The sequence below is a fragment of the Mycobacterium alsense genome, assembly GCF_002086635.1.
GTDB lineage: Bacteria > Actinomycetota > Actinomycetes > Mycobacteriales > Mycobacteriaceae > Mycobacterium > Mycobacterium alsense.
This window is the reverse complement of sequence record NZ_MVHD01000001.1, coordinates 1-57,671: the sequence shown is the minus strand read 5'-3', so window position 1 is coordinate 57,671 and position 57,671 is coordinate 1. Positions and strand designations below refer to the sequence as shown.

Here is a 57,671-nt window from a genome sequence, read left to right as displayed (position 1 = left end):
CTCCGAAGTCGAGCGCATCGCGGACCTGGAATCCCGCGAGGTGCTGCTGGCCAAGCTGGCCGGCGCGATGAAGGGCAACCTCGCCAAGGCGGCCGGCCTGTTCGCCGCCCCGGCCTCGCAGGTGGCCCGGCTCGCGGCCGCGCTCCAGGACAAGAAGGCCGCCGAGCCCGCCGCCGAGGCGCCCGCCGAGGCCGCAGAACCAGCTTCCGAAGCACCGACCGAGGCTCCGGAAACCCCGGCCGAAGCCGAATAACCCCAAACCCCGAAACCAGGAAGGACCCACACCCATGGCAAAGATGTCCACCGACGACCTGCTCGACGCGTTCAAGGAGATGACGCTGCTGGAGCTCTCCGACTTCGTCAAGAAGTTCGAGGAGACCTTCGAGGTCACCGCGGCCGCTCCGGTCGCCGTCGCCGCAGCCGGTGGCCCGGCCGCCGGCGGTGCGCCCGCCGAGGCCGCCGAGGAGCAGTCGGAGTTCGACGTCATCCTCGAGGCCGCCGGCGACAAGAAGATCGGCGTCATCAAGGTGGTCCGCGAGATCGTGTCCGGCCTGGGACTCAAGGAGGCCAAGGACCTCGTCGACGGCGCCCCCAAGCCGCTGCTCGAGAAGGTCGCCAAGGAGGCGGCCGACGAGGCCAAGACCAAGCTCGAGGCCGCCGGCGCCACCGTCACCGTCAAGTAGGTCAACCCGCGCGAACCCCCGGGGCCACGCGGTCCCGGGGGTTCGCGCGTTCAGCCGGTACCGAACGCGGCGTGGAACGACTGCCGCATCCGTTCGGGCGAGTCTCCCAGGGCGACAAAGAGATTTGTGAACATCGAGCCAAGCACCGGCACGACCGCCGCGCCGTCTTCGCCATAGAACCCGGCGAGTTCGAGCAACACGAACCCGTGCATGAGTGCCCAGAACTGGGCTGCGGTGGCGACCACCGTTTCGTCGTCATCGGCGCCGCCAAGGGTGATGCGACCGGCCAGTACCGACCGTCGTACCGCGCGCACCAGATGCGCGAAGCTGGGAATCTCCGCCTCGATCTGGGCGACGGTCAGCTGCAGGACGTTGCCGGCCGGTGCGTTGATGCCGTGGGCGCTGGTGCTGCCGAACATCAGTCGATACATGTGCGGCCGCTCAATCGCATAGCGTCGATAGGCCATGCCGATGGCCGCTATGTCGGCCACCGGGTCAGCTGTTTCCGGCACCGACAGCGCGGCGTCGAACTGCCGCAGGCTCTCCTCGGCGACCGCGGCGATCAGGCCCCGCATCCCGCCGAAGTGGGTGTACAGCGCCATCGTCGAGGTCCCCGCGGCGCGCGCCACCGTCCGGGTCTGCAGCGCGTCGGGGCCCTGCTCGTCGAGCAGGGCGACGGCGGCGTGCAGCATCTCCCCACGAACGCTGCGCACTCCGCGAGCGCCGCTCTCTGTTTCCGAGGAAGTCATCCTTGCCATCTTGTCACCACCGGCGTACCGTGCCAATAACGCTGAAATAACAATGTTATAGGAGCTTAGCGGTGACATCCACACGAGCCACGCAAACCCGGAATCCGTACCTCGAGGACGTTTTGGCGCCGGTGGGCGCCGAAGTCACCGCGACCGACCTGAAGGTCACCGGGCACATCCCGGAGCAACTCGACGGGCGTTACCTGCGCAACGGGCCCAACCCGGTCCAGGAGGTCGACCCCGCCACCTACCACTGGTTCACCGGCGACGCGATGGTGCACGGCGTGGCGCTGAGCGGCGGGCAGGCGCGCTGGTACCGCAACCGCTGGGTGCGCACCGCGCACGTGTGCGCGGCGCTGGGCGAGCCGGCCCCCGCCGGGCTGGATCCGCGGGCCGGCATGCTGTCGGTCGGGCCCAACACCAATGTGCTCAGCCACGCCGGACAGACGTTGGCTCTGGTCGAGGGCGGCGGTGCGAACTACCGCCTCACCGACGAGCTGGACACCGTGGGGACGTGCGACTTCGACGGGACGCTGGCCGCCGGCTACACCGCCCACCCCCATCGCGACCCCCGCACCGGCGAACTGCACGCCGTGTCCTACTCGTTCGCCCGCGGGCGGAGCGTGCAGTACTCGGTGATCGACGCCCAGGGGCGCGCCCGGCGCACCGTCGACATCGACGTGACCGGCTCGCCGATGATGCACGACTTCTCGCTGACCGACAAATACGTGGTGATCTATGACCTGCCCGTCACGTTCGACCCGGTCCAGGTGATGCCGGCCAACGTGCCCCGCTGGCTGGATCTGCCGGCCCGGCTGGTCATGCAGTCGCTCGTCGGCCGCGTGCGGGTCCCCGGCCCGATGGCGACGATGATGAACCGCAATCGCGAGCCGATCGATCGCATGCCCTACCGCTGGAACCCGAAATACCCGGCGCGCATCGGCGTCATGCCCCGCGAGGGCGGCAGCGCCGACATCCGCTGGTTCGACATCGAGCCCTGCTACGTCTACCACCCGCTCAACGCCTACTCCGAGGCGCGCGACGGCGCCGAGGTGGTGGTGCTCGACGTGGTCCGCTACTCGACGATGTTCGACCGCGACCTGCGCGGACCCGGCGACAGCCGCCCGACCCTGGATCGCTGGACCGTCAACCTGGCGACCGGCGCGGTGAGCAGCGAACGCCGCGACGACCGGCCGCAGGAGTTTCCCCGCATCAACGAGGCCCTGCTGGGCGGGCGGCACCGGTTCGGCTACACGGTCGGCACCGAGGGCGGTTATCTCTCCGACGGCGGCCACGAGACGACCGAGATGTCTACGGCGCTGTACAAGCACGACTACGACACCGGCTCCGTCATGGCGGCCCCCCTCGACCGCGACCTTTTTATCGGTGAGATGTCCTTCGTCCCGAACCCCGCGCCCGGCCCGAAGGATCGCGCCGAGGACGACGGCATCCTGATGGGCTACGGCTACCACCGCGGCCGCGACGAGGGGCAGCTGCTGTTGCTGGACGCGCAGACCCTCGAGCCGATGGCCACCGTGCACCTGCCGCAGCGGGTCCCGATGGGCTTCCACGGCAACTGGGCGCCGACGGGCTGACCGCCGGCTAACACGCACGTCAAATACCGTTGCGTCGCCGGGTCTCGGGACGGCCAATTTTTGCCGGCTGTGCCGGACAAGCCTGATGCCGGACACCCGCCGTGCGCTACAGTGACTCATGCCACATAAAAGGGCAGGTGGCGGGCACGAGCGTCGACGGAAGGATTCCCCATGGGCGTCGCTATCGAGGTGAGAGGACTGACCAAGTCCTTTGGTCCCTCGAGGATTTGGGAAGACGTGACTTTGGATATCCCCGCCGGGGAGGTCAGCGTCCTGCTGGGGCCGTCGGGTACCGGCAAATCGGTGTTCCTGAAGTCGCTGATCGGCCTGCTGCGCCCGGAGCGCGGCTCGATCATGATCGACGGCACGGACATCCTCGAGTGCTCGGCCAAGGAGCTCTACGAGATCCGCACGCTGTTCGGCGTGATGTTCCAGGACGGCGCGCTGTTCGGTTCGATGAACCTGTTCGACAACGCGGCCTTCCCGCTGCGCGAGCACACCAAGAAAAAGGAAAGCGAGATCCGTGACATCGTCATGGAGAAGCTGACCCTGGTCGGCCTCGGCGGCGACGAGAAGAAGTTCCCCGGTGAGATTTCCGGCGGTATGCGCAAGCGCGCCAGCCTGGCCCGGGCGCTCGTGATGGACCCGCAGATCATCCTGTGCGACGAGCCGGACTCGGGTCTGGACCCGGTTCGCACCGCCTACCTGAGCCAGCTGATCCTCGACATCAACGCCCAGATCGACGCGACCGTGCTGATCGTGACGCACAACATCAACATCGCCCGCACCGTGCCCGACAACATGGGCATGTTGTTCCGCCGCAAGCTGGTCATGTTCGGCCCGCGCGAGGTGCTGCTGACCAGCGACGAACCGGTGGTGCGGCAGTTCCTCAACGGCCGGCGCATCGGCCCGATCGGCATGTCCGAGGAGAAGGACGAGGCGACCATGGCCGAAGAGCAGGCCATGATCGACGCCGGCCACCACGCCGGCGGTGTCGAGGAGATCCAGGGGGTGCCGCCGCAGATCGTCGCGACGCCGGGGATGCCGGAGCGCAAGGCCGTCGCGCGGCGGCAGGCCCGGGTCCGCGAGATCCTGCACACGTTGCCCAAGAACGCCCAGGCGGCGATCCTCGACGACCTCGAAGGCACCCACCGGTACCGCGCAAACGAGTTCGGCAACCAGTAGCGCGCCCGGCCCGACGCCCCCGCCACGACGCAGCCATGACGCACGCCAGCACGCGAGCCAGGACGCGAAAATTTTGCGATAACTTGGTGCAACTTGCGGCGCCGCCCCCTTGACGGCAGGGCCTAAACGGGTCAGTCTGTTGGGCAGCATGTGTCCAGGGGAGATTCGAGATCGCCAGCCAGCGCCGATGTCCCTTGGCTCATTTGTCGTGGGTAGTTGAGGAATGCGCCGTCCTGCGCTATTGTTGGACGTTGCGCTGGCTACTTCCTGCCCACCTCACAATCGCCACTTGGCTGCCAAAGACACTGTGGTCTTCGCCTGAGCCCCCTCTGCGGCTTAGCCATTTAGTTGCGCGCGTGAGATCCGGGCAGATCGTTCGCCAGCCTAACCGACAAAATTGATGCGGCGAGCTGGCCGGTGTCCCCGGGTTCCCGTGAGCCGCACGCGGTGCTGGAAGGATGCATCTTGGCAGGTTCCCGCCAGAGCAAGAAAACCCCCCAAACTTCCTCCTACAACTCCGTGCCCGGAGCGCCAAACCGAGTTTCATTCGCCAAGCTCCGCGAACCCCTCGAGGTTCCGGGGCTTCTTGACGTGCAGACCGACTCGTTCGAGTGGCTGATCGGCTCGCCGCGGTGGCGCGAGGCCGCGGCCGCCAGGGGCGAGGGCAAGGGCGGCGCCGACCCGATGGGCGGCCTCGAAGAGGTGCTCTACGAGCTTTCGCCGATCGAGGACTTCTCCGGGTCGATGTCGCTGTCGTTCTCGGACCCGCGCTTCGACGAGGTCAAGGCGCCGGTCGACGAGTGCAAAGACAAGGACATGACGTACGCGGCCCCGCTGTTCGTCACGGCCGAGTTCATCAACAACAACACCGGCGAGATCAAGAGCCAGACGGTGTTCATGGGCGACTTCCCGATGATGACCGAGAAGGGCACCTTCATCATCAACGGGACGGAGCGCGTCGTCGTCAGCCAGCTGGTGCGCTCGCCCGGCGTCTACTTCGACGAAACCATCGACAAGTCCACCGAGAAGATCCTGCACAGCGTCAAGGTGATCCCCAGCCGCGGCGCGTGGCTGGAGTTCGACGTCGACAAGCGCGACACCGTGGGCGTGCGCATCGACCGCAAGCGCCGCCAGCCGGTCACCGTGCTACTCAAGGCGCTCGGCTGGACCAACGAGCGCATCACCGAGCGGTTCGGTTTCTCCGAGATCATGATGTCGACGCTGGAGAAGGACAACACCGCCGGCACCGACGAGGCGCTGCTGGACATCTACCGCAAGCTGCGCCCGGGTGAGCCGCCGACCAAGGAGTCCGCGCAGACGCTGCTGGAGAACTTGTTCTTCAAGGAGAAGCGCTACGACCTGGCCAGGGTGGGCCGCTACAAGGTCAACAAGAAGCTGGGGCTCAAAGCGGCGGATTCCGCCGAGCAGTTCAAGACCACGCTGACCGAAGAGGACATCGTCGCCACCATCGAGTACCTGGTGCGCCTGCACCACGCCTCGACCGACGGCCAGCCGGCCGTCATGACCGTGCCCGGCGGCGTCGAGGTGCCGGTGGAGACCGACGACATCGACCACTTCGGCAACCGCCGGCTGCGCACGGTCGGCGAGCTGATCCAGAACCAGATCCGGGTCGGCATGTCCCGGATGGAGCGCGTCGTCCGTGAGCGGATGACGACCCAGGACGTCGAGGCCATCACGCCGCAGACGCTGATCAACATCCGCCCCGTGGTCGCCGCGATCAAGGAGTTCTTCGGCACCAGCCAGCTCTCCCAGTTCATGGACCAGAACAACCCGCTGTCCGGGCTGACGCACAAGCGCCGCCTGTCGGCGCTGGGCCCGGGCGGCCTGTCGCGTGAACGCGCCGGGCTGGAGGTCCGCGACGTGCACCCGAGCCACTACGGCCGCATGTGCCCGATCGAGACCCCGGAGGGTCCCAACATCGGCCTGATCGGCTCGCTGTCGGTGTACGCGCGGGTCAACCCGTTCGGGTTCATCGAGACGCCCTACCGCAAGGTGGTGGACGGGGTCGTCACCGACGAGATCGTGTACCTGACCGCCGACGAGGAGGACCGCCACGTGGTGGCGCAGGCCAACTCGCCGATCGACGCGGACGGCCGGTTCGTCGAGAAGCGCGTGCTGGTCCGCCGCAAGGCGGGCGAGGTCGAGTACGTGCCCTCGTCCGAGGTGGACTACATGGACGTCTCGCCGCGCCAGATGGTGTCGGTGGCCACGGCCATGATCCCGTTCCTCGAGCACGACGACGCCAACCGGGCCCTGATGGGCGCCAACATGCAGCGCCAGGCGGTTCCGCTGGTGCGCAGCGAGGCGCCGCTGGTGGGCACGGGCATGGAGTTGCGCGCCGCGATCGACGCCGGCGACGTCGTCGTCGCGGACAAGTCCGGGGTGATCGAGGAGGTCTCCGCCGACTACATCACCGTGATGGCCGACGACGGCACCCGGCACACCTACCGGATGCGCAAGTTCGCCCGGTCCAACCACGGAACCTGCGCCAACCAGTCGCCGATCGTGGACGCGGGTGACCGCGTCGAGGCCGGCCAGGTGATCGCCGACGGTCCGTGCACCCAGAACGGTGAGATGGCGCTGGGCAAGAACCTGCTCGTGGCGATCATGCCGTGGGAGGGCCACAACTACGAGGACGCGATCATCCTCTCCAACCGCCTGGTCGAAGAGGACGTGCTCACCTCGATCCACATCGAGGAGCACGAGATCGACGCCCGCGACACCAAGCTGGGCGCCGAGGAGATCACCCGGGACATCCCGAACGTCTCCGACGAGGTGCTGGCCGACCTCGACGAGCGCGGCATCGTGCGGATCGGGGCCGAGGTTCGCGACGGCGACATCCTGGTCGGCAAGGTCACCCCGAAGGGTGAGACGGAGCTGACCCCGGAGGAGCGGCTGCTGCGGGCGATCTTCGGCGAGAAGGCCCGCGAGGTCCGCGACACCTCGCTGAAGGTGCCGCACGGCGAGTCCGGCAAGGTCATCGGCATCCGCGTGTTCTCCCGTGAGGACGACGACGAGCTGCCCGCCGGCGTCAACGAGCTGGTCCGCGTCTACGTGGCCCAGAAGCGCAAGATCTCCGACGGCGACAAGCTCGCCGGCCGGCACGGCAACAAGGGCGTGATCGGCAAGATCCTGCCGGTCGAGGACATGCCGTTCCTTCCCGACGGCACGCCGGTGGACATCATCCTGAACACCCACGGTGTGCCGCGACGGATGAACATCGGCCAGATCCTGGAGACCCACCTCGGCTGGTGCGCGCACAGCGGCTGGAAGGTCGACACGTCCAAGGGCGTTCCGGAGTGGGCGGGCAACCTGCCCGAGGAGCTGTTGCACGCCGAGCCGAGCGCCATCGTGTCGACGCCGGTGTTCGACGGCGCGCAGGAGGCCGAGCTGCAGGGTCTGCTGTCGGCCACGCTGCCCAACCGCGACGGCGAGGTCCTGGTGGACGGCGACGGCAAGGCGGTGCTGTTCGACGGCCGCAGCGGCGAGCCGTTCCCGTACCCGGTGACCGTCGGCTACATGTACATCATGAAGCTGCACCACCTGGTGGACGACAAGATCCACGCCCGCTCCACCGGCCCGTACTCGATGATCACCCAGCAGCCGTTGGGCGGTAAGGCGCAGTTCGGCGGCCAGCGGTTCGGCGAGATGGAGTGCTGGGCCATGCAGGCCTACGGCGCGGCGTACACGCTGCAGGAGCTGCTGACCATCAAGTCCGACGACACCGTCGGGCGGGTCAAGGTGTACGAGGCGATCGTCAAGGGCGAGAACATTCCCGAGCCCGGCATCCCCGAGTCGTTCAAGGTCCTGCTCAAGGAGCTGCAGTCGCTGTGCCTCAACGTCGAGGTGCTGTCCAGTGACGGCGCGGCCATCGAGCTGCGCGAGGGCGAGGACGAATACCTGGAGCGGGCCGCGGCCAACTTGGGGATCAACCTGTCCCGCAACGAATCAGCGTCCGTTGAGGACCTGGCTTAACAACTTTTTTCGGCAACTAAACCCGCAAGGGGAAAGGGAGTTACGTGCTCGACGTCAACTTCTTCGATGAACTCCGCATCGGCCTGGCCACCGCGGAGGACATCCGGCAATGGTCTTACGGCGAGGTCAAGAAGCCGGAGACGATCAACTACCGCACGCTGAAGCCGGAGAAGGACGGCCTGTTCTGCGAGAAGATCTTCGGACCGACTCGCGACTGGGAGTGCTACTGCGGCAAGTACAAGCGTGTCCGGTTCAAGGGCATCATCTGTGAGCGCTGTGGCGTCGAGGTCACCCGCGCCAAGGTGCGCCGCGAGCGGATGGGCCACATTGAGCTGGCCGCGCCGGTCACGCACATCTGGTACTTCAAGGGTGTGCCCTCGCGGCTGGGCTACCTGCTGGACCTGGCGCCGAAGGATCTCGAGAAGATCATCTACTTCGCCGCGTACGTGATCACCTCGGTCGACGAGGAGATGCGGCACAACGAGCTGTCGACGCTCGAGGCCGAAATGGTGGTCGAGCGCAAGGCCGTCGAGGACCAGCGCGACGCCGAGCTGGAGGCGCGGGCCCAGAAGCTGGAGGCCGATCTCGCCGAGCTGGAGGCCGAGGGCGCCAAAGCCGATGCGCGCCGCAAGGTTCGGGACGGCGGCGAGCGGGAGATGCGCCAGATCCGCGACCGGGCCCAGCGCGAGCTGGACCGCCTGGAGGACATCTGGAACACCTTCACCAAGCTGGCCCCCAAGCAGCTGATCGTCGACGAGAACCTCTACCGTGAGCTAGTCGACCGCTACGGCGAGTACTTCACCGGCGCCATGGGCGCGGAGTCGATCCAGAAGCTGATCGAGAACTTCGACATCGACGCCGAGGCCGACTCGCTGCGTGAGGTGATCCGGAGCGGCAAGGGCCAGAAGAAGCTTCGCGCTTTGAAGCGGCTGAAGGTGGTCGCCGCCTTCCAGCAGTCCGGGAATTCGCCGATGGGCATGGTGCTCGACGCGGTCCCGGTGATTCCGCCGGAGCTGCGGCCGATGGTGCAGCTCGACGGTGGCCGCTTCGCCACGTCCGACCTCAACGACCTGTACCGCCGGGTGATCAACCGCAACAACCGCCTCAAGAGGCTGATCGACCTCGGCGCGCCCGAGATCATCGTCAACAACGAGAAGCGGATGCTGCAGGAGTCCGTCGACGCGCTGTTCGACAACGGCCGGCGCGGGCGTCCGGTCACCGGCCCGGGCAACCGTCCGCTGAAGTCCCTGAGCGATCTGCTCAAGGGCAAGCAGGGCCGGTTCCGCCAGAACCTGCTCGGCAAGCGTGTCGACTACTCGGGCCGCAGCGTCATCGTGGTCGGCCCGCAGCTCAAGCTGCATCAGTGCGGCCTGCCCAAGCTGATGGCCCTCGAGCTGTTCAAGCCGTTCGTGATGAAGCGGCTCGTCGACCTCAACCACGCGCAGAACATCAAGAGCGCCAAGCGGATGGTCGAGCGCCAGCGTCCCCAGGTGTGGGACGTGCTCGAGGAGGTCATCGCCGAGCACCCGGTGTTGCTGAACCGCGCCCCCACCCTGCACCGGCTGGGCATCCAGGCCTTCGAGCCGATGCTGGTGGAGGGCAAGGCGATTCAGCTGCACCCGCTGGTGTGTGAGGCCTTCAACGCCGACTTCGACGGCGACCAGATGGCCGTGCACCTGCCCCTCTCCGCGGAGGCTCAGGCCGAGGCGCGGATCTTGATGCTGTCGAGTAACAACATCCTGTCGCCGGCCTCCGGCCGCCCGTTGGCCATGCCGCGACTGGACATGGTGACCGGGTTGTACTACCTGACCACCGAGGTCGAGGGCGACAAGGGCGAATTCCAGCCCGCCGCAAAGGATCAGCCGGAGGTGGGCGTGTACTCCTCGCCGGCCGAGGCGATCATGGCCTCCGACCGGGGGCTGCTGTCGGTGCGGGCCAAGATCAAGGTGCGGCTGACCCAGCTGCGCCCGCCCGCCGAGATCGAGGCGGAGCTGTTCGGCGTCAACGGCTGGCAGCCGGGCGACGCCTGGATGGCCGAGACCACGCTGGGCCGGGTGATGTTCAACGAGCTGCTGCCCGTGGGCTACCCGTTCGTGAACCAGCAGATGCACAAGAAGGTGCAGGCCGCGATCATCAACGACCTGGCCGAGCGCTACCCGATGATCGTCGTCGCGCAGACCGTCGACAAGCTCAAGGACGCCGGCTTCTACTGGGCGACCCGCAGTGGTGTCACGGTCTCGATGGCCGACGTGCTCGTCCCGCCGCGCAAGAAGGAGATCCTCGACCAGTACGAGGAGCGGGCCGAGAAGGTCGAAAAGCAGTTCCAGCGTGGCGCTTTGAACCACGACGAGCGCAACGAGGCGCTGGTGGAGATCTGGAAGGAAGCCACCGACGAGGTCGGTCAGGCGTTGCGCGAGCACTACCCGGCCGACAACCCGATCATCACGATCGTCGACTCGGGCGCCACGGGTAACTTCACGCAGACCCGAACGCTGGCCGGCATGAAGGGCCTGGTGACCAACCCGAAGGGTGAGTTCATCCCGCGTCCGGTCAAGTCGTCCTTCCGTGAGGGCCTGACCGTGCTGGAGTACTTCATCAACACCCACGGTGCCCGAAAGGGCTTGGCGGACACCGCGTTGCGCACCGCCGACTCGGGGTACCTGACCCGTCGTCTGGTCGACGTGAGCCAGGACGTCATCGTCCGGGAGCACGACTGCGAGACCGAGCGCGGCATCGTCGTGGAGCTGGCCGAGCGTCAGCCTGACGGCACGCTGATCCGCGACCCGTACATCGAAACCTCGGCGTACGCGCGGACTTTGGGCACCGACGCGGTCGACGAGGCGGGCAACGTCGTCGTCGCGCGCGGCGAGGACCTGGGCGACCCGGAGATCGACGCGCTGCTGGCGGCGGGCATCACGCAGGTCAAGGTGCGTTCGGTGCTGACGTGTGCCACCGGCACGGGCGTGTGCGCGACCTGCTACGGGCGGTCGATGGCCACCGGCAAGCTGGTCGACATCGGCGAGGCCGTCGGCATCGTGGCGGCCCAGTCGATTGGTGAGCCGGGCACGCAGCTGACCATGCGGACCTTCCACCAGGGTGGTGTCGGTGAGGACATCACCGGCGGTCTGCCGCGGGTTCAGGAGCTGTTCGAGGCGCGCGTGCCGCGCGGCAAGGCGCCGATCGCCGACGTCACCGGGCGGATCCGCCTCGAGGACGGCGAGCGCTTCTACAAGATCACCATCGTTCCCGACGACGGGGGCGAGGAGGTCGTGTACGACAAGCTCTCCAAGCGGCAACGGCTCCGCGTGTTCAAGCACGAGGACGGCTCGGAGGGCGTGCTCTCCGACGGCGACCACGTCGTGGTGGGCCAGCAGCTGATGGAAGGCTCGGCCGACCCGCACGAGGTGCTGCGCGTGCAGGGCCCCCGCGAGGTGCAGATCCACCTGGTCCGCGAGGTCCAGGAGGTCTACCGCGCCCAGGGTGTGTCGATCCACGACAAGCACATCGAGGTGATCGTCCGCCAGATGCTGCGCCGGGTCACCATCATCGACTCGGGCTCGACGGAGTTCCTGCCCGGCTCGCTGATCGACCGCGCGGAGTTCGAGGCGGAGAACCGTCGGGTGGTGGCCGAGGGCGGCGAGCCCGCCGCCGGCCGCCCGGTGCTGATGGGGATCACGAAGGCGTCGCTGGCCACGGACTCGTGGCTTTCCGCGGCGTCGTTCCAGGAGACCACGCGCGTGCTGACCGATGCGGCGATCAACTGCCGCAGCGACAAGCTCAACGGTCTGAAGGAGAACGTGATCATCGGAAAGCTGATCCCGGCCGGTACCGGCATCAACCGCTACCGCAACATCCAGGTGGAGCCCACCGAGGAGGCCCGCGCCGCGGCGTACACGATCCCGTCCTACGAGGATCACTACTACAGCCCGGACTTCGGCCAGGCCACCGGCGCCGCGGTTCCGCTGGACGACTACGGCTACAGCGACTACCGCTAGTCACTCAGGAAAAGCCCCCGCCCCGTGCGGGGGCTTTTTCGTTCGCCGAGCGTAGAGTGGCTCGACTTTTCGGGCGATGTTTCGCACCGAGTGCACGCTCGGCAGATCGGCTCGCCGCACTACACTGGCCACCGTGCTCATCGGTTCGCACGTCCACCAGGACGATCCCCTGGCCGCCGCCCAGGCCGACGGCGCCGACGTGGTGCAGTTCTTCCTCGGCAACCCGCAGAGCTGGAAAAAACCCAAGCCCCGCGACGACGCCGAGACGCTCAGGGCGTCGACGATGCCGCTGTACGTCCACGCGCCGTACCTGATCAACGTGGCGTCGGCGAACAACCGCATCCGCATCCCGTCGCGCAAGATCCTGCAGGACACCTGCGACGCGGCCGCGGCCATCGACGCGACGGCGGTGATCGTGCACGGCGGACACGCCGACGACAACGACATGGAAGCCGGCTTCGAGCGGTGGGTCAAGGCGTTGGACTACCTCGAAACCGACGTGCAGGTCTACCTGGAGAACACCGCGGGCGGTGACCACGCCATGGCGCGGCATTTCGACACCATCGGCAGGCTGTGGGATCACATCGGCGACAAGGGAATTGGGTTCTGCCTGGACACCTGCCACGCCTGGGCCGCCGGTGAGGAGCTGATCGACGCGGTCGACCGCATCAAGGCGTTGACCGGCCGCATCGACCTGGTGCACTGCAACGACTCGAGGGACGCCGCGGGCTCGGGCGCCGACCGGCACGCCAACTTCGGCACCGGGCAGATCGATCCCGAGCTGCTCGTCGCGGTGGTCAAGGCCGCCGGCGCGCCGGTCATCTGCGAAACCGCCGACGAGGGCCGCAAGGACGACATCGCGTTCTTGCGGGACAAAACGACCGGCTGAGACGGTCGCGGCCCTTACCGTTGATCCATGCTGCGCCGGGTTGTCGCTCTGCTGGGTGCCGCCCTGGTGGTCGCGGGCTGCTTCCGGGCGGACGCGAACCTGCCGACGGCGTTCGTCGACGGCACCAGCGTCCACCACATCAAAGTCGGCGGCCTCGATCGCAGCTATCGGCTGTACAAGCCCGCCGGGCTGCCCGCCTCGGCGCCGCTGGTCGTCATGATGCACGGCGTCTCGGGCAGCGCCAGGGAAGCCGAAAGGGATTACCACTGGGACGGATTGGCCGACACGGCCAAGTTCTTCGTCGCCTATCCCGACGGCCTGAACCATGCGTGGAACGTCGACGGCGAAACCTGCTGCGGACGCTCGGGGCGCGAGGGCGTCGACGACATCGGTTTCATCCGCGCCGCCGTCGCCGACATCGCCCGCAACGCCGGCATCGACGCCGGCAGGGTCTATGCCACCGGCATGAGCAACGGCGGGATCATGTCCTACACGCTGGCGTGCAGCACCGAGGTCTTCGCGGCGATCGGACCGGTCGCGGGCACCCAGCTCAACGCGTGCCCGGCCCCGCGTCCGGCGTCGGTCATGCACATCCACGGCACCGCGGACCGGCTCGTGCCCTACGGCGGCGGGCCGGGTTACAGCGTCATCAACGGCCCGTCGGCTCCCGAGGTGAACACCTTCTGGCGCAACGTCGATCGGTGCGGCGCCCCGTCAACCACGACCGACGGCCCGGTCACCACCTCGACCGCGGCATGCGCCGGGGGCCGCGGGGTCGTGCTCGTCACGCTCGACCAGTGGGGCCACGACTGGCCGGACTTCGCGACGCCGCAGCTGTGGGCGTTCTTCGCCGCCCACCCCCGCTGATCATTACAGCTCTTGTGCGACTGTCGGAAAAATGTAACATTGAGGATATGCCTGACACCCACGCCGTCATCAACCAGGTCCCGCCCCTGGAGGACCACAACCCCGCGACGTCCCCCGTGCTGGTCGAGGCCCTGATCCGCGAGGGCGGGCAGTGGGGCCTGGAAGAGCTGAACGAGTTCGGTGCGCTGGCCGGCAGCCGCGAAACGCAGCGGTGGGGTGAGCTCGCCGACCGCAACCGGCCGGTGCTGCACACCCACGACCAATACGGCCACCGGGTCGACGAGGTCGAGTACGACCCCGCGTATCACGAACTGATGCGGGCGGCGATCGGCCACGGCATCCACGCCGCGCCCTGGGCCGACGGGCGCCCGGGCGCCCACGTGGTGCGGGCCGCCAAGATGTCGGCCTGGAACGTCGAGCCCGGGCACACCTGCCCGGTCTCGATGACCTACGCCGTCGTTCCCGCGCTGCGCCACAACCCCGACCTGGCGGCGGTCTACGAACCGCTGCTGACCAGCCGCGAGTACGACCCCGAGCTCAAGCTGGCCACCACGAAGGCCGGCATCACCGCGGGCATGTCGATGACGGAAAAGCAGGGCGGCTCCGACGTCCGCGCCGGCACCACCCAGGCAACCCCCAACGGTGACGGCAGCTACAGCCTGACCGGCCACAAGTGGTTCACCTCGGCGCCGATGTGCGACATCTTTTTGGTGCTGGCGCAGGCACCACAAGGCCTGTCGTGCTTCATGCTTCCCCGCGTGCTGCCGGACGGCACCCGCAATCGGATGTTCCTGCAGCGCCTGAAGGACAAGCTTGGCAACCACGCCAACGCCTCCAGCGAGGTCGAGTACGACGGCGCCATCGCGTGGCTGGTCGGCGAGGAGGGCCGCGGCGTGCCGACCATCATCGAGATGGTCAACCTCACCCGGTTGGACTGCACGCTGGGCAGCGCCACCAGCATGCGCACCGGCCTGACCCGCGCCGTCCACCACGCCCAGCATCGAAAGGCGTTCGGCGCCTACCTGATCGACCAGCCGCTGATGCGCAACGTGCTGGCCGACCTGGCCGTGGAGGCCGAGGCCGCCACCATCGTGGCGATGCGGATGGCCGGGGCCACCGACCGCGCCGTGCGGGGCGACGAGACCGAGGCGCTGCTGCGCCGGATCGGGCTGGCCGCCAGCAAGTACTGGGTGTGCAAGCGTGCCACCCCGCACGCCGCCGAGGCGCTGGAATGCCTGGGCGGCAACGGCTATGTCGAGGACTCCGGGATGCCGCGGCTGTACCGCGAGGCCCCGCTGATGGGCATCTGGGAGGGCTCCGGAAACGTCAGCGCGCTGGATACGTTGCGCGCCATGGCGACTCGCCCCCAATGCGTCGAGGTGCTGTTCGCCGAGCTGGCCGAGAGCGCGGGGCAGGACCCGCGCCTGGGCGGCCACGTCGAGCGGCTGCGCGCCGACCTGGCCGACCTCGACGGCATCGCCTACCGCGCCCGCAAAATCGCCGAGGACATCTGCCTGGCGCTGCAGGGCTCGCTGCTGGTGCGCCACGGGCATCCGGCCGTCGCCGAAGCGTTTTTGGCCACCCGGCTCGACGGCCGCTGGGGCGGCGCGTTCGGCACCATGCCGAACGGGCTGGACCTGGGCCCCATCCTGGAGCGCTGCCTGGTAAAGGGCTGAGCCGCACCATGACTCACGCGATCAGGCCGGTCGATTTCGACAACCTGAAGACGATGACCTACGAGGTCACCGACCGGGTAGCGCGGATCACCTTCAACCGGCCGGAGAAGGGCAACGCGATCGTCGCGGACACGCCGCTGGAGCTCTCGGCGCTGGTGGAGCGTGCCGACCTCGACCCCAACGTGCACGTCATCCTGGTGTCGGGGCGCGGCGAGGGGTTTTGCGCGGGCTTCGACCTGAGCGCCTACGCCGACCGCACCGGCTCGGCCGGCGGGACCGGCGCCTATCAGGGCACGGTGCTGGACGGGAAGACCCAGGCGGTCAACCACTTGCCGAATCAGCCGTGGGACCCGGTGATCGACTACCAGATGATGAGCCGGTTCGTGCGGGGGTTCTCCAGCCTGATGCACGCCGACAAGCCCACGGTGGTCAAGATCCACGGCTACTGCGTGGCCGGCGGCACCGACATCGCGCTGCACGCCGACCAGGTGATCGCCGCCGCCGACGCCAAGATCGGTTACCCGCCGACGCGGGTGTGGGGCGTCCCGGCGGCGGGCCTGTGGGCCCACCGGCTCGGCGATCAGCGCGCCAAACGCCTGCTGTTCACCGGCGACTGCATCACCGGCGCGCAGGCCGCCGAGTGGGGCCTGGCGGTCGAGGCGCCGGACCCGAAGGACCTCGATGAGCGGACCGAGCGGCTCGTCGCGCGCATCGCCGCGGTGCCGATCAACCAACTGGTCATGGTCAAGCTCGCGCTCAATTCGGCACTGCTGCAACAGGGTGTGGCGACCAGCAGAATGATCAGCACCGTATTCGACGGCGTGGCCAGGCACACTCCGGATGGGCACGCCTTCGTGGCCGACGCGGTCGAGCACGGCTTCCGCGAGGCGGTGCGGCACCGCGACGAGCCGTTCGGCGACCACGGCCGCAAGGCGTCGGGGGTGTAACCCATGCCGGACATGACGGCCCGATCGGTGGTGCTCAGCGTGCTGCTCGGCGCCCACCCGGCGTGCGCCAGTGCCGGCGAATTGATCAGTCTCACGGCCGGTTTCGGCATCAAGGAGACGGCGTTGCGGGTGGCGCTGACCCGCATGGTCGGCGCGGGCGATCTGATCCGGTCCGCCGACGGCTACCGGCTCTCGGATCGGTTGCTGGCGCGCCAACGCCGGCAGGACGACGCCATGCGCCCCCCGACCCGGCCGTGGCGGGGGGAGTGGCTCGTGGCCGTTGTGACCAGCGTCGGTGGCGACGCCCGCACCCGCGCGGCGCTGCGAAGCGCCATGCACGACAAGCGCTTTGGCGAACTCCGGGAGGGGGTTTGGATGCGCCCGGACAACCTCGACCCGGACCTGGGCCCCGATGTCGCGACCCGGGTACGGACGCTGAAGGCGCGCGACGACGCGCCGGCCCAGCTGGCCGGGCAGCTCTGGGACCTGCCCGCGTGGGCGCGGACGGGCCACCGGCTGCTCGACGAGATCGGCGCCGCGCGAGACATTCCCGGCCGGTTCGTGGGGGCCGCGGCGATCGTGCGCCACCTGCTCACCGACCCGATGCTGCCCGCCGAACTGCTCCCCGCCGATTGGCCCGGCGACCGGCTGCGCGACGCTTACCACCACTTCGCCGACGAGCTGGCGCGGCGACGTGACCTGGTGGAACGACAAGACAAGGCCCGACTCGTGGAGGCGACATGACTGATGCGGTGCGCGTCGAGCGCAACGGCCCGGTGACCACGGTGATCCTCAACCGGCCGGGGGCGCGCAACGCCGTCAACGGCCCCACGGCCGCGGCCCTCTGCGCGGCGTTCGAGGAATTCGACCGCGACGACTCCGCCTCGGTGGCGGTGCTGTGGGGTGACCACGGAACCTTCTGCGCCGGAGCCGATTTGAAGGCCTTTGACACGCCGGAGGCCAACGCCGTGCACCGCACCGGTCCGGGCCCGATGGGGCCGACCCGGATGGTGCTGTCCAAACCGGTGATCGCCGCGGTCAGCGGCCACGCCGTCGCGGGCGGCCTGGAGCTGGCCATCTGGTGCGACCTGCGGGTGGCCGAGGAGGACGCCGTCTTCGGGGTGTTCTGCCGGCGATGGGGGGTGCCGCTCATCGACGGCGGCACCGTGCGATTGCCCCGGCTGATCGGGCAGAGCCGGGCCATGGACATGATCCTCACCGGTCGCGCGGTGAGGGCCGACGAGGCGCTGGCGATCGGGTTGGCCAACCGCGTCGTGGCCAAGGGGCAGGCCAGGCGGGCGGCCGAGGAGCTGGCGGCGCAGCTCGCGGCGCTGCCGCAGCAGTGCCTGCGGTCGGATCGGCTTTCGGCGCTACACCAGTGGGGCGCAACGGAATCCGACGCGATCGATTTCGAGTTCGCCAGCATCTCCCGGGTCGCCGCGGAGGCCGCGGAAGGGGCGGGGCGGTTCGCCGCGGGCGCCGGCCGCCACGGCGCACCCGCTTAGACCGGGGCCCTGGGCGCGAAAGACCGCGAAAGACAGCGAAAGACCGCGAAAGACGTTGTCGCTCAGCCCTTGTTGATCGTGTTGCCCGATCCGAGGTTGTCGACCTTGGGCTCGCCGTCCTTATAGGTGATGGTGTTGTTGAGCCCCAGCACGGTGATGCGGGTGTCGACCTTGTCGATCGTGATCTTGTTGTTCGCACCGCCGATGCTCACCGAAGAGCAGGTGCCGGTCACGGTCAGCGTGTTGTCCGAACCGGCGACGTTGAGCGACTTGCCGTCGGCGCAGTCGAGCGTGGTCGTGGTGCCCATCGACCCGTAGTTCAGCGAGTTGCCGATCTCCACGGACGCCGTGGTGCTCGCCCCGCTCGAGCTCGTCGGCGCCGCCGCGCCGCTCGTTGTCGTGGCCGCGCTGCTTTTCGTCGTCGTGGTGGACCCACCGGGCGGGTTGGCCGTCGAGCTGCAGCCCGCCAGCACTAGCGCCGCGGCGGCCGGAGCGACGGCGAACGCTGCCAGCCTGGACGGGCGGTCGGTGGTGTGGTCACCCATTGATCCTCGATTCGTTGATTCCCGGTGATTTCCTGCCTCAGCCCGGCACCTGCTGGAGCCGGTTGGTCATGCCCAGCTCGCGCCCGCGGTCCCAGAGGACCGGCGCGCCGCCGTGGAAGAACACAGTCTGGTCGTAGCCGTACACGGTGATGTCGTGGGTGACCGAGTCCGCGACGACGGTGTTGCCCGACCCCATGACCGTCACCGCCCAGCAGTTGCCCTTCGCGTTGACGACATTGCGGGTCCCGTTGACGAACAGGGTGGCGTCGGCGCAGTCCAGCGTCTGCTCGAGACCCTCCCCGACGACGTGGGTGTCGCCGTTCTTGGCGTGCGCGGCCGGCGACGGGGCGGCGGAAACGGCGGCGACGACGGCGCAGGCGACCAACGGCCCCGCGGTGGCTGACCAGTTCACTGCGGACCCCCTTTGGGCACGGGTGACAGACGGGTCGATCTGCTCGGGTTCTGACGAACCTGGAATGAGATTACGTGCATTTGCCCGTCGGGCGGCAGGGGTATTTTGCATCCGCCCGCCGCCCAGCCGTGGCTCAGCGGTTTGCCGGCGACCGTCAACTAGAGTCATTAGTTAACCGACCCGCTATCAATCGAAGGGCGATCGCCATGGCAGCTCTGGAATCGCCGTCGGCGGCTGGGCGCCAGCGCGCGGGGAGGCCGGCGTCCCGCCCGGCCAAGCTGAGCCGCGACGGCATCGTCGACGGCGCCCTGACCTTTCTGGACCGCGAGGGCTGGGAGTCGCTGACGATCAACGCGCTGGCCACGCAGCTGGGCACCAAGGGGCCCTCGCTGTACAACCACGTCGACAGCCTGGAGGACCTGCGCCGAGCGGTGCGCATCCGCGTCATCGACGACATCATCACGATGCTGAACAGGGTCGGCGAGGGTCGCGCCCGGGACGACGCGGTGCTCGTCATGGCCGGCGCCTACCGCAGCTACGCCCATCACCACCCCGGCCGGTACTCGGCGTTCACCCGGATGCCGCGCGGTGGTGACGACCCCGAGTACGCCGCGGCCACCAGGGGCGCGGCCGCGCCGGTGATCGCCGTGCTGTCCTCCTACGGCCTCGACGGCGACGAGGCCTTCCACGCCGCCCTGGAGTTCTGGTCGGCCTTGCACGGCTTCGTGCTGCTGGAGATGACCGGCGTGATGGACGACATCGACACCGACGCGCTGTTCTCCGATATGGTGCTGCGCCTGGCCCGGGGTCTGGAGGGATTGGACCGGCGCAGCGCGCGCGAGCGCGCCGCCCCCGGCTAGCCCGCCGGCCGCCGCTTTGACCTGCCAGATGGCCGACGGGTATTGTGGTAGCTCGTGCCTGGCGGCTTACGGCGCCTGACGTAAGGGAGCGGATGCCGGGCGAATTCGCATGTCCACGACGCATTGGATCGAATTCCTTGCTGACCGCTTGCGACACACCCGGCCGCGGGGTACGGAGCTCGCTCCGGGGCGGGGCCAAAACTGCAGTACAGAGACTTGACAGCTGAGCCAAGAAGACGACACCAGGAACCAACACAGAAAGCCGGTAGATGCCAACCATTCAGCAGCTGGTCCGCAAGGGCCGTCGGGACAAGATCGCGAAGGTCAAAACCGCGGCTCTGAAGGGCAGCCCGCAGCGCCGTGGCGTGTGCACCCGCGTGTACACCACCACCCCGAAGAAGCCGAACTCGGCGCTTCGCAAGGTCGCGCGCGTCAAGCTGACCAGCCAGGTCGAGGTCACGGCCTACATCCCCGGCGAGGGTCACAACCTGCAGGAGCACTCGATGGTGCTGGTGCGTGGCGGCCGGGTCAAGGACCTGCCCGGCGTCCGGTACAAGATCATCCGCGGTTCGCTCGACACCCAGGGCGTCAAGAACCGCAAGCAGGCTCGCAGCCGTTACGGCGCCAAGAAGGAGAAGAGCTGATGCCGCGCAAGGGGCCCGCACCCAAGCGTCCGCTGGTCAACGACCCGGTCTACGGTTCGCAGCTGGTCACCCAGCTGGTGAACAAAGTTCTGCTCAAGGGGAAGAAATCGCTCGCCGAGCGCATTGTTTATGGAGCGCTCGAGCACGCGCGGGAAAAGACCGGAACCGACCCCGTGATCACGCTCAAGCGCGCTCTCGACAACGTCAAGCCCGCGCTGGAGGTGCGCAGCCGCCGCGTCGGTGGTGCCACCTACCAGGTGCCCGTGGAGGTGCGGCCGGACCGGTCCACCACGCTGGCGCTGCGCTGGCTTGTCAGCTTCTCGCGGCAGCGCCGGGAGAAGACCATGATCGAGCGGCTGGCAAACGAGATCCTGGATGCCAGCAACGGCCTCGGGGCCTCCGTCAAGCGGCGCGAGGACACCCACAAGATGGCCGAGGCCAACCGCGCCTTCGCGCACTATCGCTGGTAGGGGTTCTGCTAGGAACCGCCCCGGCAACATCTGGCAGCGTCGCCGGAGGCCAGACAGACAGCTAACTAAGCAACCGAAAGAGTGGGAAGACTTCTGTGGCACAGAAGGACGTGCTGACCGACCTGAGCAAGGTCCGAAACTTCGGCATCATGGCGCACATCGATGCCGGTAAAACCACGACCACCGAGCGGATCCTGTACTACACCGGGATCAACTACAAGATCGGTGAGGTCCATGACGGCGCGGCCACCATGGACTGGATGGAGCAGGAGCAGGAGCGCGGAATCACCATCACCTCCGCGGCCACGACGACGTTCTGGAAAGACAACCAGCTCAACATCATCGACACGCCGGGCCACGTCGACTTCACCGTCGAGGTGGAGCGCAACCTGCGCGTGCTCGACGGTGCCGTCGCGGTCTTCGACGGCAAGGAGGGCGTCGAGCCGCAGTCCGAGCAGGTCTGGCGCCAGGCCGACAAGTACGACGTCCCCCGCATCTGCTTCGTCAACAAGATGGACAAGATCGGCGCCGACTTCTACTTCTCGGTCCGCACCATGGAGGAGCGCCTCGGGGCCAAGGCCGTGCCGATCCAGCTGCCCATCGGGTCCGAGTCGGAGTTCGAGGGCGTCATCGACCTGGTGGAGATGAACGCCAAGGTGTGGCGCGGCGAGACGAAGCTGGGCGAGACCTACGACACCGTCGAGATCCCGGCCGACTTGGCCGAGAAGGCCGACGAATACCGCACGGCGCTGCTGGAGATCGTCGCGGAGACCGACGAGGAACTGCTGGAGAAGTACCTCGGCGGCGAGGAACTCACCGTCGACGAGATCAAGGCCGCGATCCGCAAGCTGACGATCGCGAGCGAGATCTACCCGGTGCTGTGCGGCAGCGCGTTCAAGAACAAGGGCGTGCAGCCCATGCTCGACGCCGTCGTGGACTACCTGCCCTCGCCGCTGGACGTCCCGCCGGCCGAAGGCCACCCGCCCGGCAAGGAGGACGAGGAGGTGGTGCGCCACGCGACCACCGACGAGCCCTTCTCGGCGCTGGCGTTCAAGATCGCCACGCACCCGTTCTTCGGCAAGCTGACCTATATCCGCGTCTACTCGGGCACCGTCGAGTCGGGCAGCCAGGTCATCAACGCCACCAAGGGCAAGAAGGAGCGGCTGGGCAAGCTGTTCCAGATGCACTCCAACAAGGAGAACCCGGTCGAGCGGGCCAGCGCGGGGCACATCTACGCGGTGATCGGGCTCAAGGACACTACCACCGGTGACACCCTCTCCGACCCGAACCAGCAGATCGTGCTCGAGTCGATGACCTTCCCCGACCCGGTGATCGAGGTGGCCATCGAGCCCAAGACCAAGAGCGACCAGGAGAAGCTCAGCCTGTCGATCCAGAAGCTGGCCGAGGAGGACCCGACGTTCAAGGTCCACCTGGACTCCGAGACCGGCCAGACCGTGATCGGCGGCATGGGCGAGCTGCACCTGGACATCCTGGTGGACCGCATGCGCCGCGAGTTCAAGGTCGAGGCCAACGTCGGCAAGCCGCAGGTGGCGTACAAGGAGACCATCCGCCGGGTCGTCGACAGCGTCGAGTACACCCACAAGAAGCAGACCGGCGGCTCGGGCCAGTTCGCCAAGGTGCTCATCAAGCTCGAGCCCTTCACCAGTGAGGACGGCGCGACCTACGAGTTCGAGAGCAAGGTCACCGGTGGGCGCGTCCCCCGCGAGTACATCCCGTCGGTGGACGCCGGCGCTCAGGACGCGATGCAGTACGGCGTGCTGGCCGGCTACCCGCTGGTCAACCTGAAGGTCACGCTGCTCGACGGCGCGTACCACGAGGTGGACTCGTCGGAGATGGCGTTCAAGATCGCCGGTTCGCAGGCGCTGAAAAAGGCTGCGGCACAAGCGCAGCCGGTGATCCTGGAACCGATCATGGCCGTCGAGGTCACCACGCCCGAGGACTACATGGGCGACGTGATCGGCGACCTGAACTCCCGCCGTGGCCAGATCCAGGCTATGGAGGAGCGGGCGGGTGCGCGCGTCGTCAAGGCGCACGTGCCGCTGTCGGAGATGTTCGGCTACGTCGGCGACCTGCGGTCCAAGACACAAGGCCGGGCGAACTACTCCATGGTGTTCGACTCGTACGCCGAAGTGCCGGCGAACGTGTCGAAGGAGATCATCGCGAAGGCGACGGGCCAGTGAGCGAAGCTCACGGGTGAGGAGTCGAGCAATGAGCAGCGCGAAGGCGACGGGCCAGTGAGCGAAGCTCACGGGTGAGGAGTCGAGCAATGAGCAGCGCGAAGGCGACGGGCCACTGAGTTCGAGCTGACGAGTAAGCTGGCCCGGTTAACACCGCGGCACAACTGGAAAAAACAACACTGCTTAACAAAGCACCAACAAGTCGGAGGACACAAAAGTGGCGAAGGCGAAGTTCCAGCGGACCAAGCCCCACGTCAACATCGGGACCATCGGTCACGTTGACCACGGCAAGACCACACTGACCGCGGCTATCACCAAGGTCCTGCACGATAAGTTTCCGGACCTGAACGAGTCGAAGGCGTTCGACCAGATCGACAACGCTCCCGAGGAGCGTCAGCGCGGTATCACGATCAACATCGCGCACGTCGAGTACCAGACCGACAAGCGGCACTACGCCCACGTCGACGCGCCGGGTCACGCGGACTACATCAAGAACATGATCACCGGCGCGGCCCAGATGGACGGCGCGATCCTGGTGGTCGCCGCCACCGACGGCCCGATGCCGCAGACCCGCGAGCACGTGCTGCTGGCCCGCCAGGTCGGGGTGCCCTACATCCTGGTCGCGCTGAACAAGGCCGACGCCGTGGACGACGAGGAGCTGCTCGAGCTCGTCGAGATGGAGGTCCGCGAGCTGCTGGCCGCCCAGGAGTTCGACGAGGAGGCCCCGGTGATCCGGGTCTCCGCGCTCAAGGCGCTCGAGGGCGACGCCAAGTGGGTCGAGTCCGTCGAGGAGCTGATGAAGGCCGTCGACGAGTCGATCCCCGACCCCGTCCGCGAGACCGACAAGCCGTTCCTGATGCCCGTGGAGGACGTTTTCACCATCACCGGCCGCGGCACCGTGGTCACCGGCCGGGTGGAGCGCGGCGTCATCAACGTCAACGAGGAAGTCGAGATCGTCGGCATCCGGCCGGAGACCACCAAGACGACCGTCACCGGCGTGGAGATGTTCCGCAAGCTGCTCGACCAGGGGCAGGCCGGCGACAACGTCGGGCTGCTGCTGCGCGGTGTCAAGCGTGAGGACGTCGAGCGCGGCCAGGTGGTGACCAAGCCCGGCACCACCACCCCGCACACCGAGTTCGAGGGCCAGGTCTACATCCTGTCCAAGGACGAGGGTGGCCGGCACACGCCGTTCTTCAACAACTACCGTCCGCAGTTCTACTTCCGCACCACCGACGTGACCGGTGTGGTGACGCTGCCGGAGGGCACGGAGATGGTGATGCCCGGTGACAACACCAACATCTCGGTGAAGCTGATCCAGCCCGTCGCCATGGACGAGGGCCTGCGATTCGCGATCCGCGAGGGTGGCCGCACCGTCGGCGCCGGCCGGGTCACCAAGATCATCAAGTAGGTCCGCACGACGCGAAGCCCGGACTGCCCCTTGGGGTGGTCCGGGCTTCGCCGTTTTCAGTTGCGCCGAAGCTGGTGAAATCGCACGTCAGGCGTCCTCGCCGAGGATACGATCAGCTCCGTATTGGGTCGGATTCGGGATGCCGCGCATAGAGTGGGCGGCCAGACTGTGCCAGAGGTCGCGATGTCGTTCGTGTTCGCCGCTCCCGAGTATGTCCAAGGCGCTTCGGCAGACCTGGCGAACCTCGGTTCGATGATCAGTTCCGCCAACTCGGCGGCCTTCGCCCCGACCTCCGCGGTGCTCGCCGCGGGTGCCGACGAGGTGTCGGCCGCAGTCGCGGCGCTGTTCGGAGCGCACGGGCAGGCCTACCAGGCCCTCAGCGCCCGGGCGGCGCAGTTCCACCAACAGTTTGTGCAGTCATGAGCGCCGGCGCGGCGCAGTATTCGGCGGCCGAGGCGGTCAACGCCGCGCCGCTGCAGACCCTTGAGCAGGACGCGTTGGCGGCGATCAACGCGCCCTTCCAGGCGCTCACGGGGCGGCCCCTGATCGGCGACGGCGCCAACGGCGGCCCGGGACAGGCGGGCGGCCCCGGGGGCTGGCTCTACGGCAACGGCGGAGCCGGCGGCGCCAGCACGACCGCGGGCGTGAACGGTGGTAACGGTGGATCGGCGGGGCTGATCGGCAACGGTGGACTCGGCGGGTCCGGCGCGGACAGCGGCGTGAACCAGACCGGGCTGCCCGGAAACCACAATGGCGTCGGCGGCAACGGCGGCGTCGGCGGCGCCGGTGCGGCCGGCGGGCGCGGCGGGTGGCTGTATGGCGCGGGCGGGGCCGGCGGAGACGGCGGCGCCACCAACGCGTTCAACGTCGCCAACGGCGGGGCCGCGGGGAATGGCGGCAGCGCCGGACTGTTCGGCGTCGGCGGGGCCGGCGGGGTCGGCGGCGCGCTGCCCGGCGGCGGGACCGGCTTGACCGCCGGTCAGTCCGGCGGCGGTGGTAACGGCGGATTCTTCAACGGCGCTGGCGGCGCCGGCGGGGCCGCGAACGCCTCATCCAACGGAATCGGCGGCACCGGCGGCAACGCCGGCCTGTGGGGCGTCGGCGGCGCCGGCGGTGCCGCGTCCGGAAACTTCGGTCACGGCGGACAGGGCGGCTCCGGCGGGCAACTATACGGTGCGGGCGGCGCCGGCGGCGCCGCGAGCGGAATCACCTCGACCGGTGGAAACGGCGGCGCCGCCGGGTGGTTCGGCACCGGCGGCGCCGGCGGCGCCGCCACCGCTTCCCCACAGGGGACGGGCGGTGCCGGGGGCACCGGCGGCACCCTCATCGGCGACGGAGGTGCCGGCGGGGCCGCCGGCATCAACGGCCACGGCGGGAGCGGCGGTAACGGCGGCCTGATCGGCAACGGCGGCGCCGGCGGGTCGGCGACGGGTCCGGCGAGCACCGGCGGCAACGGCGGCAACGCCCAGTTCGTCGGCAACGGCGGCAGCGGCGGAAACGGCAACACGCCCGGTAAAGGCGGCGCTGGCGGAACGCTCTCGGGCGCGCCGGGAGCCAACGGCACCTGACGGGCACATAACGAATCGCGCACGTGTTGGCGGGTTCCGTCGGCCGCGATACGATCGTTTTCGCTTCTTGCATCCGTGTCTAATGAACCGGGCGAAGCGTTGTGCCGTGATCGTGTCGGGAGGTGTGGATGTCGTTCGTGTTCGCGACGCCCGAGTATGTCGCGGCCGCGGCATCGGACCTGGCGAACATCGGCTCGGCGATCAGCTCGGCCAATGCGTCCGCGGTGGGTCCGACGGCGAGCGTGCCGGCGGCCGGCGCCGACGAGGTGTCGGCGGGCATCGCGGCGCTCTTCGGGGCGCACGCGCAGGCTTATCAGGCGCTCAGCGCGCAGGCGGCGCTGTTCCACCAGCAGTTCGTCCAGCTCATGAGCGCTGGCGCGGCGCAGTACGCGCTGGCCGAGGCCGCGAACGCCGGCCCGCTGGAGGCCGCCGGGCAGGGCGTGATGGCCGGAGTCGCCACGCCACTCCAGGCCCTAGGGGCGATGCCGGGAAGCGGCGCCGGGGCCACCGGGGTGCTAGCGGCCGATACCGGCGCCCCGCCCGGCTCGTTGGGCCCCGGCGTTGGCGGCGCGTCGGGCCAACTGGTCGGCAGCGTCGGCGCGGGTCCGGCCGCCGCAGCCGTCGGCGGCGGTGTGCCGACGCCGTTGGGCGCCGGTGGAGCCGGCTACGCCGGCAGTCTGGCCGCGTCCGGCGGCCCCGTGGGGGCCGCACAAAGCGGGGTCGCCCAAGGTGCGGAGGAGCTCGGCGTCGGCGCATACAGCGCTCCGGCGGTGGCGGCGGAGCCCGGTCCGTCGGTGACGCCACTGGCGGCTGTGCCGGCGGCGGCGCCCGCCGCGCCCACGGCCGCGGCGCGACCCGGCACCCCGGCGTATTCGCCGGCTCCGGCCGCACCGGCCGAGCCGTCGGAGGAATGAGCGGCGCCCTCGGCGCGGTTTGCGCGTGAGGCTATCGCGAGCGCCGGTGGGGCGCTAATCTGACACGAACTTCCCAGCGAGACGAGGAGACAAACGTGTTGGCGCGCTACCTGAAGGCCCAGTTGATTGTTTTGCTGTGCGGTGGCCTGGTGGGACCGATCTTCCTGATCGTCTACTTCACGCTCGGGTTCGGCGACCTGTTGGGATGGATGCTTTACGTCGGCCTGCTGATCACCATCGTTGACGTCGTGGTCGCGCTCGCGCTGGCCAATTACGGGGCCCGGTCGTCCGCCAAGAACGCGGAGCTCGAGCGGACCGGCGTGCTGGCACTCGCCCAGATCACCGGAATCAGCGAAACCGGGACGTGGATCAACAACCAACAAGTCGTCAAGGTGCAGCTGCACATCGCCGGGCCCGGCCTGCTGCCGTTCGACAGCGAAGACCGGGTGATCGCCAGCGTGACCCGGATGGGCAACCTCAACGCCCGCAAGGTCGTGGTCCTGGTCAACCCGACCACGCAGGAATACCGGATCGACTGGGAGCGAAGCGCTTTGGTCAACGGGCTGGTTCCGGCGCAGTTCACACTGGCCGAAGACAACAGGACCTACGATCTCAGCGGGCAGGCCGGCCCCCTGATGGAGATCCTGCAGATCCTCAAGGCCAACGGCGTTCCGCTCGACCGGATGGTGGACGTCCGTTCCAATCCGGCGTTGCGTCAGCAGATCCAGGCCGTGGTGCGGCGGGCGGCCGAACAGCAGGCGCCGGCACCCCAGCCCGCGGCCGCCGGCGGCCCGTCGCCCGTCGTCACGCCCCCGCAACCGTCGATCGCGCAGCGGCTCCAGGAGCTGGAGACACTGCGTTCCACCGGGGCGCTCACCGACCAGGAGTACAACAGTCGGCGCGCCCAGATCATCTCCGAAATCTGAGCTCACCGAGTCTCGGGGCGCGTTAGAACACGTTTCAGTTCCGCTGCTAGCCTGTCCTCGTGGCGGCACAGGTGGGATCACTGCAGGGGCGGGTGGCGTTCGTTACCGGCGCAGCCCGCGCGCAGGGGCGAGCGCACGCGGTGCGGCTCGCGCGGGAAGGCGCCGACATCATCGCCCTGGATATCTGCGCGCGGGCGTCCGACACGCTGACCTACACGCCGGCCACGCCCGAGGACCTCCGCGAGACCGTCCGCCTGGTCGAGGCCGAGGGCCGCAAGGTGCTGGCCCGCGAGGCCGACATCCGCGACGACGCGGCGCTGCGGCAACTGGTGGCCGACAGCGTCGAGCAATTCGGCCGGCTCGACATCCTGGTGGCCAACGCCGGTGTGCTGGGCTGGGGCCGGGTGTGGGAGCTCACCGACGAGCAGTGGGACACGGTGATCGGGATCAACCTGACCGGAACCTGGCGCACGCTGCGGGCGGCGATTCCCGCGATGATCGAGGCGGGCAACGGGGGTTCGATCATCATCGTGAGCTCGTCGGCGGGGCTGAAAGCGACGCCGGGCAACGGCCACTACGCGGCCAGCAAGCACGGCCTCACCGCGCTGACCAACACGCTGGCCATCGAGCTCGGCGAATACGACATCCGCGTCAACTCCATCCACCCGTACTCGGTCGACACCCCGATGATCGAACCCGAAGCGATGACGGAGATCTTTGCCAGGCACCCCCGCTTCGTGCACAGCTTCCCGCCAATGCCGATGCAGTACAAGGGTTTCATGACGGCCGACGAGGTTGCCGACGTCGTCGCCTGGTTGGCCGGCGATGCCTCGGGCACCCTGTCGGGCACCCAGGTCCCGGTGGACAAGGGCGCCTTGAAGTACTGACCGGTCAGCGTGATATGAACACCACGTGACCAGTAGCGAAGGCGTCAAGCACATCGTGATCGTGGGCGGTGGGCTCGCCGCCGCGCGCACCGCCGAGCAACTGCGTCGATCGGAATACGCCGGCCGCATCACGATCGTCAGCGACGAGGTGCATCTGCCCTACGACCGCCCCCCGCTGTCCAAGGAGGTGCTCCGCAAAGAGGTCGACGACGTCGCCCTCAAGCCGCGCGAGTGGTACGACGAGAAGGACGTCACCCTGCGGCTGGGCTCGGCCGCGACCGGTCTCGACACCGCCAGGCAGACCGTGACCCTCGACGACGGAACCGAACTCGGCTACGACGAACTCGTCGTCGCCACCGGGCTGGTGCCGCGGCGCATCCCGGCCTTGCCGGATCTCGACGGCATCCGGGTGCTGCGCTCGTTCGACGAGAGCATGGCGCTGCGCGAGCAGGCCTCGGCCGCGCGGCGCGCCGTGGTCGTCGGCGCCGGTTTCATCGGCTGCGAGGTGGCGGCCAGCCTGCGCACCCTCGGGGTGGACGTGGTGCTGGTCGAGCCGCAGCCGACCCCGCTGGCGGCGGTGCTCGGCGAGCGCATCGGCGAGCTGGTGGCGCGGCTGCACCGCGACGAGGGCGTCGACGTCCGCCTCGGACTCGGGGTGGCCGAGGTGCGCGGCGAGGGGCACGTCGACGCCGTGGTGCTCACCGACGGCGCCGAGCTGCCGGCCGACCTGGTCGTGATCGGCATCGGATCGCGCCCGGCCACCGAGTGGCTGCGGGGCAGCGGCGTCGACGTCGACAGTGTCGATGGCGGCGTCCTCTGCGACGAGGCCGGGCGCACCAGCGCGCCGAACGTCTGGGCGCTGGGCGACGTCGCGTCCTGGCGCGACACGACGGGACACCAAGCGCGCGTGGAACATTGGAGCAACGTGGCGGACCAGGCCCGCGTGGTGGTGCCCGCCATGTTGGGCCAAGACGTGCCGTCGGCCGTGGTCGTGCCGTATTTCTGGAGCGACCAATACGACGTCAAGATCCAGTGCCTGGGGGAGCCCGAAGCCACCGACACGGTCCACCTCGTCGAGGACGACGGCCGCAAATTCCTGGCCTACTACGAGCGCGACGGGGTGCTGGTCGGCGTGGTCGGCGGCGGGATGCCCGGCAAGGTCATGAAGGTCCGCGCCAAGATCGCCGCCGCCACGCCCATCGCCGAGGTGCTGGGCTGACGCCGCGATGCCGAAGGTGGCGATACTCGACGACTACGCCGGCCTGGCCCTCGACCTCGCCGACTGGTCGCCGGTGCAGAACCGCTCGGAGGTAACGGTTTTCGGCCGCCACCTGTCGGAGGAGGAGGCGGTCGACGCGCTGCGGCCGTTCGACGTCATCTGCACCATGCGCGAGCGCATGGCCCTGCCGCGCACGCTCATCGAGCGGCTGCCCAACCTCAAACTCATCACCATCGTCGGCCGCAGCCTGCCGAACCTCGACCTGGCCGCGGCCACCGACAACGGCGTGTTGGTCGCCCACTCGGACTTCGCCCACCCGCGGTTCCGGGCGGCGCGCGACGCCACCCCGGAACTGGCCTGGGGGTTGCTGATCGCAACGGTGCGCAACCTGGCCGACGAGCATCGGGGCATGCGCGACGGCGGATGGCAGGCCACCGCCGGTATGACGTTGTCCGGCAAGACCCTTGGGCTGCTCGGGCTGGGCCGGACCGGCACACGCATGGCCGAATACGCCACAGCGTTCGGCATGAGCGTCATCGCGTGGAGCCAGAACCTCACCGAGGAGGCCGCCGCGGCCGCGGGCGCGCGCTGGGTCGACAAGGCGACGCTGTTCTCCGAATCCGACGTGGTCTCCGTCCATCTGGTGCTCTCCGAGCGCACCCGGGGCCTGGTCGGCGAGCCCGAGCTGGCCCGCATGAAACCGCACGCCTACCTGATCAACACCTCCCGCGGCCCGATTGTCGACGAGGCCGCCCTGATCGATGCGCTGACGTCGCGGCGCATCGCCGGGGCCGGGCTCGACGTGTACGACGTCGAACCGCCCCCGCCCGACCATCCGCTGCGGGCCCTCCCGAACGTCACGTTGTCGCCGCACCTGGGGTACGTGACCCGCGAAATGCTCGGCGCCTTCTACGAAGACACCGTCGAAGCCGTGGTGGCCTGGCTGGACGGCGCGCCGATTCGGATCGCCAACCCGGGGGCCTAGAACTCGCCGAGATAGAACCGGCCGCCCTGGTCGTCGACGCATTCGGCGGACAGACCATAGGGCTGGCGCGACGGCTCGGAAAGCACCGTGCCGCCGGCGTCGCGGACCCGCGCGACGGCCGCGTGAATGTCCGGCACGGTCCACATCGGCACGGTGGTGACGCGCTCGCAGCCGCCGGCGGCGCCCGCCATCGGATGCGTGCCCTGCACCTGCCAGCCGTCGGCGATCCGGCCCGGCTCGAAACTCCATCCCAGCACCCGGCCGTAGAACTCGCGGAAGGAGGCGGAATCGGTCACCTCGTAGGTGACGTACGACAGCTCCCCGGGCCCGGACCCGTTGAGCTCCGGGCGCTTTCGCCCGGGCGGAGGCTCGTACACCGCGAACGCCGCGCCGTGCGGGTCGGTGGCGTCGAGCACGACACCGTAGTCGGTGTCACGGATCTCGCCCGGGGAACCGCCGCCCTCTTCGATCGCCGCGCCGGCGGCCCGCACGTCGGCGACGGCGTAGCAGCAGAACAGGCCGGGCGACCCGGCGGTGGCCGAAATCCCGGTCGGCAGGTCGGTATTGGTGACCCGGTGCGAAGCCGGGTCGTACGCCCACCCCAGCACGTGGCCGTAGAAGGCGGCCGCGCGCCCGGCGTCGGGGGCCCGCACCGACACGTAGCCGATGTCGCCGTGCCGGATAGCGTCGACTCGCGGACCCGGCGGGCCGGACAGCATCCACCGGTGGCCGAACGGGTCGACGATGGTCGCGGTGCGGCGGCCGTGGTTTTCGTAGGGCTCGCGCTCGACGGTCGCGCCCTGTTCGGCCGCCTTGCGCAACGCGGCATCGGCGTCGGCGACGTGCAGCATCAGACTCACCGAAACCCCACCCGGCGCAGGGGCTTTCAAGCCGATCTCGGGGTATTCGTCGGCAAGGTACAACACGCCGTCGCCGATGGTTATCTCCGCGTGCCCGATCCGGCCGTCGTCCATGACGATCGGCGCGCCGACCACGACGGCGTCGAACGCGTCGGCGTACCAGGCGATGGCCGAGCGGGCGTCGGCGACGCTCAGGTACGGCAGGGCCGCGGGTCGCGGCGGATCGGGCGCGGTGGTCGGCTCGGTGAGTTCGGCAATCGCATCGGTGGTGCCGCTCATGTCAACTCCCTCCGGTAGGGACAGCGCGGACTGCAGTCGCCGGCGCAGGCTTTCGGCGAACGCCGGATCGGGCTGCACCGGAAGGTCATCGGTGCGCAGCACGCTGAGCGGATCCGGACGGTCGTGCCGGCTCATGGCGTGCCTCCTTCCGGGTACTGTCGTTGGAAGGCCCGGCGGGCCCGGACCAGTAGCGCCTCGGTGGCATGCACGGTGCGCCCGATCAGCTCGGCGCATTCGCCGACCGAGCAGTCGTCCATGTAGCGCAGCACCAGCACGGTGCGGTGCGGCTCCGTGAGGCGGGCCAGCACGGCCTCGGCGACCATGCGGTCCAGCTCGGCGTCCCAGTCGTCGGTGACGTCCATCGGCTCGGGCGGATCGGCGACCGGCACCGTCAACCGGTGCGCGCCGCGCCGATAGTGGTCCGCCAGCTTGTGCCGCGCCACCCCCAGCAGCCACGGGACCGAGATCGGCGGCGGGTCGCTTTTGCGCGCGGCGTCCATCGCCGCGAGAAAGGTCTCCGACGTCAGGTCCTCCGCCGTGGCGCGATCCCCGCAGCGCCGGACGAAGTACCCGTACACCACGGGCAACGCCTCGCCGTAGAGCGCGAGCAGCGCGCGTCGAGCGTCGGGTGGTTGGTCCGCTTCGGCGCTCACACCCCTATCGTCGCCGCGGCGGGGCGAATTCCGACGGGTCGACGGGAAAAAAATTACCGCCAGTTCACCGGTGGGCCGTGCGGGTGGCATAGGCCGAGGACCGCCAGCTCGCCGCCGGGCCAGCTGCGGGCCCGCACCGCGAACTCGATCGGCCCGCCCGGCCCTGGGGATGCGGCCCGCCACGGCTCGAGGGTGAGGTGGGCGAACGGCGACCGCGCGCCCGCCCGGGCGCCGAGCGCCTCGACCCCGTCGCGGACCGCCGCACGCTCGGATTCGGAAAGGTACTGCCAGGTGATCGAATGCCACAGCACCGTCAACGCGCCCTCGGCGAGCGTCAGGCCGGCCACCGCATCGGCGGCCGTCCGGCGCTCGAGGTTTGCCGGGACGTCCCGGGCGACGGCGATGGCGGCGCGCAGCCGCTCCAGCCGGGCGCCCTGGTCGGGCCAGACGTAGCTCAACACCGTCATTTCCCCGCCGGCGGCGGTGACGTCGATGGGCGCGATGTCGAAGCCGCCGCGTTCGATGATCCGGACGCGACCGCAGGGGGGCAGCGCGCCCCGCCACGCGTCGTCGATGGTCACCGGCGAGTCGGCCGGCCCCCATCGGCCCTCACCGCGACCCGATTTGTAGCGATACTGGTAATGGTCGGCGCGCAGGTTCAGCCCGGCGCTCGAGCCGATCTCGAAAAGTCGTATCGGCCAACCGGATCCGCGATCCAGGCGCAACAATCCACCGATCAGGGCGGCGGACCGGCCCACCTCGTTGGTCTGGGGTGGTTGTCCCAGCGCCGCGCGCAGCGGGTCGCGGTGCCGCGCCGCGGTGCGCAAGATTTCTGGCCAGGCGTTCGCCGCGTCCCAGGTGCCGCCGGTGCTGGGATACCAGCGACGCAATTCCGGTGCCCGGCCATCGAGCACCAACCGGTGCAGCCCACCGAGCAAGCGCAGCGGCACCGCCTGCCGCGCCGGGGCGTCCTCGTGGCCGGACAGGATCGTCGCGAAGACACCGCCCGCCTCCACGTCGCCGGCCACCAGATCGAACAGCTCCCCGTACATCGGGGAGCCGGAGCCCGCGCAGAACCGGCCTTGGGAGCGCAGCGTGTGCGGCAGGTGCGCGGTCCCGGCGTTCACCTGCCCAGCCGTTCCAGCCCCGCGCCGACGACGTCGAACGCGTGGCCGAGCGCGGCGGGCAGCGTGACGGATTCGTCGCTCAGCCAGTGCTCGTAGGCGCTCAGCGCCACCGCGAGCATCATCCAGGCGACGGTCTGGGGCGCCAGGTCGGTCGTCTTGCACTCCAACCGGCCGGCCACGAAACCCGCGATCACCTCCCGCCAGCCGGCATACATCGTCATCGAATACGCTTGGAGCTCAGCGGTTTGCAGGATGACGCGCATGCGTTGGCGGTGCCGGACGGTCTCGGAGTCATCGAACGTGTTGAAGGACAACAGCGCCGAGCGCAGCGCCTCGCCGAGCGGCACCCCGGGATCGACATCGTCGAGCAGCTCGCGCAGGTGCGCGAGGTGCGTGTCGAAATCCCCCCAGGGGATGGCGTTTTTGGATGCGTAGTAGCGGAACAGCGTGCGGCGGGAGATGCCGGCGGCGTGCGCCACGTCGTCGACGCTGACGTCGGCGAAGCCGCGCGCGGCGAACAGCTCGATGGCGACGTCGGTGATGTGGTGGGGCGTCGTCGAGCGCCGCCTGCCCACGCGCGACTGCGGCGTCATCGGACCCCGCCCTTCCATTTCGGCACTCGATGCCATATTCTGGCGACGATCGTGACCCGTTGTCGAGTCCCATGGCGAAAGGTAATCCACATGGACCGCGAAACCGAGACCGAAACCCAGCTCGTCACGGAGACCCTCGTGGAAGAGGTGTCCATCGACGGCATGTGCGGGGTCTACTGACCCGCGTGTTCGACCCGGATCGCGGCTGGCGGTTGCATCCGCAGGTGGCTGTGCGCCCGGAGCCGTTCGGCGCGCTGCTCTACCACTTCGGGACCCGCAAGCTGTCCTTTCTGAAGAACCGCACCATCCTCACGGTGGTGCGGTCGCTGGCCGACCACCGCGATGTCCGGTCGGCGTGCCGCGCCGCGGGCGTGGAGGACGCCGCCCACGCGCCCTACCTGCACGCGCTGGGCGTGTTGGCCGATTCGAAGATGTTGGTACCCCAGGAGGCACCTTGACGACGGCGACGACGACGGCATCGGCCGGAACTTCCGAAGTGCCGCGGCTGGTCGAGCAGTTCGAGCGTGGGCTGGACGCGCCCATCTGCCTGACGTGGGAGCTGACGTACGCGTGCAACCTCGCCTGCGTGCACTGCCTCTCGTCATCCGGCAAGCGCGATCCACGGGAATTGTCCACTCGCCAGTGCATGGACATCATCGACGAGCTGGAACGCATGCAGGTGTTCTACGTCAACATCGGCGGCGGGGAACCCACTGTGCGGCCTGACTTTTGGGAGCTGGTCGACTACGCGACCGCGCACCACGTCGGCGTGAAGTTCTCCACCAACGGGGTTCGGATCACCCCGGCGGTCGCGGCCCGGCTGGCCGCCAGTGACTACGTCGACGTGCAGATTTCCCTCGACGGCGCCACCGCCGAGGTCAACGACGCCGTCCGCGGCGCAGGCTCGTTCGACATGGCGGTGCGAGCGCTGGAGAATCTCGCCGCGGCGGGCTTCGCTGACGCCAAGATCTCCGTCGTGGTGACCCGCCACAACGTGGACCAGCTCGACGAATTCGCCGCGCTGGCGAGCCGGTACGGTGCCACGCTGCGGATCACCCGGCTGCGGCCCTCGGGCCGGGGCGCCGACGTCTGGGACGACCTGCACCCCACCGCCGCCCAGCAGGTTCAGCTCTACGACTGGCTGGTCGCCAAGGGCGAGCGGGTGCTCACCGGCGACTCCTTTTTCCATCTGGCCCCGCTCGGCTCCTCGGGCGCGCTGGCCGGCCTCAACATGTGCGGGGCGGGCCGGGTGGTGTGCCTGATCGACCCGGTCGGCGACGTGTACGCCTGCCCGTTCGCCATCCACGACCGGTTCCTGGCTGGAAACGTCCTGTCGGACGCGGGATTTGGGACTGGCTTCGCCGCTGTCTGGAAGAACGCGCCGTTGTTCCGTGAGCTGCGCGAACCGCAGTCGGCGGGCGCGTGCGGCAGCTGCGGGCACTACGACAGCTGCCGCGGCGGGTGCATGGCGGCGAAGTTCTTCACCGGCCTGCCACTGGACGGGCCCGATCCCGAGTGCGTCCAGGGCCACGGCGGGCCGGCGCTCGCCCGCGAGCGCCAGACCCCTCGCCCCCGGGCCGACCATTCCCGGGGCAGGCCGGTCCGCCAGCCGGTGCCGCTGACCCTGTCGGTCAGGCCACCCGCGGTCCCGCCCGCGCGCCCGTGCAACGAGAGCCCGCTATAGCGATGGCCGGCGAATGGTTTGAAACGGTCGCGATCGCGCAGCAGCGCGCCAAACGCCGACTGCCGAAATCCGTTTATTCGGCGCTCATCGCGGCCAGCGAAAAAGGAATTACCGTCTCCGACAACGTCGAAGCGTTCGGGGAACTCGGATTTGCGCCCCACGTCGTCGGTGCGCCGGAAAAGCGCGACCTGTCGACTACCGTTATGGGACAAGATATCTCGATGCCGGTAGTGATTTCGCCGACCGGCGTCCAGGCGGTCGACCCGGACGGGGAGGTCGCCGTCGCGCGCGCCGCCGCGGCGCGGGGAACCGCGATGGGACTGTCCTCCTTCGCCAGCAAGCCGATCGAGGAGGTGATCGCCGCCAACCCCAAGCTGTTCTTCCAGGTGTACTGGCTCGGCGGGCGCGACGCGATCGCCGAGCGGGTGGAACGGGCGCGCCAGGCCGGCGCGGTTGGATTGATCGTGACCACCGACTGGTCGTTCTCGCACGGGCGCGACTGGGGCAGCCCCCAGATCCCCGAGGAGATGAACCTGCGGACCATCCTGCGGCTGTCCCCGGAGGCGGTCTTCAAGCCCCGCTGGCTGTGGAAGTTCGGCAAGACGCTGCATCCGCCGGAGCTGCGGGTGCCCAATCAGGCCCGCCGCGGCGAGCCCGGGCCCCCGTTCTTCGCCGCCTACGGGGAGTGGATGGGCACGCCGCCGCCCACCTGGGACGACATCGCCTGGCTCCGCGAGCTATGGGGCGGGCCGTTCATGCTCAAGGGCGTAATGCGTGTCGACGACGCCAAAAGGGCCGTGGATGCGGGGGTTTCGGCGATCTCGGTGTCCAATCACGGCGGCAACAATCTCGACGGCACGCCGGCGTCGATCCGCGCGCTGCCCGCGGTGGCCGCGGCCGTCGGCGATCAGGTCGAGGTGCTGCTCGACGGCGGCATCCGGCGCGGCAGCGACGTGGTCAAGGCGGTGGCGCTGGGGGCGCGCGCGGTGATGATCGGCAGGGCGTATCTGTGGGGCCTCGCCGCGGCCGGCCAGGCGGGCGTCGAAAACGTCCTCGACATTTTGCGCGGCGGCATCGACTCGGCGCTGATGGGTCTCGGGCACGCCAGCGTCCACGACCTCGGCCCGGACGACGTCCTGGTCCCGGACGGCTTCGCCCGGGCGCTCGGGGTGCCACGCGGCTGAATTCGGGGCATATTGGTCCCTTTACCAGTGATTTCATTTCCGTGTTAATCCGCAATCGGCGTCGCGAAAATTCTGGTGCTCGCGAGGCGACCGTGACGAACGAGCCGGGAATTCGTCCGTTCGGTGTACACACCGGAAAAAAATTAATTTTCAAACGTCAACAATTGGTGCACGCCAGGTGAATTCGTCCTACCATCACCGAGTGCCCGTACTCGGCGAATTAGGAACGGCGACGTCGAGCCAGCTATCAAGCACCTCGCCGTCGATAATGGTCCCGCTGGGGTCGACCGAACAACACGGTCCACACCTGCCCTTGGACACCGACACCCGCATTGCGACCGCGGTCGCCCGTGGCGCGCGGGCGCGCCTCGAGCAGCCTTGGTTGGTGGCGCCGGCCATCGCCTACGGCGCCAGCGGCGAGCACCAGGACTTCGCCGGAACGATCTCCATCGGCGGCGCGGCGCTAGCGCTGCTGCTGGTGGAGTACGGCAGGTCAGCCGCGTGCTGGGCCGGGCGGCTGGTCTTCGTCAACGGCCACGGCGGCAACGTCGACGCCTTGAACGAGGCGGTGGGCCGGCTGCGGGCCGAAGGCCGCGACGCCGGATGGTGCCCCTGCGTCGCCCCGGGCGGCGACGCCCACGCCGGCCATACCGAAACATCGGTGTTGCTGCATATCTCGCCGGCCGACGTGCTGACCGACCGGTGGCTTCCCGGTAACCGGGCACCGCTGCCCGAATTGCTTCCCGCGATGCGCCGCGGGGGAGTCGCGGCGGTCAGCCGGGCCGGGGTGTTGGGGGACCCGACCACCGCGACCGCCACCGACGGGCGACGCATCTTCGCCGGGATGGTCGAGGAGTGCGCCCGTCGGGTCGCCCGGTGGTCGCCGGGGCACGGCGGGATGCTGACATGACCGCCACCCGGCTGCCGGACGGATTCGCCGTCCAGGTCGACCGCCGCGTCCGGGTGCTCGGCGACGGCTCGGCCCTGCTGGGCGGCTCGCCGACGCGGCTGCTGAAGTTGGCCCCCGCCGCGCAGAGCATGCTGTCCGACGGCCGGCTGAAGGTCCGCGACGACATGAGCGCGCAGTTGGCCCGCACCCTGCTGGACGCCACGGTGGCCCACCCCCGGCCCGCCGGCGGCCCGTCGCACCGCGACGTGACCGTGGTAATCCCGGTGCGGGACAACGTTTCCGGTGCACGCCGCCTGGTGAGCTCGCTGCGTGGGCTGCGAGTCATCGTGGTCGACGACGGCTCGTTCCCGCCGATCGAGCCCGAAGACTTCATCGGCGCGCACTGCGATGTCGAGGTGTTGCGCCACGCCCACAGCAAGGGTCCGGCGGCGGCGCGCAACACCGGGCTGGCCGCCTGCACGACCGACTTCGTCGCGTTCCTGGACTCCGACGTGACGCCGCGCCGGGGCTGGCTGGAAGCCCTGCTCGGTCACTTCTGCGATCCCACCGTCGCCCTGGTAGCGCCCCGCATCGTGGGGTTGTCGCAACGCGAGAACCTGGTGGCGCGCTACGAGGCGGTGCACTCGTCGTTGGACCTCGGGGAGCGCGAGGCCCCGGTGCTGCCGCACAGCACGGTGTCCTACGTCCCCAGCGCCGCCATCATCTGTCGCCGCTCGGCCATCCGCGACGTCGGGGGGTTCGACGAGACCATGCAGTCCGGCGAGGACGTCGATCTGTGCTGGCGACTCATCGAAGCGGGTACCCGGCTGCGCTACGAGCCGATTGCGCAGGTGGCCCACGACCACCGCACCGAGTTACGGGATTGGCTGGCGCGCAAGGCGTTCTATGGTGGTTCGGCGGCGCCGCTGTCCGTGCGCCATCCGGACAAGACGGCCCCGGTGGTGATTTCCGGCTGGGCGCTGATGGCCTGGATACTCATGGCGCTGGGGACCAGCCTCAGCCAGCTCGCCTCGATCGCGCTCGCCCTGCTGACCGGTGGGCGCATCGCCAAGGCGATGCGCGGCGCCGAGACCTCGTTGCTGGACGTCGTCGCGATCGCGACCCGCGGTCTGTGGTCGGCGGCCCTGCAGCTGGCGTCGGCCCTGTGCCGGCACTACTGGCCGCTGGCGTTGCTGGCGGCCGTCCTGTCGCGGCAGTGCAGGCGGGTGGTGTTGGTCGCGGCGGTCATGGACGGCGTGGTGGACTGGCTGCGCCGCCGCGACGCCACCGGCGAGGAGGCCGAGCCGATCGGGCTGCTGACCTACCTCGTGCTCAAGCGCGTCGACGACCTGGCCTACGGCCTGGGGTTGTGGTGGGGTGTGGCGCGCGAACGCAACGTGCGCGCGCTCAAACCGCAGATCCGCACGTAGCCTCGACCCGCCTTGACTAAAGCCGTACCGCACAGCGATGTGCTGATCGTCGGCGCCGGCAGCGCTGGATCGGTTGTTGCCGAACGCCTTTCCGCGGACCCCGGCCGCACCGTGACCGTCGTGGAGACGGGTCCCGGACTCGAGGACCCGGGGTTGCTGGCCCAGACCACCAACGGCCTGCGCCTGCCGATCGGGACCGGCAGCCCGCTGGTCCAGCGGTATCTGACCCGGCTGACCGATCAACACGCGCGCCAGTTGCCGATCGTGCGTGGGGCGACGATCGGGGGTTCCGGCGCGGTCAACGGCGGCTACTTCTGCCGCGGCCTGCCCAGCGACTTCGACCGGCACCGGATACCCGGGTGGGCATGGTCTGACGTCGTCGATCATTTCCGGGCCATCGAGACCGACCTGGACTTCGACACCCCGGCCCACGGCGACAGTGGGCCCATACCCGTTCGCCGAACGCACGACATGACCGGTGCCACGGAAACGTTCGTCGCCGCCGCCCGGCGCGCCGGGTTTCCGTGGATCGCCGACCTCAACGACGTGGGACCCGAACTGCCGTCCGGTGTGGGCGCGGTCCCGCTCAACATCGTCGACGGCGTCCGCACCAGCTCCGGCGCCGGCTACCTGATACCCGCGCTGGATCGGCCCAACCTGACGCTGCTGGCTCATACCCGCGCGGTTCGGCTGCGCTTTTCGGCGACAACCGCTGTGGGTGTCGACGCCATCGGTCCCGAGGGGCCGACGGCACTGTCCGGCGATCGGATCATCCTGTGCGCCGGTGCGATTGGATCGGCGCATCTGCTGATGGTCTCGGGCATCGGGGAGGAGGCAATGTTGCGGCGGGCCGGCGTCGACGTGTTGGCGGCGTTGCCGGTCGGGTCGGGGTGCAGCGACCATCCCGAATGGGTGTTGCCGACGAACTGGGCGGTGGCCGTGGATCGGCCCGTGCTGGAGGTGGTGCTCAGCACCGCCGACGGAATCGAAATAAGGCCCTACACGGGTGGTTTCGTAGCGATGACGGGCGACGGCACCGCCGGACATCGGGACTGGCCGCATATCGGGGTGGCGCTCATGCGGCCTCGGGCGCGTGGACGAATGACGCTGGCGTCCGACGATTTTGGGGTACCGCTCCACATCGAGCATCGCTACGACAGCGAGCCCGCGGATGTCGAGGCGCTGCGCCTGGGCACCGAATTGGCCCGCGAACTGTTCGGCGCGGTCACGCACATCGGTCCAGCCGTCTGGTCAACGTCGCAGCACCTGTGCTGCAGCGCGCCGATGGGGCCCGACGGTGACCCGCGCGCCGTCGTCGACCCGCGCTGCCGGGTCTACGGCATCGAAAACCTTTGGGTGATCGACGGTTCCATCCTGCCCGCGGTCCCCAGCCGCGGACCGCACGCGACCATCGTGATGCTCGGGCACCGGGCCGCGGAATTCGTCCGATGAAACCAGGTTTTCGGTATCAGGCCGACTGGGGCGGTATTTCGACCGGCTCGCCCGGCACCGCAGGCTGCTCCCTGGTGGCCGCCGCTGCGGGGGAATAGGGCGGCGTGGCGGGCGAATAGTTCGGGGTTGCCGCGGGCGCCGCGGTGAGCGGTGTACCGATCGGCATGGCCTGCGCGGCCGGGGAGACCACCGGTGCTTCCGCCTGGACGGCCGCCACCGGGGCGGCAACCGATGCGGGCGTGGCCGCGACGGGAGCGACGTCCGCAGCCACCGGCGGGCCCGCCGGGATCGCCGCCGCGGGCGTGCCGGCCGGCGCCAGCGGGGCCGAAGCCAGCGGCGCGACGGCCGGGGCCGCCGCGAGCGGAGCAGCCGTCGGCGGTAGCGCGACCGGCGCCGCCGACGCGGGGGCAACCGCCGCCGCGGATCCGGCCATGGCCGGCGACATCGAAGCGGCGGGCGCCGCGCTACCGGCCAGCCCCGCCGGCACCCCCGCCGCCGCGGACCCGGCCGAGGCCGCACCGCCGACCAGCGGCTGGGCGGTCGACGCGGCGTTCAAGGCCTGGCTGGGCGCGTTGCTTCCATTCAGGCCACCGCCGAACACGCCCTGGCCCAGCGGGCTGGCGTTGGCGGCCTCGGCGAGGGCGTATTGCTCCGCGCCGGAGCTCATCAGCTGGACGAACTGCGCATGGAAGGCCTGCGCCGCCGCGCTGATGGCCTGGTAGGCCTGCGCGTGCGCGTCGAAGAGGCTCGCGATGCTCGCCGACACCTCGTCGGCGCCCGCCGGCGCCACGCTGGACACGGGACCCAACGCTGCGGAGTTGGCGTCGCTGACCGCGGACCCGATGTTCATCAGATCCAGCGCGGCGGCCGCCACATACTCGGGCGTTGCGATCACATAGGACATTCCGCTCCCCCGGCTAACCTCGACATCGTCCGCCTCCCCGTGACGCACGGTCCTCAAGCCGGATGGTATCGCCCACCCGGGATCGGCCGAGGCGTTTTCAGACGATCTCTAGGCCACCAGCCGACGCACCGGCTCCAGCTGCCGGCCGTCGCGCCCCGGGGCCCACACCCCGATCAGGACCGCGGCGATGGCGACGATCACGGCCAGCACCGTCGTCGAGGCGTGCATCGATGTCATGAACGCCGCCTTGCTCAACTCGGCCAGCGGCCGGCCCTGCGGCCCGAGCTTGTCCGCCACCTCGACGGCCTTGGCCAGCGAATCGGTCGCCGCGCCGCGGACGGGCTCGGGGTACGCCGTCAACTGCGGCGCGACTTCCTTCGAGTAGCGCCCCGCCAGTATCGACCCGGCCACGGCGATGCCCAGCGCCCCGCCCACCTCCCGCGACGTGTCGTTCACCGCGGACGCGACGCCCTGCTTCTCGTCGGAAACCGCACCCATGATCGCCGACGTCGTTGGCGCGGTGCAGAATCCGATGCCGGTGCTGAGGATCAGTGTCGGCCAGGCCAGATCGAAGAATGTCGAATGCAGGTCGAGCGTCCCCATGCTCAGGAAGCCGGCGGCCATCACCAGCGTGCCCACGAACAGCACCAGCCGCAGGCCCAGCTTGGGCACGTACCAGAACGACAGCGCCGAGAAAATGCCCAATGGCACCATGAACGGGCCGAACGCCATGGCCGTCATCAGCGGCGAGTAGCCCATGATCTGCTGGACGTACTGCATACCCAGGTAGAAGAAACCGAAGGTCGCGCCGAACAGGACGACGATCGTCGCGACGCCGGTGGCGAAGGCGGGGTCGGCGAACAGGCGAACGTCCAGCAGCGGGTGGCGCTGGAGGAATTCGACCACCCCGAACACCGCGGCGATGATCGCTCCCGCGACCAGCCCGCCCCAGATCAGCGGGTCGCTCCAGCCGCGGTTGGGCGCCTCCAGGATCGCCGCCACCGCGATCGCGACCGACGCCCCGATCAGCACCGCCCCCAACGCGTCGATCCGGGGCGCGTCGTCCTCGCGCGACGACGCGACCGTGCAGGCCAGGGCGAAGATCGCCAGCGCGGCGACGCCCAGCGACCAGAAGATCGCGTGCCAGTCCCAAAAGCGAAGCAGCAGGCCGGATCCGAGCATCCCCAGCACCCCGCCGGAACCGGCCGTGCCCGCCCAGATGCCGACGGCCTTGATGCGATCTTCCTTCGGATGGGCCACGGTCAAAAGGGACAGCGTCGCGGGCATCACGAAGGCGGCGCCGGCACCGGCCACCGCGCGGCCCGCGATGATCTGCAGCGGGCTGTGCAGGAGCGCCGGCGCCGCGGAGCCCAGGGCGAACACCACCAGGCCGACGAGCAGCGCGCCGCGCCTGCCGTAGCGGTCGCCGATCGCCCCGGCGGGCAGCAGCAGGCACGCCAGCGCGACGGTGTAGCCGTCGACGATCCAGGTCAGCTGCGACTGGGTGGCAGACGTGGCGACCGCGAGGTCTCCCAGCGCCGTGTTGAGCGCGGTCATCGACGCGACCACCAGCGCGACGCCCATGCAGGCGACGGCCAGTGTCCAGTTTCGGGCTCGGGGACTACCACCGATGCGCGTCGGATCAGTACGCTGATCAGGCCGTACCAGGGTGTCGGCCATAGTGAGGTGCCTCCTAACGGGGGCGGAAGGATTTTTGGGACCAGTAGTCTCGGAAGTAGCCGATAATCTCGTTCCCAAACAGGGAGGTGGCTCACAATTACCGGCGCGAGTACCGATCCCCGGCCGGCGCGGTCCCGGGCCCGTCTGCTCGAGGCGGCGTCCGCGCTGCTGCGTTCCGGGGGGCCCAGCGCGGTGACCGTCGACGCGGTCACCCGTAGTGCCAACGTAGCCAGGGCGACGCTGTATCGCCACTTCCCGAGCGGAAACGATTTGCTGGCAGCGGCATTCAACAGCCTGATACCGCCGCCGCCCATGCCGCCGGCCGACGGATCGCTGCGCGATCGGCTCGTCGCGTTGGTGCTGGCCCAGGCCGAAGTCGTGGCGCACGCACCGGCCGCCCTGACCGCGATGTCGTGGCTGGCCCTCGGCCGCGACCTGGAGGAGTTGCCGGAACCCCGTCACACCCCCGTGGCCGACAGCGCCTCGATCACCACCCTGCGCGAGCGCATCGCCCAGCAGTACGCGGCGCCGTTCGACGCGATATTCGACAGCGCGGAGGCCGCCGCCGAGCTGGGCGAGGTCGACCGGTCGCGCGCGATCGCGCTACTGATCGGCCCGCTGGTCCTGGGCCGCCTGTCCACCCTGCCCGACTTCGATTACTTCGAATGCGCGCGCGCGGCCGTCGACGGCTTCCTGCACGTCCAGCGCGCGCAGCGGAGGGCCAGCGCGGTCAGTATCGAATCGGCAGGTGCCTGAGGCCGTCCGGTCGGCGCCGAATTTTGACCGAGCAATGATCTGAGGCATACTGTTCAGGTTGCCTTTCGCCAGGTTCTGGCCTGGCCGGGGCATACGACCAGCGCCCACAACGGGCGCGTCCGGTCCCATCCTCGGAACGCGACTAATTTGGTCGCGAGCGAGGCTGCGTAAGGGTGACACACCCGACCGCGGGGGCCGGTGGACCACGACAGGTAAACAGCGGCGCAGTGCCCGGCGCGACGCTCGATCGGCCCACGGTGGGCCGGCCGATTGGCGCGCTGGGAGGCACCTGAGACGTGAACGTAAGCCCGGGTACGGGCTTCGCGAAGAGTGAGGGCAGGAGAAGCGTGGCGGGACAGAAGATCCGCATCAGGCTCAAGGCCTACGACCATGAGGCCATCGACGCGTCGGCGCGCAAGATCGTCGAGACCGTCGTCCGCACGGGTGCCAGCGTCGTGGGTCCGGTGCCGCTGCCGACCGAGAAGAACGTGTACTGCGTCATCCGCTCTCCGCACAAGTACAAGGACTCGCGGGAGCACTTCGAGATGCGCACCCACAAGCGGTTGATCGACATCCTCGATCCCACGCCGAAGACGGTCGACGCGCTGATGCGCATCGACCTGCCGGCCAGCGTCGACGTCAACATCCAGTAGGAGATCCAGAACCCATGGCAAGAAGAGGCATCCTGGGTACCAAGCTGGGCATGACGCAGGTGTTCGACGAGAACAACAAGGTCGTGCCCGTGACGGTGGTCAAGGCCGGGCCCAACGTGGTGACCCGCATCCGCACGCCCGAGCGCGACGGCTACAGCGCCGTCCAGTTGGCCTACGGCGAGATCAGCCCGCGCAAGGTCAACAAGCCGGTGACCGGTCAGTACACCGCCGCGGGCGTCAACCCGCGCCGGTACCTGGCCGAGTTGCGCCTGGACAACTCGGACGCCGCCGCCGAATACGAGGTCGGCCAGGAGCTGACCGCCGAGATCTTCGCCGACGGCACCTACGTCGACGTGACCGGCACCTCCAAGGGCAAGGGCTTCGCCGGAACCATGAAGCGGCACGGCTTCCGCGGTCAGGGCGCCAGCCACGGCGCGCAGGCGGTGCACCGCAGGCCGGGTTCCATCGGCGGCTGCGCCACCCCGGCGCGTGTCTTCAAGGGCACCCGGATGGCCGGCCGGATGGGCAACGACCGGGTGACCGTGCAGAACCTGTTGGTGCACAAGGTCGATACCGAGAACGGCGTGCTGCTGATCAAGGGCGCGGTCCCCGGACGCACCGGTGGCCTCGTGATGGTCCGCAGCGCGGTCAAACGAGGTGAGAAGTGATGGCTGCCAAGAACGCGCTCAAAATTGACGTCAAGACGCCCGACGGCAAGGTCGACGGCTCCGTCGAGCTGCCGGCCGAGTTGTTCGACGCCGAGGCCAATATCGCGCTGATGCACCAGGTGGTCACCGCTCAGCGCGCGGCCGCCCGGCAGGGCACGCACTCGACCAAGACTCGCGGTGAGGTCAGGGGCGGTGGCCGCAAGCCCTACCGGCAGAAGGGAACCGGCCGTGCCCGCCAAGGCTCGACGCGGGCCCCGCAGTTCACCGGCGGTGGCACCGTGCACGGTCCCAAGCCGCGCGACTACAGCCAGCGCACGCCCAAGAAGATGATCGCCGCGGCGTTGCGCGGGGCGCTGTCCGACCGCGCCCGCAACGGCCGCATCCACGCCGTCACCGAGCTGGTCGCGGGCCAGACGCCTTCGACCAAGAGCGCCAGGGCTTTCCTGGGCACGCTGACCGACCGCAAGCAGGTGCTGGTGGTCATCGGCCGCACCGACGAGACCGGTGCGAAAAGCGTGCGCAACCTGCCCGGCGTGCATGTCCTGACGCCCGACCAGCTCAACACCTACGACGTGCTGCGCTCCGACGACGTGGTGTTCAGCGTCGAGGCCCTCAATGCCTACATCGCCGCCCACAACGCCTCTCACGCGGCGGCGAACAACCAGACAGCCGAGGAGGTTTCGGCCTGATGGCGACCATCGCTGACCCCCGCGACATCATTCTGGCGCCGGTCATCTCGGAGAAGTCCTACGGGCTCCTCGATGACAACGTCTACACGTTCGTGGTGCACCCCGATTCGAACAAGACGCAGATCAAGATCGCCATCGAGAAGATCTTCTCCGTCAAGGTCGCGTCGGTGAACACCGCGAACCGCCAGGGCAAGCGCAAGCGCACCCGGACCGGATACGGCAAGCGCAAGAGCACCAAGCGCGCCATCGTCACCTTGGCGCCGGGCAGCAAGCCGATCGACCTCTTCGGGGCACCGAGCTAGCCCGTCGACGAAAGAAAGACTTGAACAGACATGGCAATTCGTAAGTACAAGCCGACGACCCCGGGCCGCCGCGGCGCCAGCGTGTCCGACTTCGCCGAGATCACCCGGTCGACGCCGGAGAAGTCGCTGGTGCGCCCGCTGCACGGGCACGGCGGCCGGAACGCGCACGGCCGGATCACCACCCGCCACAAGGGCGGTGGGCACAAGCGCGCCTACCGGGTGATCGACTTCCGCCGCAACGACAAGGACGGCGTCAACGCCAAGGTCGCGCACATCGAGTACGACCCCAACCGCACCGCCAACATCGCGCTGCTGCACTACCTGGACGGGGAGAAGCGCTACATCATTGCGCCGCAGGGCCTCTCGCAGGGTGACGTGGTGGAGTCGGGGCCCAACGCCGACATCAAGCCGGGCAACAACCTGCCGCTGCGCAACATCCCGGCCGGTACCCTGGTCCACGCCGTGGAGCTGCGGCCGGGCGGCGGCGCGAAGCTGGCGCGCTCGGCCGGGTCGAGCATCCAGCTGCTCGGCAAGGAGGGCAGCTACGCGTCGCTGCGGATGCCCAGCGGTGAGATCCGCCGCGTCGACGTGCGCTGCCGCGCCACCGTCGGCGAGGTGGGCAACGCCGAGCAGGCAAACATCAACTGGGGCAAGGCCGGTCGCATGCGGTGGAAGGGCAAGCGCCCCTCGGTCCGCGGTGTGGTGATGAACCCGGTGGACCACCCGCACGGCGGTGGTGAGGGTAAGACCTCCGGTGGCCGGCACCCGGTCAGTCCGTGGGGCAAGCCCGAGGGCCGCACCCGCCACCCCAACAAGGCCAGCAACAAGCTCATCGTCCGGCGCCGGCGCACCGGCAAGAAGCACGGTCGCTAGCAGCGTGATGGAAGTTCAGGAGTAGCACATGCCACGCAGCCTGAAGAAGGGCCCGTTCGTCGACGACCACCTGCTCAAGAAGGTGGACGTCCAGAACGAGAAGAACACCAAGCAGGTCATCAAGACCTGGTCGCGTCGTTCGACGATCATCCCTGACTTCATCGGCCACACCTTCGCCGTGCACGACGGGCGCAAGCACGTGCCGGTGTTCGTCACCGAGGCGATGGTCGGCCACAAGTTGGGTGAGTTCGCACCGACGCGCACCTTCAAGGGGCACATCAAGGATGATCGGAAGGCCAAGCGGCGATGACCACCACTGAATTTCCGACGGCGACGGCCAAGGCACGGTTCGTGCGGGTGTCGCCGCGCAAGGCGCGCCGGGTCATCGACCTGGTGCGCGGCCGGTCGGTGGCCGACGCGCTCGACATCCTGCGCTGGGCGCCGCAGTCCGCCAGCGAGCCGGTGGCCAAGGTCATCGCCAGCGCCGCGGCCAACGCGCAGAACAACAACGGCCTGGACCCGGCGACCCTGGTGGTCGCCACCGTCTACGCCGACGAGGGTCCGACCGCCAAGCGCATCCGCCCGCGCGCCCAGGGCCGCGCGTTCCGGATCCGCAGGCGCACCAGCCACATCACGGTCGTGGTGGAGAGCCGGCCGGCCAAGGATCAGCGGTCGGCGAAGTCGACCAGGGCCCGCCGCGCCGAGGCCAGCAAGGCCGCCGCGACGGCGCCGGCCAAGAAGGCCGCGTCCGGCCCGGCGGCCAAGAAGGCGCCCGCGAAGAAGGCCCCGGCGAAAACCGAAGCCAAGAAGGCCCCGGCGGCCAAGAAGGCGCCCGCAAAGAAGGCCGAAACCAAATCCGGCAAAACCGAGGCCAAGGCTGAGACTTCTGAGGCGAAGGGAGGCTCAGACTAGTGGGCCAGAAGATCAATCCGCACGGCTTCCGGCTGGGCATCACCACGGACTGGAAGTCCCGCTGGTATGCCGACAAGCAGTACGCCGAGTACGTCAAGGAAGACGTGGCGATTCGGCGGCTGCTGTCCACGGGCCTGGAGCGGGCCGGCATCGCGGACGTGGAGATCGAGCGCACCCGCGACCGGGTCCGCGTCGACATCCACACCGCGCGGCCCGGCATCGTCATCGGCCGCCGTGGCACCGAGGCCGACCGGATCCGCGCGGACCTGGAGAAGCTGACCGGCAAGCAGGTCCAGCTCAACATCCTCGAGGTCAAAAACCCTGAGTCGCAGGCACAATTGGTGGCCCAGGGCGTCGCCGAACAGCTGAGCAACCGCGTGGCGTTCCGGCGCGCGATGCGCAAGGCCATCCAATCGGCGATGCGCCAGCCCAACGTCAAGGGCATTCGGGTGCAGTGCTCGGGTCGGCTCGGCGGCGCCGAGATGAGCCGCTCGGAGTTCTACCGCGAGGGCCGGGTGCCGCTGCACACCCTGCGTGCCGACATCGACTACGGCCTGTACGAGGCCAAGACCACCTTCGGCCGGATCGGCGTGAAGGTGTGGATTTACAAGGGCGACATCGTCGGCGGCAAGCGCGAACTGGCCGCCGCCGCTCCGGCGGGCGCCGACCGTCCGCGCCGCGAGCGGCCGTCGGGCACGCGTCCCCGGCGGAGCGGCGCGTCGGGCACCACGGCGACCAGCACGGAGGCCGGCCGCGCCGCCGGCGCCGAAGAGGGCACCGCAACCGCCGCGCCCACCGCGCCCCCCGCGCCCCCCGCAGAGGGGGCTCCCGCCCCCGAACCGCAGAGCACGGAGAGCTGAGTCATGTTGATTCCCCGCAAAGTCAAGCACCGCAAGCAGCACCATCCCCGCCAGCGCGGCATCGCCAGCGGTGGCACGGCGGTGCACTTCGGTGACTACGGCATCCAGGCGCTGGAGCACGCCTACGTCACCAACCGGCAGATCGAGTCGGCCCGTATCGCGATCAATCGGCACATCAAGCGTGGCGGCAAGGTGTGGATCAACGTCTTCCCCGACCGCCCGCTGACCAAGAAGCCGGCCGAAACCCGGATGGGATCGGGTAAGGGCTCCCCGGAATGGTGGGTCGTCAACGTGAAGCCGGGCCGGGTGTTGTTCGAGCTCAGCTACCCCAATGAGGCGGTGGCCCGCGCGGCGCTGACCCGCGCGATCCACAAGCTGCCGATCAAGGCACGCATCGTGACCCGAGAGGATCAGTTCTGATGGCACTGGGTGTTTCGCCAGGCGAACTGCGCGAGCTCACCGACGACGAGCTCACCGAACGTCTGCGCGAATCCAAGGAGGAGCTGTTCAACCTGCGCTTCCAGATGGCGACCGGACAGCTCAACAACAACCGCCGGCTCCGCACGGTGCGTCAAGAAATCGCGCGCGTCTACACCGTGCTGCGCGAGCGGGAACTGGGTCTGGCCAGCGGGCCCGACGGGACCGACGGAAACAAGGATTCGTGATGGCAGAAGCTAAGAAGGCTGGATCGACGGGATCGACGCGGGCCAAAGCCGCCTCCAAGGCCGCTCCCAAGAAGGCCGCCCCGAAGGCCGACGCGTCGAAAGACAAGGGCCCCAAGCACACTCCCAGCAATCCCAAGTCGCGGGGTCGGCGCAAGGTGCGCATCGGCTACGTGGTGAGTGACAAGATGCAGAAGACCATCGTGGTCGAGCTGGAAGACCGCATGCGGCACCCGTTGTACGGCAAGATCATCCGGACCACCAAGAAGGTCAAGGCCCACGACGAGGACAGCACCGCCGGCGTCGGCGACCGCGTGTCGCTGATGGAAACCCGTCCGCTGTCGGCGACCAAGCGCTGGCGGCTGGTCGAGATTTTGGAGAAGGCCAAGTAGGTCCGAGCGGCCCGAGGCCGCCGGCAGACACCGACGGACGCCCGAGACCCCCGCGGTCTCGGGCGCCTGCGTTTGCCGGGCGTAGCGCCGCGGCCAAAAGCCGGCCGGATCATTCGCCGTGGCGTTACGCTCGGCGCATGTCCACTGACTCGGCGGAATTTCGCGGCAAGATCGAGCTGGATATCCGCGATTCGGAGCCGGATTGGGGGCCGTACGCGGCACCGACGGCGCCGGAAAACGCACCGAACATCCTCTATCTGGTCTGGGATGACACCGGCATCGCGACGTGGGACTGCTTCGGCGGCCTGGTGGAGATGCCCGCCATGACACGGATCGCGGAGCGCGGCGTGCGGTTGTCGCAATTCCACACCACCGCCCTGTGCTCGCCGACCAGGGCGTCGCTGCTGACCGGCCGCAACGCGACCACGGTCGGCATGGCCACCATCGAGGAGTTCACCGACGGCTTCCCGAACTGCAACGGGCGGATCCCGGCCGACACCGCGCTGATCTCCGAGGTGCTCGCCGAACGGGGCTACAACACCTACTGCGTCGGCAAGTGGCACCTGACGCCGCTCGAGGAGTCCAATCTGGCGGCGACAAAACGACACTGGCCCACCTCGCGCGGCTTCGAGCGCTTCTACGGGTTCATGGGCGGCGAGACCGACCAGTGGTATCCGGACCTGGTCTACGACAACCACCCGGTCGATCCGCCGGCGACGCCCGAAGACGGCTATCACCTGTCGAAGGACATCGCCGACAAGACGATCCAATTCATCCGCGACGCCAAGGTGATCGCGCCCGACAAACCGTGGTTCAGCTATGTGTGCCCGGGCGCCGGGCACGCGCCGCACCATGTCTTCAAGGAGTGGGCGGACCGTTACGCGGGCCGGTTCGACATGGGCTACGAGCGCTACCGCGAGATCGTGCTGGAAAGACAGAAGGCGCTGGGGATCGTGCCCCCGGACACCGAACTGTCGCCGGTCAACCCGTACTCGGACGTCAAGGGCCCCCAGGGTGAGCCGTGGCCGCTGCAGGACACGGTGCGGCCGTGGGACTCGCTCAACGACGAAGAGAAAAGACTGTTCTGCCGAATGGCCGAGGTGTTCGCCGGCTTCCTGAGCTACACCGACGCCCAGATCGGCCGAATCCTGGACTATCTCGAGGAGTCCGGCCAACTCGACGACACCATCGTCGTGGTCATCTCCGACAACGGCGCCAGCGGCGAGGGCGGCCCGAACGGATCGGTGAACGAGGGCAAATTCTTCAACGGCTACATCGACACCGTCGAGGAGAGCATGAAGCTCTTCGACCACCTGGGCGCGCCGGAGACCTACAACCACTACCCGATCGGGTGGGCGATGGCGTTCAACACGCCCTACAAGCTGTACAAGCGCTACGCATCCCACGAGGGCGGCATCGCCGACACCGCAATCGTGTCCTGGCCCAACGGCATTGCGGCGCACGGCGAGGTTCGCGACAACTACGTCAACGTCAGCGATATCACGCCGACCGTCTACGACATGCTGGGCATGACACCGCCGGAGACCGTCAAGGGCATCGCGCAGAAGCCGCTCGATGGCGTGAGTTTCAAAGCGGCCCTTGATGATGCGGGTGCCGACACCGGAAAGCGGACCCAGTTCTACACCATGCTGGGCACCCGCGGAATCTGGCACGAGGGCTGGTTCGCCAACACCGTGCACGCGGCCACGCCGGCCGGTTGGTCGCATTTCGACGCCGATCGCTGGGAGTTGTTCCACATCGAGGCCGACCGCAGCCAGTGCCACGACCTGGCCGCCACCCATCCCGAGAAGCTGGAAGAGCTCAAGGCGCTGTGGTTTTCCGAGGCGGCCAAGTACAACGGGCTGCCGCTGTCGGACCTGAACATCCTGGAGACGATGACCCGGTCGCGGCCCTACCTGGTGGGCGAACGGTCCAGCTACGTGTACTACCCCGGCTGCGCGGACGTGGGCATCGGCGCGGCCGCCGAGATTCGCGGCAGGTCCTTCTCGGTGCTGGCCGAGGTGAGCGTGGACACCGCCGGCGCGGAGGGGGTGCTGTTCAAGCAGGGCGGCGCGCATGGTGGGTACGCGCTGTTCATCCAGGACGGGCGCCTGCATTTCGTCTACAACTTCCTCGGCGAGCGACAGCAGACGGTCTCGTCCGAGGGCGTGGTGCCGATGGGCGAACATGTGCTCGGCGTGAGCTATTCGCGGACCGGGACCGTGCCGAACAGCCACACCCCCCTCGGCGACGTCACGCTGTTCATCGACGACGCCGCGGTCGCCACGCTTTCCGGGGTGCAGACGCATCCCGGGACGTTCGGTCTTGCCGGCGCCGGCATCACGGTCGGCCGCAACGGCGGCTCGGCGGTGTGTGGGCGCTACAAGGCGCCGTTCTCGTTCACCGGCGGCACCGTCGCGCAGGTCACCCTCGACGTGTCCGGCAGGTCCTATGTGGACGTGAAAAATGAGATCGCGCTGGCCTTCTCGCGCGACTGAGGCCGCGGCGCTCTGCTTGCTGGCCGTCCTGGCGGCGGGCTGCGACATCACCACCGGCGGCAGCGCCACCGGCCGAAAGGTGTCCTCGGCGACCTCGGAACCACCACCGGCCACGCGCCCGCCCGACCCGGCCGAGCCGGTACCCGGCGTCGAAACCACGTTGCGTGACCACATTCCGCCCAACGCATTGGCGTGCTTCCCGCCGCCACCCGCGAGCGGCACCATGACGAAAGCGTCGGTGGCGGACCCGGCGGCGCCCGAAATCACGATCCCACTGCCGGACGGCTGGAGTTCGTCCCCGGGCACCGGCGACGTGGCACTCACGGGGAACGGGCCGGGCGGCATGTCGGTGCGGGTGGCCATCACGCCTACGGCCCTCGACCCCGGCGGGGCCTTCCTGCGTTATGCGGCGGACCTGCGCACCGGGCATCCCGGTCTCAAGGTCGCCGTCGCCCCCGCTCAGTTCTGCGGTTACAGCAGCCAATTGCTCAGCGGCACCGGCTCCGGGCCCGGCTCGGTCGATCTGGCCGACCGCGTCACCCACATCTGGACCAATACCGCGGCATTTCTGGTGACCGTTCATCTTCAGGGACCATCCGGCTCGACCGGCTTCGACGCGGCGAAATCCACAGTGATGCAGCAATTTGCGGTCGTCATCCCCTGAAAAGTCCCAGTTTCAGCGGTGGCAGACGGTAGCATCTGGCCCCGTGATGCCCAACAGCACCGAGCCTTTGCCGCCGGCGCCGCCCGAGCCGCGCGGTGTGCGCGTCGCCATCGCGTTCGGGATCGTCGTCGCCGTCATCGTGATCTACGTGCTGTCCCTCATCGCCGTGCACCTGTTGGCCAGGTCGGCGCCCCCGCTCCCCGCGGTCGACCTGAGCAAGTTCGAGGCCGACGACAGCGTCGTGCAGGTGCGCATGGAGAAGCTGGACACCGTTGCGAACCGCCTGACGGTGAATGTTCTTGTCTACCCGAAGGATTCGCTGTACGACAAGAACTTCGGCGTGCTCACCGCCGACGCGGCCGTGCGGCTGTACCCGGAGAACGATCTGGGGGATTTGCAGTACCCGGTGGGAAAGGCGCCCGCGCAAGTCACCACCACCATCGAGGCCCGCGGCGATCCGGGTAACTGGCCCTTCGATTCGTACCGGACACAGGTGATCGCGGCCGACGTGTTCACCGGTTCCGGGCAAACCCGCGAAAAGGCGTCCGCCCGCGTCGAGGTGACCGGAAAGCTGGACGGTTGGGACGCCACCGTCACCCGCGTCCACGACCCGGACGACCCCAACCCCGACGACCTGGCCAACGTGACCATTACCTTGCACCGGGCCAGGGGTCCGTTGATCTTCGACATCGGCATCTGCCTGGTCCTCATCGCCCTGCCCGTGTTGGCGTTGTGGGTGGCCATCCCGGTGGCGCTGGGCAGGACCTCGTTCCTGCCGCCGATGACGACCTGGTACGCCGCGATGCTGTTCGCTATCGTCCCGCTGCGCAACATTCTCCCGGGCAGCCCGCCGTACGGCTCGTGGATCGACCAGGCCGTGGTGCTATGGGTGCTGATAGGGCTGGTTACGGCCATGGCCCTGTTCCTCCTCGGCTGGTGGCGACAACGGGACCGAAGGCAGGCGAACAAGGCCTGACCGCTCCAGGAGGGCACGGCAACGGGATTTCGCTGGGCGACGGTCCAACGTCCGACGGCTGGGTGGAAATCGCCTATTGAGGATGGAAATTCCGACGTCGCGCGCGAACAGCGCCGGTTCGCTACGATCAGATCCTCGTGGCTTGCCCGGCGAGTTTTCGCTTACCGCACGGAGGTGCGACCGATGACCCATCACGCTCCACCGGCACCGCCGCCCGCGACGCCACCCACTCCGCCGGAGTCACCGCCCGCGGCGCCTCCCGAGACCGCCACCCGGCGGGGACGGCGCAAGGCGATCGGGGTCGCCATCCTGCTGGCCTTCCTCATCGTCTACGGCCTCTCATTGTTCGGGGTCCACTTGCTGTTCAACGCATCCGGACCCATCAAGCCCCCCGATTTGAGCACCACCGACGACACCGTCGTGCTGGTGCGCCTGGAGAAGCTGGATACCGTCGCGAACCGCCTGACCGTCAAGGTGCTCGTGATTCCCCAGGACAAGATGTTCGACAAGCGCCTCGACGTGCTGACCACCGACACCGCCGTGCGCATGGACCCTCCGAATGATCTGGGAGACCTGGTCTACCCGGCGGGAAAGTCGCCGGCGCAGGTCGCCACCACGATCGAGGCGCACGGCAATCCCAATAATTGGCCGTTCGATTCCTACAGCACCGACACGCTTTCGGCGGACGTGCTCGTCGGCCAGGGCGATGCCCGCCAATACATACCCGCCCGGGTCGAGGTCGCCGGGCAGCTGGACGGCTGGGAGGTCAGCCTGCGGCGCGTCGGTGAGGCGAGCCAGGACTCGGAGCGCGGGGACAGCGTGATCATCACATTGCACCGGGCAAAGGGCGCGCTGATCTTCGACGCGGGAATCTGCCTGGTGCTCTTCGCCCTGCCCGCCTTGGCGCTCACCGTGGCCATTCAGATCGCCTTGGGCAGAAGGAAATTCGTGCCGCCCTTCGTCACCTGGTTTGCGGCCATGCTGTTCGCTGTCATCCCCATACGCAACTTCCTTCCCGGCTCGCCGCCGCCGGGCGCGTGGATCGACCAGGCCCTGGTGATCTGGGTGCTGATCGCGCTGGTCGCGGCGATGGTCCTTTACATGGCCACCTGGTACCGCCAATCCGACTGACGGGGTGCGCTTGCCCGGACGGAATACCCTGAAGGGATGCTCACCGAGTTGGTCGACCTGCCGGGCGGATCGTTCCGCATGGGCTCGACGAGCTTTTATCCCGAAGAGGCGCCGATCCATACCGTGACCGTCGCTGCCTTCGCGGTGGAGCGCCATCCGGTCACCAACGCACAGTTCGCCGAATTCGTCGCCGCCGCAGGCTATGTGACCGTCGCCGAGCAACCGATAGACCCGGCGCTGTATCCGGGCGCGGATCCGGAGGGCCTGTGTCCGGGGGCCATGGTCTTCCGACCGACGCGTGGCCCGGTCGACCTGCGTGACTGGCGGCAGTGGTGGGAGTGGGTGCCCGGCGCCAACTGGCGAAATCCGTTCGGCCCCGACAGCGACATCGAGGGCAGGGCCGATCACCCGGTGGTGCAGGTGGCCTACCCCGACGCCGCGGCGTACGCGCGCTGGGCCGGCCGGCGGCTGCCGAGTGAGGCCGAGTGGGAGTACGCGGCGCGCGCGGGAGCCACCGCGACGTACCCGTGGGGCGACGAGGCCAGCCCCGATGGCCGGCTGATGGCCAACACGTGGCAGGGAAAGTTCCCGTACCGCAACGAGGGCGCGCTCGGCTGGGTCGGCACCTCGCCCGTGGGGGCCTTCCCGCCCAACGCATTCGGCCTGCTCGACATGATCGGGAATGTGTGGGAGTGGACCGCCACCGAGTTCTCGGCACACCACCGGCTCGACGGGCCACCCAAAGCGTGTTGCGCGCCTTCGGCTCCGGCCGATCCGGGTGTCAGCCAGACGCTGAAGGGGGGTTCGCATCTGTGCGCCCCGGAGTACTGCCACCGCTACCGCCCGGCCGCGCGGTCACCGCAGTCACAGGACACCGCGACGACCCACATCGGCTTTCGCTGCGTGGCGGATCCGGCGTCCGGCTAGGGACGGTGGACCCGGAAGTATCTGCCGCCGTTAGCCATTCCCACGGCCCCGTTCAGCCCGATTAAGTAGTCGACTACGCTAGCCCGCCCCACCCATCCCGGCGAGGCTGGTCGCGCAATATCTGCTGACTTGCCCGAGGGCCCGACGAGCTAGTAGGTGGCGGAAATGTCGTTTGTGATCGCGGCGCCGGAGATGATCGCGGCGGTGGCATCGGATTTGGCCGGTATCGAGTCGGCGCTCGGCGCGGCCCACGCGGCGGCGACGGCCTCGACGACGCGGGTCGTGGCGGCCGGCGCCGACGAGGTGTCGGCCGCGATCGCGGGCCTGTTCTCCAGCCAGGGGCGGGCCTTCCAAGCGCTCGGCGCCGAGGCGGCGGGGTTTCATGCCGGCTTCGTGCGGGCCCTGAGCGCGGCGGGGGGCGCCTATTCGATGACCGAGGCGGCCAATGCCTCGCCGTTGGACGCGATCTGGCAAGAAGTGCGGGGGATCATCAATGCGCCCACCAACTTGTTGTTGGGAACCCCGCTGATCGGCAAGGGCGCCAACGGGGCGCCGGGAACCGGCCAGGACGGCGGGCCGGGCGGGCTCTTGTGGGGCGACGGCGGCGACGGCGGATCCGGGGCGGCCGGGCAGCCCGGCGGCAGGGGCGGCAACGCCTGGTTCTTCGGCAACGGCGGCCGGGGCGGGGCCGGCGGCGCCGGCCTCACCGGCTCCGCCGGAAACGCGACCAACGGCACCGCGGGCGTCGTCGGCGGCCTCGCCGGCAACGGCGGGCCGGGGGGCAACGGCGGGGTGGTTTTTGGGGAAGGGGGGCTCCTTTAAAAAACTTCGCGGCCACGAGAACGGAATA

Annotated in this window: 55 protein-coding genes and 2 pseudogenes (1 of these 57 running past the window's edge); 48 read left to right on the top strand and 9 right to left on the bottom strand. The window is 69.0% G+C overall.

Going from position 1 to position 57,671, the window contains the following annotated elements; genetic code table 11:
• Positions 1 to 253: the 3' portion of a 50S ribosomal protein L10 gene (gene rplJ, locus BST11_RS00290; protein ID WP_083136046.1), read on the top strand. Its footprint begins 350 nt before the window's first position; only the last 253 of its 603 coding nucleotides appear in the window; the start codon falls outside the window, past its left edge; its stop codon occupies positions 251 to 253.
• Positions 254 to 287: 34 nt separating this feature from the next.
• Positions 288 to 683 (top strand): 50S ribosomal protein L7/L12, encoded by a 396-nt coding sequence (gene rplL / locus BST11_RS00285; RefSeq protein WP_067324242.1) that lies wholly within the window; start codon positions 288 to 290, stop codon positions 681 to 683.
• 50 nt (positions 684 to 733) lie between these two features.
• Here the strand turns inward: rplL and BST11_RS00280 are convergent, their stop codons facing one another.
• Positions 734 to 1,441 carry a TetR/AcrR family transcriptional regulator gene (locus tag BST11_RS00280; protein WP_083136045.1) on the bottom strand — a complete coding sequence of 236 codons (708 nt, stop codon included), beginning with the start codon at positions 1,439 to 1,441 and terminating at the stop codon, positions 734 to 736.
• Positions 1,442 to 1,503: 62 nt separating this feature from the next.
• On the opposite strand from BST11_RS00280, the gene BST11_RS00275 reads away from it, so the two are divergent.
• The 10 genes from BST11_RS00275 (at position 1,504) to BST11_RS00230 (ending at position 18,087) form a co-directional block, all read left to right on the top strand.
• Positions 1,504 to 3,027 (top strand): carotenoid oxygenase family protein, encoded by a 1,524-nt coding sequence (locus BST11_RS00275; protein ID WP_083136044.1) that lies wholly within the window; start codon positions 1,504 to 1,506, stop codon positions 3,025 to 3,027.
• Between the two features lie 171 nt (positions 3,028 to 3,198).
• On the top strand, positions 3,199 to 4,212 hold the full coding sequence (locus tag BST11_RS00270) for an ABC transporter ATP-binding protein (RefSeq protein ID WP_083136043.1): 1,014 nt from the start codon (positions 3,199 to 3,201) through the stop codon (positions 4,210 to 4,212).
• Between the two features lie 465 nt (positions 4,213 to 4,677).
• Positions 4,678 to 8,208 (top strand): DNA-directed RNA polymerase subunit beta, encoded by a 3,531-nt coding sequence (rpoB, locus tag BST11_RS00265; RefSeq protein ID WP_276033120.1) that lies wholly within the window; start codon positions 4,678 to 4,680, stop codon positions 8,206 to 8,208.
• Between the two features lie 44 nt (positions 8,209 to 8,252).
• Positions 8,253 to 12,203, top strand: coding sequence for a DNA-directed RNA polymerase subunit beta' (locus BST11_RS00260; protein ID WP_083136041.1), 3,951 nt, complete (start codon positions 8,253 to 8,255; stop codon positions 12,201 to 12,203).
• 133 nt (positions 12,204 to 12,336) lie between these two features.
• Positions 12,337 to 13,092: a deoxyribonuclease IV gene (locus tag BST11_RS00255; RefSeq protein WP_083136040.1), complete on the top strand. Its 756-nt coding sequence runs from the start codon at positions 12,337 to 12,339 to the stop codon at positions 13,090 to 13,092.
• A gap of 27 nt (positions 13,093 to 13,119) precedes the next feature.
• Positions 13,120 to 13,959: an extracellular catalytic domain type 1 short-chain-length polyhydroxyalkanoate depolymerase gene (locus tag BST11_RS00250; protein WP_083136039.1), complete on the top strand. Its 840-nt coding sequence runs from the start codon at positions 13,120 to 13,122 to the stop codon at positions 13,957 to 13,959.
• Between the two features lie 47 nt (positions 13,960 to 14,006).
• On the top strand, positions 14,007 to 15,635 hold the full coding sequence (locus BST11_RS00245; RefSeq protein ID WP_083136038.1) for an acyl-CoA dehydrogenase family protein: 1,629 nt from the start codon (positions 14,007 to 14,009) through the stop codon (positions 15,633 to 15,635).
• An 8-nt stretch (positions 15,636 to 15,643) separates the two neighbouring features.
• On the top strand, positions 15,644 to 16,582 hold the full coding sequence (locus tag BST11_RS00240; protein ID WP_083136037.1) for a crotonase/enoyl-CoA hydratase family protein: 939 nt from the start codon (positions 15,644 to 15,646) through the stop codon (positions 16,580 to 16,582).
• 3 nt (positions 16,583 to 16,585) lie between these two features.
• The gene (locus BST11_RS00235; protein ID WP_083136036.1) at positions 16,586 to 17,326 is read left to right on the top strand and encodes a PaaX family transcriptional regulator C-terminal domain-containing protein; all 741 of its coding nucleotides are present in this window, start codon (positions 16,586 to 16,588) and stop codon (positions 17,324 to 17,326) included.
• Complete coding sequence (locus tag BST11_RS00230) at positions 17,323 to 18,087, top strand: crotonase/enoyl-CoA hydratase family protein (protein ID WP_083136035.1); 765 nt, start codon at positions 17,323 to 17,325, stop codon at positions 18,085 to 18,087. Before BST11_RS00235 ends, BST11_RS00230 begins: the two co-directional genes overlap by 4 nt.
• 62 nt (positions 18,088 to 18,149) lie before the next feature.
• Here BST11_RS00230 and BST11_RS00225 read toward each other — a convergent pair whose 3' ends face one another.
• Positions 18,150 to 18,632 carry a DUF3060 domain-containing protein gene (locus BST11_RS00225; RefSeq protein ID WP_083136034.1) on the bottom strand — a complete coding sequence of 161 codons (483 nt, stop codon included), beginning with the start codon at positions 18,630 to 18,632 and terminating at the stop codon, positions 18,150 to 18,152.
• Between the two features lie 37 nt (positions 18,633 to 18,669).
• Positions 18,670 to 19,044, bottom strand: a complete 375-nt coding sequence (locus BST11_RS00220) for a DUF3060 domain-containing protein (protein ID WP_083136033.1) — start codon at positions 19,042 to 19,044, stop codon at positions 18,670 to 18,672.
• Positions 19,045 to 19,250: 206 nt separating this feature from the next.
• Here BST11_RS00220 and BST11_RS00215 point away from each other — a divergent pair, with 206 nt between their 5' ends.
• From BST11_RS00215 to BST11_RS00165, 11 genes and pseudogenes are all read left to right on the top strand, one after another.
• The gene (locus BST11_RS00215; protein ID WP_067324210.1) at positions 19,251 to 19,904 is read left to right on the top strand and encodes a TetR/AcrR family transcriptional regulator; all 654 of its coding nucleotides are present in this window, start codon (positions 19,251 to 19,253) and stop codon (positions 19,902 to 19,904) included.
• Positions 19,905 to 20,173: 269 nt separating this feature from the next.
• On the top strand, positions 20,174 to 20,548 hold the full coding sequence (gene rpsL / locus BST11_RS00210) for a 30S ribosomal protein S12 (RefSeq protein WP_007167812.1): 375 nt from the start codon (positions 20,174 to 20,176) through the stop codon (positions 20,546 to 20,548).
• Entirely contained in the window at positions 20,548 to 21,018 is a 471-nt protein-coding gene (rpsG, locus tag BST11_RS00205) for a 30S ribosomal protein S7 (RefSeq protein WP_067324208.1), read from the top strand. Before rpsL ends, rpsG begins: the two co-directional genes overlap by 1 nt.
• Positions 21,019 to 21,113: 95 nt before the next feature.
• Entirely contained in the window at positions 21,114 to 23,219 is a 2,106-nt protein-coding gene (gene fusA, locus BST11_RS00200) for an elongation factor G (RefSeq protein ID WP_083136032.1), read from the top strand.
• A gap of 214 nt (positions 23,220 to 23,433) precedes the next feature.
• Positions 23,434 to 24,624, top strand: coding sequence for an elongation factor Tu (gene tuf / locus BST11_RS00195; protein WP_067324204.1), 1,191 nt, complete (start codon positions 23,434 to 23,436; stop codon positions 24,622 to 24,624).
• Between the two features lie 183 nt (positions 24,625 to 24,807).
• Positions 24,808 to 26,126, top strand: a pseudogene (locus BST11_RS00190) (PE family protein); the annotation flags it as partial.
• Positions 26,127 to 26,320: 194 nt separating this feature from the next.
• Positions 26,321 to 27,106: a PE family protein gene (locus tag BST11_RS28905; protein ID WP_142276135.1), complete on the top strand. Its 786-nt coding sequence runs from the start codon at positions 26,321 to 26,323 to the stop codon at positions 27,104 to 27,106.
• 95 nt (positions 27,107 to 27,201) lie between these two features.
• Entirely contained in the window at positions 27,202 to 28,032 is an 831-nt protein-coding gene (locus tag BST11_RS00180) for an SHOCT domain-containing protein (protein WP_083136030.1), read from the top strand.
• A gap of 59 nt (positions 28,033 to 28,091) precedes the next feature.
• Complete coding sequence (locus BST11_RS00175; RefSeq protein ID WP_083136029.1) at positions 28,092 to 28,919, top strand: mycofactocin-coupled SDR family oxidoreductase; 828 nt, start codon at positions 28,092 to 28,094, stop codon at positions 28,917 to 28,919.
• 25 nt (positions 28,920 to 28,944) lie between these two features.
• Complete coding sequence (locus BST11_RS00170; protein ID WP_083136028.1) at positions 28,945 to 30,138, top strand: NAD(P)/FAD-dependent oxidoreductase; 1,194 nt, start codon at positions 28,945 to 28,947, stop codon at positions 30,136 to 30,138.
• A 7-nt stretch (positions 30,139 to 30,145) separates the two neighbouring features.
• The gene (locus BST11_RS00165; protein WP_083136027.1) at positions 30,146 to 31,123 is read left to right on the top strand and encodes a D-2-hydroxyacid dehydrogenase family protein; all 978 of its coding nucleotides are present in this window, start codon (positions 30,146 to 30,148) and stop codon (positions 31,121 to 31,123) included.
• Here the strand turns inward: BST11_RS00165 and BST11_RS00160 are convergent.
• Genes BST11_RS00160 through mftR form a run of 4 tightly spaced genes read right to left on the bottom strand, consistent with a single transcriptional unit; the run spans position 31,120 to position 34,635 of the window.
• Positions 31,120 to 32,397 (bottom strand): VOC family protein, encoded by a 1,278-nt coding sequence (locus BST11_RS00160; RefSeq protein WP_083136026.1) that lies wholly within the window; start codon positions 32,395 to 32,397, stop codon positions 31,120 to 31,122. The two genes, BST11_RS00165 and BST11_RS00160, sit on opposite strands and share 4 nt — an antisense overlap.
• Positions 32,394 to 32,915 carry an RNA polymerase sigma factor gene (locus BST11_RS00155; protein WP_083136025.1) on the bottom strand — a complete coding sequence of 174 codons (522 nt, stop codon included), beginning with the start codon at positions 32,913 to 32,915 and terminating at the stop codon, positions 32,394 to 32,396. The genes BST11_RS00160 and BST11_RS00155 overlap by 4 nt, the downstream gene beginning before the upstream one ends.
• Positions 32,916 to 32,968: 53 nt before the next feature.
• Positions 32,969 to 34,042, bottom strand: coding sequence for a DUF2332 domain-containing protein (locus tag BST11_RS00150; protein WP_244897414.1), 1,074 nt, complete (start codon positions 34,040 to 34,042; stop codon positions 32,969 to 32,971).
• A complete protein-coding gene (mftR, locus tag BST11_RS00145) occupies positions 34,039 to 34,635 on the bottom strand; it encodes a mycofactocin system transcriptional regulator (RefSeq protein WP_083136024.1) in 597 nt (198 codons plus the stop codon). Before mftR ends, BST11_RS00150 begins: the two co-directional genes overlap by 4 nt.
• Before the next feature lie 90 nt (positions 34,636 to 34,725).
• Between mftR and mftA the strand changes: the two genes are divergently transcribed.
• From mftA to mftG, 7 genes are all read left to right on the top strand, one after another.
• Positions 34,726 to 34,815, top strand: coding sequence for a mycofactocin precursor MftA (gene mftA / locus BST11_RS00140; RefSeq protein ID WP_067324183.1), 90 nt, complete (start codon positions 34,726 to 34,728; stop codon positions 34,813 to 34,815).
• A gap of 5 nt (positions 34,816 to 34,820) precedes the next feature.
• Complete coding sequence (mftB, locus tag BST11_RS00135; RefSeq protein WP_240492130.1) at positions 34,821 to 35,093, top strand: mycofactocin biosynthesis chaperone MftB; 273 nt, start codon at positions 34,821 to 34,823, stop codon at positions 35,091 to 35,093.
• Positions 35,090 to 36,319, top strand: coding sequence for a mycofactocin radical SAM maturase (gene mftC, locus BST11_RS00130; RefSeq protein ID WP_142276134.1), 1,230 nt, complete (start codon positions 35,090 to 35,092; stop codon positions 36,317 to 36,319). The genes mftB and mftC overlap by 4 nt, the downstream gene beginning before the upstream one ends.
• A 2-nt stretch (positions 36,320 to 36,321) precedes the next feature.
• Entirely contained in the window at positions 36,322 to 37,503 is a 1,182-nt protein-coding gene (gene mftD / locus BST11_RS00125) for a pre-mycofactocin synthase MftD (RefSeq protein ID WP_083136021.1), read from the top strand.
• Positions 37,504 to 37,681: 178 nt separating this feature from the next.
• On the top strand, positions 37,682 to 38,413 hold the full coding sequence (gene mftE, locus BST11_RS00120; RefSeq protein WP_083136020.1) for a mycofactocin biosynthesis peptidyl-dipeptidase MftE: 732 nt from the start codon (positions 37,682 to 37,684) through the stop codon (positions 38,411 to 38,413).
• A complete protein-coding gene (mftF, locus tag BST11_RS00115; RefSeq protein ID WP_083136019.1) occupies positions 38,410 to 39,822 on the top strand; it encodes a mycofactocin biosynthesis glycosyltransferase MftF in 1,413 nt (470 codons plus the stop codon). The genes mftE and mftF overlap by 4 nt, the downstream gene beginning before the upstream one ends.
• Before the next feature lie 12 nt (positions 39,823 to 39,834).
• Positions 39,835 to 41,274, top strand: coding sequence for a mycofactocin dehydrogenase MftG (gene mftG / locus BST11_RS00110; RefSeq protein ID WP_083136018.1), 1,440 nt, complete (start codon positions 39,835 to 39,837; stop codon positions 41,272 to 41,274).
• A 16-nt stretch (positions 41,275 to 41,290) separates the two neighbouring features.
• Here the strand turns inward: mftG and BST11_RS28095 are convergent, their stop codons facing one another.
• Both BST11_RS28095 and BST11_RS00100 read right to left on the bottom strand, forming a co-directional pair.
• On the bottom strand, positions 41,291 to 42,178 hold the full coding sequence (locus BST11_RS28095; protein ID WP_083136017.1) for a PE family protein: 888 nt from the start codon (positions 42,176 to 42,178) through the stop codon (positions 41,291 to 41,293).
• Between the two features lie 108 nt (positions 42,179 to 42,286).
• On the bottom strand, positions 42,287 to 43,762 hold the full coding sequence (locus BST11_RS00100) for an MFS transporter (protein ID WP_372509623.1): 1,476 nt from the start codon (positions 43,760 to 43,762) through the stop codon (positions 42,287 to 42,289).
• Between the two features lie 240 nt (positions 43,763 to 44,002).
• On the opposite strand from BST11_RS00100, the gene BST11_RS00095 reads away from it, so the two are divergent.
• From BST11_RS00095 to BST11_RS00005, 18 genes and pseudogenes are all read left to right on the top strand, one after another.
• Complete coding sequence (locus tag BST11_RS00095; protein ID WP_264010362.1) at positions 44,003 to 44,614, top strand: TetR/AcrR family transcriptional regulator; 612 nt, start codon at positions 44,003 to 44,005, stop codon at positions 44,612 to 44,614.
• 347 nt (positions 44,615 to 44,961) lie between these two features.
• Positions 44,962 to 45,267 (top strand): 30S ribosomal protein S10, encoded by a 306-nt coding sequence (rpsJ, locus tag BST11_RS00085; protein WP_003873519.1) that lies wholly within the window; start codon positions 44,962 to 44,964, stop codon positions 45,265 to 45,267.
• Between the two features lie 14 nt (positions 45,268 to 45,281).
• Positions 45,282 to 45,935, top strand: a complete 654-nt coding sequence (gene rplC, locus BST11_RS00080; RefSeq protein WP_067324163.1) for a 50S ribosomal protein L3 — start codon at positions 45,282 to 45,284, stop codon at positions 45,933 to 45,935.
• A complete protein-coding gene (rplD, locus tag BST11_RS00075) occupies positions 45,935 to 46,624 on the top strand; it encodes a 50S ribosomal protein L4 (RefSeq protein WP_083136014.1) in 690 nt (229 codons plus the stop codon). Before rplC ends, rplD begins: the two co-directional genes overlap by 1 nt.
• Positions 46,624 to 46,926: a 50S ribosomal protein L23 gene (gene rplW, locus BST11_RS00070; protein ID WP_066934863.1), complete on the top strand. Its 303-nt coding sequence runs from the start codon at positions 46,624 to 46,626 to the stop codon at positions 46,924 to 46,926. Before rplD ends, rplW begins: the two co-directional genes overlap by 1 nt.
• 30 nt (positions 46,927 to 46,956) lie before the next feature.
• Positions 46,957 to 47,799, top strand: coding sequence for a 50S ribosomal protein L2 (gene rplB, locus BST11_RS00065; RefSeq protein WP_067324159.1), 843 nt, complete (start codon positions 46,957 to 46,959; stop codon positions 47,797 to 47,799).
• Positions 47,800 to 47,827: 28 nt separating this feature from the next.
• The gene (rpsS, locus tag BST11_RS00060) at positions 47,828 to 48,109 is read left to right on the top strand and encodes a 30S ribosomal protein S19 (protein ID WP_010908582.1); all 282 of its coding nucleotides are present in this window, start codon (positions 47,828 to 47,830) and stop codon (positions 48,107 to 48,109) included.
• Positions 48,106 to 48,711 carry a 50S ribosomal protein L22 gene (rplV, locus tag BST11_RS00055; RefSeq protein ID WP_067324157.1) on the top strand — a complete coding sequence of 202 codons (606 nt, stop codon included), beginning with the start codon at positions 48,106 to 48,108 and terminating at the stop codon, positions 48,709 to 48,711. The genes rpsS and rplV overlap by 4 nt, the downstream gene beginning before the upstream one ends.
• Complete coding sequence (gene rpsC / locus BST11_RS00050; RefSeq protein ID WP_083136013.1) at positions 48,711 to 49,571, top strand: 30S ribosomal protein S3; 861 nt, start codon at positions 48,711 to 48,713, stop codon at positions 49,569 to 49,571. The genes rplV and rpsC overlap by 1 nt, the downstream gene beginning before the upstream one ends.
• Positions 49,572 to 49,574: 3 nt before the next feature.
• Positions 49,575 to 49,991, top strand: a complete 417-nt coding sequence (rplP, locus tag BST11_RS00045) for a 50S ribosomal protein L16 (RefSeq protein WP_067324153.1) — start codon at positions 49,575 to 49,577, stop codon at positions 49,989 to 49,991.
• The gene (gene rpmC / locus BST11_RS00040; protein ID WP_067324151.1) at positions 49,991 to 50,236 is read left to right on the top strand and encodes a 50S ribosomal protein L29; all 246 of its coding nucleotides are present in this window, start codon (positions 49,991 to 49,993) and stop codon (positions 50,234 to 50,236) included. Before rplP ends, rpmC begins: the two co-directional genes overlap by 1 nt.
• The gene (rpsQ, locus tag BST11_RS00035) at positions 50,233 to 50,625 is read left to right on the top strand and encodes a 30S ribosomal protein S17 (protein ID WP_120313651.1); all 393 of its coding nucleotides are present in this window, start codon (positions 50,233 to 50,235) and stop codon (positions 50,623 to 50,625) included. The genes rpmC and rpsQ overlap by 4 nt, the downstream gene beginning before the upstream one ends.
• Before the next feature lie 137 nt (positions 50,626 to 50,762).
• The gene (locus BST11_RS00030; RefSeq protein ID WP_083136012.1) at positions 50,763 to 53,123 is read left to right on the top strand and encodes an arylsulfatase; all 2,361 of its coding nucleotides are present in this window, start codon (positions 50,763 to 50,765) and stop codon (positions 53,121 to 53,123) included.
• Positions 53,124 to 53,139: 16 nt separating this feature from the next.
• The gene (locus BST11_RS28090) at positions 53,140 to 53,787 is read left to right on the top strand and encodes a hypothetical protein (RefSeq protein ID WP_244897411.1); all 648 of its coding nucleotides are present in this window, start codon (positions 53,140 to 53,142) and stop codon (positions 53,785 to 53,787) included.
• Positions 53,788 to 53,833: 46 nt separating this feature from the next.
• The gene (locus tag BST11_RS00020; protein WP_083136216.1) at positions 53,834 to 54,763 is read left to right on the top strand and encodes a DUF4436 domain-containing protein; all 930 of its coding nucleotides are present in this window, start codon (positions 53,834 to 53,836) and stop codon (positions 54,761 to 54,763) included.
• Between the two features lie 183 nt (positions 54,764 to 54,946).
• Entirely contained in the window at positions 54,947 to 55,894 is a 948-nt protein-coding gene (locus tag BST11_RS00015) for a DUF4436 domain-containing protein (protein ID WP_083136011.1), read from the top strand.
• A gap of 36 nt (positions 55,895 to 55,930) precedes the next feature.
• On the top strand, positions 55,931 to 56,821 hold the full coding sequence (locus BST11_RS00010) for a formylglycine-generating enzyme family protein (RefSeq protein ID WP_083136010.1): 891 nt from the start codon (positions 55,931 to 55,933) through the stop codon (positions 56,819 to 56,821).
• 165 nt (positions 56,822 to 56,986) lie between these two features.
• Positions 56,987 to 57,634 (top strand): annotated as a pseudogene (locus BST11_RS00005) (PE family protein); the annotation flags it as partial.
• Positions 57,635 to 57,671: the final 37 nt, after the last annotated feature.

Coding starts and splice junctions, on each gene's coding strand:
- rplL (WP_067324242.1), top strand. CDS start 288: ATGGCAAAGATGTCCACCGACGACCTGCTCGACGCGTTCAAGGAGATG.
- BST11_RS00280 (WP_083136045.1), bottom strand. CDS start 1,441: ATGGCAAGGATGACTTCCTCGGAAACAGAGAGCGGCGCTCGCGGAGTG.
- BST11_RS00270 (WP_083136043.1), top strand. CDS start 3,199: ATGGGCGTCGCTATCGAGGTGAGAGGACTGACCAAGTCCTTTGGTCCC.
- BST11_RS00250 (WP_083136039.1), top strand. CDS start 13,120: ATGCTGCGCCGGGTTGTCGCTCTGCTGGGTGCCGCCCTGGTGGTCGCG.
- BST11_RS00245 (WP_083136038.1), top strand. CDS start 14,007: ATGCCTGACACCCACGCCGTCATCAACCAGGTCCCGCCCCTGGAGGAC.
- BST11_RS00240 (WP_083136037.1), top strand. CDS start 15,644: ATGACTCACGCGATCAGGCCGGTCGATTTCGACAACCTGAAGACGATG.
- BST11_RS00235 (WP_083136036.1), top strand. CDS start 16,586: ATGCCGGACATGACGGCCCGATCGGTGGTGCTCAGCGTGCTGCTCGGC.
- BST11_RS00230 (WP_083136035.1), top strand. CDS start 17,323: ATGACTGATGCGGTGCGCGTCGAGCGCAACGGCCCGGTGACCACGGTG.
- BST11_RS00225 (WP_083136034.1), bottom strand. CDS start 18,632: ATGGGTGACCACACCACCGACCGCCCGTCCAGGCTGGCAGCGTTCGCC.
- BST11_RS00215 (WP_067324210.1), top strand. CDS start 19,251: ATGGCAGCTCTGGAATCGCCGTCGGCGGCTGGGCGCCAGCGCGCGGGG.
- rpsL (WP_007167812.1), top strand. CDS start 20,174: ATGCCAACCATTCAGCAGCTGGTCCGCAAGGGCCGTCGGGACAAGATC.
- rpsG (WP_067324208.1), top strand. CDS start 20,548: ATGCCGCGCAAGGGGCCCGCACCCAAGCGTCCGCTGGTCAACGACCCG.
- BST11_RS28905 (WP_142276135.1), top strand. CDS start 26,321: ATGTCGTTCGTGTTCGCGACGCCCGAGTATGTCGCGGCCGCGGCATCG.
- BST11_RS00165 (WP_083136027.1), top strand. CDS start 30,146: ATGCCGAAGGTGGCGATACTCGACGACTACGCCGGCCTGGCCCTCGAC.
- BST11_RS00160 (WP_083136026.1), bottom strand. CDS start 32,397: ATGAGCCGGCACGACCGTCCGGATCCGCTCAGCGTGCTGCGCACCGAT.
- mftR (WP_083136024.1), bottom strand. CDS start 34,635: ATGACGCCGCAGTCGCGCGTGGGCAGGCGGCGCTCGACGACGCCCCAC.
- mftA (WP_067324183.1), top strand. CDS start 34,726: ATGGACCGCGAAACCGAGACCGAAACCCAGCTCGTCACGGAGACCCTC.
- mftD (WP_083136021.1), top strand. CDS start 36,322: ATGGCCGGCGAATGGTTTGAAACGGTCGCGATCGCGCAGCAGCGCGCC.
- mftF (WP_083136019.1), top strand. CDS start 38,410: ATGACCGCCACCCGGCTGCCGGACGGATTCGCCGTCCAGGTCGACCGC.
- BST11_RS28095 (WP_083136017.1), bottom strand. CDS start 42,178: ATGTCCTATGTGATCGCAACGCCCGAGTATGTGGCGGCCGCCGCGCTG.
- BST11_RS00100 (WP_372509623.1), bottom strand. CDS start 43,762: ATGGGCGTCGCGCTGGTGGTCGCGTCGATGACCGCGCTCAACACGGCG.
- rplC (WP_067324163.1), top strand. CDS start 45,282: ATGGCAAGAAGAGGCATCCTGGGTACCAAGCTGGGCATGACGCAGGTG.
- rplD (WP_083136014.1), top strand. CDS start 45,935: ATGGCTGCCAAGAACGCGCTCAAAATTGACGTCAAGACGCCCGACGGC.
- rplW (WP_066934863.1), top strand. CDS start 46,624: ATGGCGACCATCGCTGACCCCCGCGACATCATTCTGGCGCCGGTCATC.
- rplB (WP_067324159.1), top strand. CDS start 46,957: ATGGCAATTCGTAAGTACAAGCCGACGACCCCGGGCCGCCGCGGCGCC.
- rpsS (WP_010908582.1), top strand. CDS start 47,828: ATGCCACGCAGCCTGAAGAAGGGCCCGTTCGTCGACGACCACCTGCTC.
- rplV (WP_067324157.1), top strand. CDS start 48,106: ATGACCACCACTGAATTTCCGACGGCGACGGCCAAGGCACGGTTCGTG.
- rplP (WP_067324153.1), top strand. CDS start 49,575: ATGTTGATTCCCCGCAAAGTCAAGCACCGCAAGCAGCACCATCCCCGC.
- rpmC (WP_067324151.1), top strand. CDS start 49,991: ATGGCACTGGGTGTTTCGCCAGGCGAACTGCGCGAGCTCACCGACGAC.
- BST11_RS00030 (WP_083136012.1), top strand. CDS start 50,763: ATGTCCACTGACTCGGCGGAATTTCGCGGCAAGATCGAGCTGGATATC.
- BST11_RS00020 (WP_083136216.1), top strand. CDS start 53,834: ATGCCCAACAGCACCGAGCCTTTGCCGCCGGCGCCGCCCGAGCCGCGC.
- BST11_RS00015 (WP_083136011.1), top strand. CDS start 54,947: ATGACCCATCACGCTCCACCGGCACCGCCGCCCGCGACGCCACCCACT.
- BST11_RS00010 (WP_083136010.1), top strand. CDS start 55,931: ATGCTCACCGAGTTGGTCGACCTGCCGGGCGGATCGTTCCGCATGGGC.